Origin of the sequence: Micromonospora sp. S4605, from assembly GCF_003176715.1 — a bacterium.
In the GTDB taxonomy this organism is placed as follows: Bacteria; Actinomycetota; Actinomycetes; order Mycobacteriales; family Micromonosporaceae; genus Micromonospora; species Micromonospora echinaurantiaca.
In genome coordinates this window covers 1-40,374 of record NZ_QGSW01000131.1, presented here as the reverse complement: position 1 = coordinate 40,374, position 40,374 = coordinate 1, and the positions used below count along the sequence as shown (strand labels likewise).

The following is a 40,374-nucleotide window of genomic DNA, read 5'->3' as shown; positions in this document are numbered from 1 at the left end:
ACCGCCGGCAGGTCGGCCGGATCCCCGGCGCACCGCGCGTCGACCGCCAGCCCGGCCGCCCGGGTGTCCGCGACCAGCCGGTCCAGGTCGGCGAGCGTACGCTGCGGCGGCGGCCCGGCTCACCGACCGGGAGGCCGAGGTGCTCCGGCTGATGGCGACCGGCCGGTCCAATCCGGAGATCGCCGCGCACCTGGTGGTCGGGGTGGAGACGGTGAAGACCCACGTCGGCAACGTGCTGACCAAGCTCGGGGTGCGCGACCGCACCCAGGCGGTGATCGCCGCGTACGAGTCGGGGTTCGTCACGCCCGCCGGCTGACCGGCTCCCCCCGCCGGGGGAGCGGGTTCACCGCCGTACGGGAGGGTTCGCGGGGGCCGCCGGCCGAGGCTGGAATCATGACGACGATCACCGATTCCCGCCACCGAACCGCCTCCCGCTGGCCGGACCGCCTCGCCCCGCTGGCCGCCGGCTGGCTCGGCCTCTGGGGCCTGCTCGCCCTGGTCGCCACCGTCACCGGGGCCGGCTACCCGTTCGGCCCGGACGACCCGGACACCGGCACCAGCCTGCTCCGGCTGGTCCCGGCCGACGTCGGGCCGCCGCTGTTCGCCGCGCTGCTGCTCGGCGGGGCGGTCGCCGCGCTGGCCATGACCGGGCCCACCGCCCGGGCGTCCCGGCCGCTGCGCACGCTGCTCGCCGGCTACGCCTGGGCCGTCGCCGCGCTGCTGGCCGTGGTGGTGCCCGACGCCCAGGTGCTGATCATGCTCGGGTACGCGCCGATGCTGATCCTCGGGGCGCCGTTCGGCTGGCCGCCGGTGGACTACGCGGACATCTTCACCTGGTCGCTGGCCGTCCGGTTCGCCGCCGTCGTCGGCGGGTTGCTGCTGGCCGGCGCGGTGCTCGCCTGGCAGCGGCGGACCGCCGGCGCCTGCGTGGGCTGCGGCCGGGGCGGCGCCGGCCGGGACTGGACCACTCCGACCGCCGCCGCCCGTTGGGGCCGGTGGGCCGCCGGGATCGCCGCCGCGATCCCCTTCGCCTACGCGCTGACCCGGTTCGCCTGGGCGGCCGGCATCCCGCTCGGCATCTCCCGCCAGTTCCTCACCGAGATGCAGGGCAACGGCATGGTCTGGGCCGGGTTCGGGCTGGGCGCGTTCGCCACCGTCGGCGCGGTGCTCACCCTCGGACTGGTCCAGCGCTGGGGCGAGCGGTTCCCCGGCTGGGTGCCCGTGCTGGGCGGTCGCCCGGTGCCGGTGAAGCTGGCCGTGGTGCCGGCCACCCTGGTCGCGGTCGCGGTCACCGCCGCCACCCTGGGCCTGGTCGCCAACCCGGACTTCTGGGCGCTGACCGGCGACGAATTCAGCCTGGCCAGCGCGCCGATGCTGCTCTGGCCGGCGTGGGGGCCGGCGCTCGGCGCGGCCGCCTACGCGTACCACCTGCGCCGCCGGTCCGGCTGCCCGCGCTGCGGGCAGGGCTGAGGGAGGAGCGGGGGTACCCGGCAACGAGCGGGCACCCCCGCCCGGCCCGAGCTAGCGTGGGCGGGTGACTGCGCCCAACCCGGTAATCCCGGCCCCACCGGCCGACCTGCCCGGCACGCTCGGCGCGCTGCGCGCGGCCGGCCACCGCTACCGCACCGTCAAGCAGGAACTCCGCGACAACCTCCTGGCCCGGATGCGGGCCGGCGCCGACCGCTTCCCGGGCATCGTCGGCTACGACGACACCGTGCTGCCCGAGGTCGAGCGGGCCCTGCTCGCCGGGCACGACATGGTGCTGCTCGGCGAGCGTGGCCAGGGCAAGACCCGGCTGATCCGCTCGCTGGTGGGCCTGCTCGACGAGTGGACCCCGGTGATCGCCGGCTCGGCGCTCAACGAGCACCCGCTGCACCCGATCACCCCGGCCTCCTGGGCGCTGGTCGCCGAGGCCGGCGACGACCTGCCGGTCGGCTGGCTGCACCGCTCGATGCGCTACGGCGAGAAGCTGGCCACCCCGGACACCAGCGTCGGCGACCTGATCGGCGACGTGGACCCGGTCCGGCTGGCGCAGGGGCGCAGCCTCGGCGACCCGGAGACCATCCACTTCGGCCTGGTGCCGCGCACCAACCGGGGCATCTTCGCGGTCAACGAACTGCCCGACCTGGCCGAGCGGATCCAGGTGGCGCTGCTCAACGTGCTAGAGGAGCGGGACATCCAGGTCCGTGGCTACCAGCTCCGGCTGCCGCTGGACCTGTTCCTGGTGGCCAGCGCCAACCCGGAGGACTACACCAACCGGGGCCGGATCATCACCCCGCTCAAGGACCGGTTCGGCGCCGAGGTCCGTACCCACTACCCGGTCGACCTGGAGCTGGAGCTGGCCCTGATCCGGCAGGAGGCCGACCTGGTCGCCGAGGTGCCGGAGCACGTGCTGGAGGTGCTCGCCCGGTTCGCCCGGGCGGTGCGCGAGTCGCCGTCGGTGGACCCGCGCTCCGGGGTTTCCGCCCGGTTCGCCATCGCCGCCGCCGAGACGGTCGCCGCGGCCGCGCTGCGCCGCGCCGGCCTGCTGGCCGCCGCCGACACCCCCGATCAGGTACGCCCCGAAGCGCCGGTGGCCCGGGTCGGCGACGCGGTGTCGGTGACCTCGACGCTGCGCGGCAAGGTCGAGTTCGAGAGCGGCGAGGAGGGGCGGGAGGTGGAGATCCTCGGCCACCTGCTGCGGACCGCCACCGCCGAGACGTTCCGGGCCCGGCTGGGCGGGCTGGACCTGTCCGGGTTCACCGGGCTGGTCGCCGAGGGCACCGTGATCGAGACCGGTGAGCTGGTCAGCTCGGCCGAGTTGCTGCGTCAGGTGGGCACCGTGCCGGGGCTGGCCAAGGCGCTGGACCGGCTCGGCATGGGCGACGCGCCCACCCCGGAGGAGGCCGCCGCCGGCGTCGAGTTCGTGCTGGAGGGATTGCACCTGACCCGGCGGCTCGGCAAGGACGTCACCGACTCCGGCCGCACCCGCTACGGCGGCCGGGGCTGACCGTGGCCGGCAACCGGTTCCGGTACGGGCAGTGGCGCGGCGGCCCGGACCCGCTGGCGCCCCCGTACGACGTGCGCGCGGCGGTCGACGCGGTCGGCGCGGAGGTGCTGGCCGGCGGCAGCCTGCGGGAGGCGCTGCGCGACCTGCTGCGCCGGGGCCCGCAGGGCCGGGGCGGCCTGGATGACCTGGCCGCGCGGGCCCGGCGGCTGCGCCGCGAGGCGCTGCGCCGGGGCGACCTGGACGGGGCGGTGACCCGGTCCCGGGCGCTGCTCGACCAGGCGCTCGCCGCCGAGCGGGACGAGCTGCGCGGCCGGGACGACGACGGCGCCCGGTTCGCCGAGGCGGTGCTGGACAACCTGCCCCGCTCCACCGCCCGGGCGGTGGAGGAGCTGGCCGGCTACGACTGGGCCAGCGACGAGGCCCGCCGGTCGTACCAGCAGATCCTCGACGGGCTCCGCGACGACGTGCTGGGCCAGCGGTTCGCCGGGCTGCGCGACGCGGTGCGGGCGTCCGCCGACCCGGCCGCCCAGCAGCGGCTGGCCGAGATGATGCGCGACCTCAACGACCTGCTGGCCCGGCACGCCCGCGCGGAGGACACCACCGACGCGTTCGCCGAGTTCATGCGCCGGCACGGCGAGTTCTTCCCGGAGCAACCGAAGGACGTCGACGAGCTGGTCGACGTGCTGGCCCGGCGGGCGGCGGCCGGTGAGCGGCTGATGCGGTCGCTGTCGGACCGGCAGCGCGAGGAGCTGGCCGGGCTGATGCGGCAGTCGCTCGGCGACCGGCTGGCCGGGGAACTGTCCGCGCTGGACGCCAACCTGCGCGCGCTCCGCCCCGACCTGGCCTGGGGGCGCGGCGAGCGAGTCCGCGGCGATCGACCGCTGGGCTACGGCGAGGCGGCCGGCGCGCTCGGCGAGATCGCCGAGCTGGACGAGCTGCTGGACGCCCTGGACCAGGACTACCCGGGGGCGACCCTGGACGACGTCGACGTCGACGCGGTGGCCCGGACGCTGGGCCGGGACGCGGCCGACGACGTACGCCGGTTGCGGGAGCTGGAGCAGGAGCTGCGCCGGCAGGGCTGGGTGAGCCGGGACGCGGACGGGCTGACCCTGAGCCCGAAGGCGCTGCGCCGGCTCGGCGGCACCGCGCTGCGGCGGGTCTTCGCCGACCTGACCGCCGGGCCGCGGGGCCAGCACGACCTGCGCTCGGCGGGCGCCGCCGGCGAGGTCAGCGGCGGCTCCCGGCCCTGGGAGTACGGCGACGAGCAGCCGCTGGACGTGGTGCGGACGCTGACCCGGGCGGTCCGCCGGGCCCGACCGGGCGTGCCGGTGCAGCTGGCCGTCGAGGACTTCGAGGTGGTGGAGACCGAGCGGCGGGCCTCGGCGGCGGTGGCGCTCTGCGTCGACCTGTCCTACTCGATGATCTCGCAGGGGCGCTGGGGGCCGATGAAGCAGACCGCGCTGGCCCTGGCGCACCTGATGGCGACCCGGTTCCCGCAGGACGCGCTCCAGATCATCGGGTTCGGCCGGCAGGCGCTGCCGCTGAGCCAGCACGAGCTGGCCGCCGTCGAGCCGGACATGGAACAGGGCACCAACCTCCAGCACGCGCTGCGGCTGGCCGGCCGGCACCTGCGCCGGCACCCGGACGCCGAGCCGGTGGTGCTGGTGGTCACCGACGGGGAGCCGACCGCGCACCTGGACCCGGACGACGGGGAGGCGCTGTTCCACTGGCCGCCGCTGCCGGAGACCATCGAGGCGACGATCCGCGAGGTGGACCGGCTCACCCGTTACGGTGCCACGCTCAACCTGTTCATGCTCGGCGAGGACGAGGGACTGCGCCGCTTCGTCGACGCGGTGGCCCGTCGCAGCCGTGGCCGGATGTTCACCCCCGACCTGGACGACCTGGGCGAGTACGTCGTCTCCGACTACCTGCGCGCCCGCCACGGTCGCCGCTGACCCGGGTCGCCCTGGACCGGCCGTTGGGCTGCGTGCCCGGCGGCGGCGACGTCGTGCGCGGGGGCCGGCAGTTGGACGCTGTCGAGCTGCCCCGTCTGTGGGACCGGAGCCGCCGCGGTGGTCAGGGCCGCGACGTCGGGGCGACGCCGTGCAGGAGGGTGTCCAGGATGCGGGTGGCGAGCGCGTCCGGGTCGCCCGCCGGTGCCGGGGTGCCGTGCATGGTCTCGTTGATCAGGGCGAGGTAGACCTGACGCGTCCAGGTGAGGTCGGCGTCCGGGCGGATCAGGCCCTCCTGCTGCGCCCGCCGCAGCACCAGGTCGCAGCCGGCGAAGACCTCCTGCTGGCTCCGGACGGTCGCGGGGTCGTCGGTGGGCTGGTCCAGCGCGAACCGCCAGCGGGACTTGATCTCCAGGATGGTGGCGGTCGCCTGGTGCAGGGCGACCAGCGGGGGCGCGGTGGCTGGCCGGGCCGCGGCGACGGCGGCGCCGATCTGCTCCCAGGCGGCCCGGGTCATGCTGGTGATCAGGGCCTCCCGGCTGGCGAACCGCCGGTGCACGGTGGTGCGGGCGACCCCGGCCGCCTCGGCGATCTGCTCGATGGTGGCGGCCGGGTTTGCGGCCAGCACCCGCTCCGCCGCCTCGGTGATGGTGCGGATGCTCCGCTCGGCGTCGGCCCGCAGCCGTCGCTGACCCTCGACCACGTCGTCTCCCTCCTACCCGCCAAACAATACGCCAGGTATCCGTTCTCCCGATAACTGCGACACGCTGTTGCAGATACTGCCTCTAACCGCTACGGTGAGACGCATGACTGATGTTGCTCTCATCACCGGCGCGTCCTCCGGGATCGGTGCCGAGTTCGCCCGGCAGCTCGCCGCCCGCGGGCACGACCTGGCCCTGGTCGCCCGGTCGGTCGACCGGATGGAGGCACTGGCCGCGACGCTGCGGCAGGCGCACGGCGTACGGGTCGAGGTGATCGGGCAGGACCTCGCCGCGCCCGACGCCACCGAGCGGGTGACGGCTGAACTTCGGGCCCGCGACCTGGCGGTGGACCTGCTGGTCAACAACGCCGGCTTCGGCACCTGCGGCCGGTTCGAGGAGATCCCCGGCGCCCGCGACCACAACCAGCTCATGGTCAACGTGGTGGCGCTGACGGACCTGACCCACGCGCTGGTGCCACCCATGCTGGCCCGGGGCCGGGGCGCGGTGCTCAACGTCGCCTCGACCGCCGCCTTCCAGCCCGCGGCGTACTTCGCCGTCTACAGCGCGGCCAAGGCGTTCGTGCTCAACTTCAGCCTCGCCCTGTGGAGCGAGTACCGCGACCGCGGCATCCGGGTGCTGGCGCTGTGCCCCGGCCCGGTCGAGACCGAGTTCTTCGCCACCATCGGCACCCGCAAGGCCGCCATCGGCGGGCGGGTGGAGACGCCGCAGCGGGTGGTGGCCAGGGCGCTGCGGGCGTTGGAGCGCAACCAGGGGTACGTCGTGCCGGGTCGGAGCAACTTCGCCTTCGCGCACCTGCAGCCGCGCCGCCCGCGCAAACTCCTCGCCCTGATCAGCCGCACGGTCACCCGGGGGGTGCTGGCGGCCTGACCGACGCACCGAGTCCGGCCCGCCGCCGCCCCGATCGGATTAGCCTGGGCGGATGGAGGTCGACAGGCTCCGGCGGGCGTACGCGGACCTGCTCGCGGAGGTCGACGCGGGCGGGTTCGGGCCGCCGCCGCAGGGGCAGCTCAGCGCCGAGCAGATCGTCGCCCACCTGGCCGCCAACGACGAGCTGATGGTCGAGGCGACCGAGGCGGTGCTGGCCGGCGCGCCGTTCGCCTACTACGACCTGGAGACGATCCACCGCCCGCAGGTCGACGCGCTGGTCGCCGAGTGCGGCGGGCTGGACGCCCTGGCCACCCTGCTGCGCGCCACCAGCCAGAAGCTCTGCGCGCTCATCGAGCGGCTCGGCCCGGCCGCCCAGACCCCCGTCGACACCCATCTGCGCGAGGGCTACGACCTCAACGTGGACGAGCCGCTGCCCTGGGGTCGCACCCTCGACCTGCACACCCGGGTGCACCTGCCCAAGCACCTAGCACAACTGCGCATGCTCCGCGCCGGCTGACGCGAGGCGGTGCCCCGGGCGGGGGTGGTGGCGGCGACGCTGAGTCGTCCGGCCGCCGGGGTGGGGTGACGGCCGGCTCTTCAGGCCGGTAGGGCGGCGGTCAGGCCGGCTCGGGTTGGCGGCGGAAGGCGCGACGGTACGCCGACGGCGCCACCCCGATCCGCAGGTGCAACTGCTGGCGCAGGGCCGCGGCGGTGCCGAAGCCGCAGCGGCGGGCCACCTGGTCGACGGTGAGGTCGGTGGTCTCCAGCAGCAGCCGGGCGTGGTCGGTGCGCTGCTGGAGCAGCCACTGGGCCGGGCTGAGGCCGGTCTCCGAGCGGAAGCGACGGGTGAAGGTGCGCACGCTCATCCGGGCCTGCTCGGCCAGGTCGCGCAGGGTCACCGGCTCGTGCAGCCGCTGCCGGGCCCACTCCCGGGCGGCGGCGGTGCTGGCGTCGGCGCCCCGGGGCACCGGCCGCTCGATGTACTGGGCCTGGCCGCCGTCCCGCCACGGGGGCACCACGCAGCGCCGGGCCGCCCGGTTGGCCACCTCGCTGCCGTGGTCGGTGCGGATCACGTGCAGGCACAGGTCGAGCCCGGCGGCCACCCCGGCCGAGGTGAGCAGCCGGTCGTCGTGGATGAAGAGCACGTCCGGGTCGAGGTCCACCGCCGGGTGCAGCCGGCGGAACCGCTCGGCGTACCCCCAGTGGGTGGTGGCCCGCCGGCCGTCCAGTAGGCCGGCGGCGGCCAGCACGAAGGCGCCCGTGCAGATCGACATGACCCGGGCGCCCCGCCGGTACGCCGCGCGCAGCGCCTCGGCCACCTCCGCGTCGAGGGTGCCGTCGGTCAACGGTGTCCCGCCGTGGATCCCCGGGACGACCACCGTGTCGGCGGTGGCGAGCAGTTCCAGCCCGTGGTCGGGCAGCACCTGGTAGCCGCCGCTGCTGCGGATCGGCCGGGCACCCGGGCTGCAGACCTCGACGGTGTAGAGCGGCGTCAGGTCGGCGTCGCGGGCGGTGCCGAAGACCTGGGCGGGGGTGCCGAGGTCGAGGCCGACGACGTGGTCGAGGGCGAGCACCGCGATCCGGTGCCGGCGAAGGGTCATGGCCCGATTATTGCGCATGATGGCTTTCCGGCCACTCGTCGTGCCGGGCGCGGATCCCGAGACTCGACATGTGACCCGATCCCGTCGCCTGCATCCGGCCTGGACCGTCGCCGCTGTCGCCTTTGTCGCGCTTGTCGGCGCGGCCGGCTTCCGCGCCGCCCCGTCGGTGCTGCTGCACCCGCTGCACGCCGAGTTCCGCTGGCCGCTGGCCACCATCTCCGCCGCGGTCTCGGTCAACCTGCTGCTCTATGGCCTCACCGCGCCGTTCGCCGCCGCCCTGATGGACCGGTTCGGTATCCGGCGGGTGGTCGCCAGCGCGCTGCTGCTGGTCGCGGCGGGCAGCGGGCTGACCGTCTTCATGACCGCGAGCTGGCAGCTCATCCTCTGCTGGGGCGTGCTGGTCGGGTTGGGTACCGGGTCGATGGCGCTGGCCTTCGTGGCGACCGTCACCGGACGCTGGTTCGTCCACCGCCGAGGGCTGGTCACCGGGGTGCTCACCGCCGGCGGCGCGACCGGCCAACTCGTCTTCCTCCCGCTGGTCGCCGTGCTCGTCGACAGGTACGGGTGGCGGTCGGCGGCGCTCGTCGTCGCCGGGGCGGCGCTGGCGGTCGTACCGCTGGTGGTGTGGCTGCTGCGCGAGCACCCGGCGGACCTGGGGCTGCCGGCCTACGGCGCGACCGAGGTCACGCCCCCGCCGCCGGTGGCCGGCGGGGCCGCCGCGCGGGCCCTCGGCGCGCTGGCCCAGGCCGCCCGGACCCGGCCGTTCTGGCTGCTGGCCGGCGGCTTCGCGATCTGCGGCGCGACCACGAACGGGCTGGTCGGCACCCACTTCGTGCCGGCCGCGCACGACCACGGCATGCCGCAGACCACGGCGGCCGGGCTGCTGGCGCTGGTCGGGCTCTTCGACATCGTCGGCACCATCGCCTCCGGCTGGCTGACCGACCGGGTGGACAGCCGGCTGCTGCTCGGCGCCTACTACGCGCTGCGCGGCGCGTCGCTGCTGGTGCTGCCCGGGCTCTTCGCGGCCACCGCCGAACCGAGCATGCTGGTGTTCATCGTCTTCTACGGGCTCGACTGGGTGGCCACGGTGCCGCCGACGGTGGCGCTGTGCCGGGAGTACTTCGGGGCCTCCGCGGCGGTCGTCTTCGGCTGGGTGTTCGCCGCGCACCAGGTGGGTGCCGCGCTCGCCGCGACCGGCGCCGGGCTGGTCCGCGACCAGCTCGGTGACTACGCGCCGGCCTGGTACGCCGCCGGGGCGCTGTCGATCGGCGCGGCCGGGCTGTCGCTGCTGCTGCGGCGCCGCCGGGGCGTCCCCGTCGAGCCGCCGGCCGTGCCCGCCGCGGTGCCCGTCCGACGGGCGTGGAGCTACCGGGGCTGACCGGTCAGGCCACTGTCCACTGCTGCTCGACCGCGCCGGTGCAGGCGGCCTGTTCGACGTCGTCGCCGACCTCGGTGCCGCCGTCGTCCACCTGCCCGCACCGGCCGCTGTGCACGGCGACCAGCAGCACCGGGCCGGTGCCGGTCGGGGTCAGCCGCCACTGCTGGTTGGCCTGGCCGTGGCAGGGGAACTGGAGCAGCTTCGTGCCGTCGTCGGTGCTGGCGCCCTCGACGTCGAGGCACTGCCCGGTGGCGGCGTTGGTCAGCGTCACCACGTCCGGGCCGGCCGGGTTGACCACCCACTGCTGCTCCGGCCCGCCCGTGCAGACGGCGAGCTGGGCCGGTGCCCGCTCGCCGGTGCCGTCCAGGCCGAGGCAGAGCCCGGAGGCCGCAGCCCGGAACACCCGCGGGCCGGCCGCCGGCGCCGCCGGGGTGGTGGGGGCGGCCGTCGGCGCGGCCGGGCTGCTGGCCGCCGGCTCGCTCGCCGCCGGGGTGCTCTCCGGCGCCGTCGACGGCGTGCCGGCCGACGCCGGCACCACCGGCTCGCTGTCGCCGCCGCCGAGCACGCCGGTGGCGAAGAAGACCCCGAGCAGGACGCCGGCCAGCCCGACGCCGGCCGCCGTCCGCATCAGCGGGTCCTGGGGCAACCGCGGGCGCGACGCGCGCCGGCCGCCGTAGACCGTGCCGGCCGGGTCGTTGCGCTCTTCGGTCATACCGGCATCCTGACCCACCCCGGCCGCCGGCGGCCAGCCGGCCCCCGCCCGGGTGACCCCGGGCGTTCAGTCGACGACCCGGACGTCCTTCCAGAAGGCCACCCGGTCGCGGACCATCTCCGCCTCGGGCTTCGGGTCCGGGTAGTACCAGACCGCGTCGGCGCTGGTCCGGCCGTCGTGTTCCAGGGTGTAGTAGGACGCGGTGCCCTTCCACGGGCAGAAGGTGTGGGTCGGCGAATCGCGGACCAGGTCGTCGCGCAGCGCGGCCCGGGGAAAGTAGTGGTTGCCCTCCACCAGCACGGTGTCGTCGCTCTCGGCCACGACCAGGTCGTTCCAGACGGCTTTCGGCATGGCTCCCACGCTATGCCGGCCGGCCGGCGGCGGCCAGTGCGCGAGAACCCGGCGGCCGGTGGCCGCGAATGCCGGCGGCCGTGCCCGCGATCGGCGGCCGGTGGCCGGCCCGCGGCGACCGGCGGACCGGCTTCAGCGGGGCGGTTCGGGGTCGGTGACGTCGGCGACCGTGGCCGCCAGCAGGTCGAGGGCCCGGTCCGCGTCCACCGCCACGGCCACCCCGTGCTCGCCCGCGCCGAGGGTGATCTGCCGGCCGCGCAGCCGCTCGTCCGCGACCACCGGCCAGGCGGTGCTGGCGCCGAACGGGGTGATGGTGCCCCGCTCGTAGCCGGTCACCGCCTTCGCCGTCGCCGCGTCGGGCAGCGAGAGCCGGTTGACCCCGAGCAGCGCGCGCAGCTTCGGCCAGGAGATCACCCGGTCGCCGGGGGTGAGCACGAAGAGGTGGTCGTCCGGGCCGCGCCGGACGACGATGGTCTTCACCACGTCAGGTACGGCCACCCCGCGCGCCTGCGCCGCCTCGGCCAGGCTGCGTACCGGCCCGTGCCGGATCACGCGGTAGGGCAGGCCGGTGGCGTCCAGGGCGGCGTACGCGGGAGAGGGCACGCCGGCCACGTTAACCCGCCCGGTCCTTCCGTGATGCGAAAAGGCCACCGTGGACATCCCACGCAGACGACGCCTCGGAGCGTAAAGTGATCTCATGTGCGCGGTCCGTGTGGATCATCATCCGGTCGACCACGAGAGTGCGGTGGCCCAGCTGCGGCGCTCCTACGATGCGGTGCCCGCCGGTGAGCCGGTCCGGCTCGCCAAGCGCACCTCCAACTTGTTCCGACCGCGATCCGCGCCCCGCGTCCCGGGCCTGGACGTCAGCGGCCTGACCGGGGTGCTGGCCGTCGATCCGGCCGCCCGCACCGCCGACGTGCAGGGCATGTGCACGTACGAGGACCTGGTCGACGCGACCCTGCCGCACGGGCTGATGCCGCTGGTGGTGCCGCAACTGCGCACCATCACCCTCGGCGGCGCGGTGACCGGGCTGGGCATCGAGTCCACCTCGTTCCGCAACGGCCTGCCGCACGAGTCCGTGCTCGAACTGGACGTGCTCACCGGCGCCGGCGAGATCGTCACCGCCCGGCCCGAGGGCGAGCACGCGGGCCTGTTCGCCGCATTCCCCAACTCGCTGGGCAGCCTCGGCTACGCCACCCGGCTGCGCATCGAACTGCAGCCGGTCCGCCGGCAGGTGGCGCTGCGCAACGTGCGGTTCACCCGGCTGGAGGAGCTGGTCGACGCGATCAGCGAGGTGAGCGCCACCCGTTCCTTCGGCGGCGTCGAGGTGGACGCGATGGACGGGGTGATGTTCAGCCCGGGCGAGGCGTACCTGGTGCTGGGCACGTTCACCGACGACGTGGCCGAGGCCAGCGACTACACCGGCCAGGACATCTACTACCGGTCGCTGCGCCGGCGCACCCGGGACGCGCTGACCGCGTACGACTATCTGTGGCGCTGGGACACCGACTGGTTCTGGTGCTCCGCGGCCTTCGGGGTGCAGCACCCGGTGGTCCGCCGGATCTGGCCGGCGCGGTGGCGGCGCAGCGACGTCTACCACCGGCTGGTCCGGCTGGAACACCGGCACGGGGTGGCCGCGCGGATCGACCGGCTGCGCGGCCTGCCGGCGCGGGAGCGGGTGGTGCAGGACGTGGAGATCCCGCTGGACCGGACGGCGGAGTTCCTGCGCTGGTTCGCCCGCGCGGTCGGGATGAGCCCGGTCTGGCTCTGCCCGCTGCGGCTGCGCGAGCCCACCGGCCCCGGATCGGCCCGGGCCTGGCCGTTGTATCCGCTACGGCCGGGGCAGGACTACGTCAACATCGGATTCTGGGGGAGCGTGCCGATCGCGGAGGGCGCCGCCGACGGCGACGTCAACCGGTCGATCGAGCGCGAGGTGTCGGAGCTGGGCGGGCACAAGTCGCTCTACTCCGACGCGTACTACGACCGGGCGTCCTTCGACCGGCTCTACGGGGGCGAGACCTGGCGCGCGGTGAAGGACCGTTACGACCCGGATCACCGGCTGACCGGACTGTACGAGAAGGCGGTTGCACGACAATGAGCCTGACCGATCGAGACCAGGGAGCGGCGAGCACTCCCGCCACCCCGCCGGCGGGGGGCCGGCTGAGGGGCCTGACCGTGGCCGACGTGATCCGCGCGGTCACCACCGGCCCGCCGCCGGTGCGGATCACCGCGTACGACGGCAGCGCGTTCGGCCCGACCGACGCCGGGATCACCCTGGCCATCAACTCCGAGCGGGGGCTGTCCTACCTGCTCACCGCCCCGGGCGACCTGGGCATGGCGCGCGCCTACGTCAGCGGCGACCTGGCGCTGGAGGGGGTGCACCCGGGCGACCCGTACGAGGCGCTGCGGGTGCTCAAGGACGAGCTGCGCCTGCGGGTGCCGCCGCTGGCCGAGGGGCTGAGCCTGGTCCGCCGGCTGGGCTGGGAGCGGCTGCTGCCGCCACCCCCGCCGCCGCAGGAGGCCCAGCCCCGGTGGAAGCGGGTGGTGAACGGGCTGCGGCACTCCCGTACCCGGGACAGCAACGCGATCTCCCACCACTACGACGTGTCGAACGCCTTCTACGAGAAGGTGCTCGGCCCGTCGATGACGTACACCTGCGCGCTGTTCCGCAGCCCGGACGACACCCTGGAGCAGGCCCAGGCGGCCAAGTACGACCTGGTCGCCGGCAAGCTGGCGCTCAAGCCGGGGATGCGGCTGCTCGACGTGGGGTGCGGCTGGGGCGGCATGGTCCGGCACGCGGCCCGCGAGTACGGCGTGAAGGCGCTCGGCGTGACGCTGTCCCGGGCGCAGGCGCAGTGGGCCCAGGCGGCGATCGAGCGGGAGGGGCTGACCGAGCTGGCCGAGGTGCGCCACCTCGACTACCGGGACGTGCCACCGCAGCAGTTCGACGCCGTCTCCTCGATCGGGTTGACCGAGCACATCGGGGTGCGCAACTACCCGGCCTACTTCAGCTTCCTGCGGGACCGGCTGCGCCCGGACGGGCGCCTGCTCAACCACTGCATCACCCGCGCGGACAACCACGCTCCGCACCGCTCGGGCGCGTTCATCGACCGGTACGTCTTCCCGGACGGGGAGCTGGCCGGCCCGGGCCGGCTGATCAGCGAGCTGCACGACGTGGGGCTGGAGGTGCACCACGAGGAGAACCTGCGGCAGCACTACGCGCTGACGCTGGCCGGCTGGTGCCGCAACCTGGTGGCGCAGTGGGACTTCTGCGTCGGCGAGGTGGGGCCGGGCACGGCCCGGGTCTGGGGGCTCTACATGGCCGGCTCCCGCCTGGCGTTCGAGCGCAACGGCATCCAGCTGCACCAGGTGCTGGCCACCCGCAACGGGCCGGAGGGCGCCAACAGCTACCCGCTGCGCCCGGACTGGCTGCCCTGAGTACCACCCGCTGACGAGGAGGCCGCGCGATCGCGCGGCCTCCTCGTTTCGGGTTCCGAGTCAACCTCTGGCCGGCGCCCGTCGTCCTTGCTGGGGACGGAAGGAGAGCCGGTGGGGCGGAAGAGACGCTTTGACGGGTTGGACGTCCTCGTCGCCGAACGTGGCAGCGCACTGCTCGCGACGGCCGTGCTGTTGACCGGTAGCCGGGTCGCCGGTGAGGACCTGGTGCAGGCGGCGCTGGAGCGGCTGATGCGCAACTGGGGTCGGGTGCACGGCGACAAGGAGGGCTACCTGCGGCGCACGCTGTACCACCTCGCGGTCGACCGGTGGCGGCTGCGCAGGCGGCGGCCGGAGGTGCTGGCCGAGATCGAGCCGCCCAGCCAGGGGGACGGCACCGACGCGCTGCACGTCCGGCAGGCCCTCACCCAGGCGCTGGCCCTGTTGCCGCCGCGGCAGCGGGCCGTGCTGGTCCTCCGCTACTGGGAGCAGTGCAGCGAAGCGGAGACCGCCGAGGTGCTGGGCTGCTCGGTCGGCACGGTCAAGTCCTCCGCCTCACGGGGACTGGCCCGGCTGCGCGAGCTCACGGCCGGCTGGGCGCTCGAGGAGGCACGGGTATGAAGGAGAGCGGGAGATGAACACGAATCTTGAGGAGCGGCTGGCCGCCGGGATGCGGGAGCGGGTCGCCGGGCTGGAACTGACCGGCGACGTGCTGGCGGCGGCCACCCGACGCCACCGGCGCCGGACGGCGCTGGTCCGCGGCGCGTACGCCGCCGGCGTCGTCGGGGTGGTCGGGGCGCTGGTCGCGGTCGCGGCCGTCGGCACCGGTGTTCCCGAGCGACCGGGAGTCGCGCCCGGGAACGTGGCCGAGCGGCCGCCGGGAGCGGGTGCCGAGTCGCCCCAGCTGCGGCTCGCCGCCGCCGCCGAGGCCAGCGAGAACATCAGTTACCGGGTGAAGGTCACGACCACCTCGAAGGACAGGGCGCCGGCGGACGGCGAGCTGCCCGAGCCGGTGAGCGAGAGCTGGGTCACCACGGGAGCCTTCGATCCGACGACGGCCACCGGCTACCTGGAATCGCCGTACACCGGTCTGCGTCCGGCGATCGCGGCGGGCTTCGAGCACGAGCGGCTGATCGACGGCGTCCGGTACATCGGCGCCCCGAACGGCAGCGTGGGCAGCAACGGCGAGATCGTCTGGAGCCGGGAACCGGGCAGGCATGACCGCCTCAACTTCGACCTGGCGCTGGACGGCGGTCTGGGTGCCTCGGCGGATCCGCGGGACCTGTTCCGCGCGTTGCGGCAATCCGGGGCCAAGGTCACGGAGACCGCCGGTGGCGGCTACCACTTCGAGGTCACGGTCACCGATCGCCGCAACGCGATCGTCGCCGACAGCTTCGTCGGTGACGTGACCCTCGGCGCGGACAACCGGATCGCGACGGTGGCCTACGACCGTACGGCGCGGGCGAACCTCAGGGGTGCCAACTTCACGTACCACCTCCACGTGGTCATCGAGCTGTCCGACTACGGCCTGCCCGTGCGGGTCGAGAAGCCGGCGGGCGCCCTGGTGCGATCCAAGTAGCAGCCTCGCCGCCACGAAAGGCCGCGCGAATCGCGCGGCCTTTCGTTGAATCCATTGACAAACAAGTTTTGTACGTACAAACTGATTTTGCCATGAGAGAAGTCCTGTACCTGGAGCAGATCGAGCAGGCCGAGGCCCTGCTCAAGCCGCAGCGCGTCGAAGTGCTGCGGCAGTTGGCCGAGCCCCGCACCTGCACCGAGGTGGCCGCCCGGCTGGAGCAGACGCCGCAGCGCGTCTACTACCACGTCAAGCAGCTGGTGGCGGCCGGCCTGGTCGAGCGGGTCAACGAGCGCAAGGTCCGCGGCATCACCGAGGGCATCTACCAGGCGGCTGCCCGGTCGTACTGGCTCTCGCCCCGCCTGGTCGGCCGGATCGGGCTGCGCCGGGCGCGGGACGAGCTGAGCCTGGGCTACCTGCTCGACCTGATGGAGGAGGTCCAGGCCGACATCGCCGGGCTGGACCGCGCCGCGCCCGAGCTGCCCTCGGTCGGGGTGTCCGGCGAGATCCGCGTGCCGGCGGCGCAACGACAGCAGTTCCTGCACGACCTGCAGACCGCCCTGCAGGACCTTTTCACCCGCTACGGGGGCGCCGAGGGGGACGCCTTCAAGCTCGCCGTGGCCTGCTACCCGAAGGGGAAAGACCGTGAGTGAACCGATGAAGCTGCACGCCCGCCTGGCCGCGCCGATCGACGCCGTCCGCCGCGCCCTGACCGACCCGGCCGAGCTGCGCGTCTGGCTGGCCGAGCACGCCGAGGTCGACCTCCCGGCCCGGTACGAGTTCTGGGGCCGGTTCACCCCCGAGGGGGACGCCCCGCATCAGCGGCTGCTGCACGTCGACGACGACACGCTCCGCTTCGCCTGGCTGCTCGACGGGGTGGAGACGACCACCGAGTTCGCGCTGCGCGCCGAGGGCGCGGAAGCGACCGTCCTGACGCTGACGCAGAGCCACTTCGACGTCAACGAGATGATGAGCGGCAGCAGCATCCGGGGCGTGCTGCAGACGTTCTGGAGTCTCGCCATCGCCAATCTGGCCGCTCACCTGGAGGGCGCGCCGCTGGTGCCCAAGGTCGACTTCACCTCCGCGGAGCTGCGCGGCGAGCTGCTCATCGACGCCCCGATGGCCAGGGTGTACGAGTCGCTGACCGACTCCGAGCAGGCCAGCGCCTGGTTCGGTTACCCGATCGGCATCGAGCCCTGGGTCGGCGGCCGCTACGCGATGGGCGGCTTCGACGCCGGCTACGCGGCCAAGGTCATCGACCTGGAGCCCGGCCGGAAGATGTCCGTGGACTGGGGTCCGACCGGCGTGGTCACCTGGGAGCTGGCCGAGTCGGCCGGGAAGACCAGGCTGACCTTCGTGCAGAGTGGCTTCGACGAGACGAACCCGCCGTACGCGGCCTGGGCCGGGTCGGTGTCGGGGCTGGCCGAGCTGCGCCGCTTCCACGAGGTGGCGGACTGGCAGCCGATCTGGCTGCCGGCGGAGATCCCCAGCCTGGAGCCCCAGCCGGCGGACGCCGCCGGCTGAGCCGGCCCGCCGCCAGGCTTCGCCGCCCTGGCTCGCCATTCGTACCAAGATGCCCGACCGCCGGACCGGCGGTCGGGCATCTTGGTGTTGCGGGCGCCCAACCACCCCCTGGTCGCCGCAGACTTCCCGCGCTGCGGCATAGCGCTCGAAGACCGCTGACGGTCGGATCAGTGAAGATGACTCCTGTTTCCCCCGAACATGGGACAATTTCACCATAGGGTGCCAATCGATCCCGAGTGCCGGAGGCCCCGACGCCACGTCTCTCCGGCGCGCGGTGCCTTCGCGTACCCGCGCCCCGTGGCGGACGCGCATCTCTGCGCCGTCGGTCGCGGGCTGGGATCCCCGTCTAGGAGGAAACAGCAATGATCATGCGACGTACTCGACTGTGGACAGTGGCGGTGGCGGCCAGCGCGACCGTCGCCGCCACCGCCCTGGGTACCGCGGCCATGGGCGACGGCCGGGACGACTCCGGCGACAAGCGCGAGTCGCACGACCAGCGGGACTCCCGCGACTCGTGGGACTGGAGTGACTCGCGCGGCAAGGAGGTGGTCCGGGCGAAGCTCAGCGGCTACGAGGAGGACCCGAAGCCCATCTCCACGCCCGGCTTCGGCCGGTTCGTGGCGCACATCGACGAACGCAACAAGGAGATCAAGTACCAGCTGACGTACGACGAGCTGAACGACGTCGAGCAGGCACACATCCACTTCGGGGGCCGGCACCAGAGCGGCGGGATCGCCGCCTTCCTGTGCTCGAACCTGAAGGACGGCAAGAGTGGGGTGCCGAAGCACGTCCCGGACTGCCCCAAGTCCCCGGCCAAGGTCGAGGGGACCATCAAGCGCGACGACGTCGTCGGCCCCGCCGACCAGGGCATCGAGCCCGGCGAGTTCGACGAGCTGGTCGACGCGATCGAGGCCGGTGTCACGTACGTCAACGTGCACACCAAGAAGTACCCGAACGGTGAGATCCGGGGCCAGATCAAGAGCGACGAGGACCGGAAGGACGAGGACCGGAAGAAGGACCACGAGTCCTGGGGCTGGGACGAGCGCGACGAGGACCGGGACTGGGACAGCAAGGACTCGGACTGGAGCCGGGACGAGCGTGACGAGGACCGGGACCACGGCAAGGGCGACGAGTCGGGCCGGGACGAGCGCGACAAGGACCGGGACCACGGCAAGGGCGACGAGTCGGGCCGGGACAAGGGCGACGAGTCCGGTCGGGACAAGGGTGACAAGGAGCGCGACCACGACAAGGGTGGCGACCACTGGGACGGGTGGATGAGCTCCGAGGGGTGACCTGCCCCTGACCCTGTCGAGGAACGACAGGCTGAACGCCCGACCCGCACGACGGGACGGGCGTTCAGGCCGTGCGGGAACGGTGCGGCGTGAGCGTCTGATCCCTGGCAGGCCACCGACGGCCCGATTCGCCTGCCGAGCGACAGACGATCAAGGGTTGACGAGGCGGTGGGTGGGTAGTGGCGGGGGATGTTCTTCATCTTCGGGCTGCGTACCAAGGTCACCCGATCGGGCGTCGTGCAGCAGGTCTGCCGCAACTGTGGGAACCATGCCGCGCAGGTGATCACCCGCCGGTCGACGAAGTTCACCCTGTTCTTCATCCCGCTCATCCCGATCCGCACCCGCTACCTGCAGCAGTGCACGTACTGCGGCGCCCAGTACGAGGTCGCCAAGGCCGACGCCCGACGACTCCCGGTCGGCTGAGCGTCGGCGGTGGTCCACTTCCTCTGCTGGCTGATCGGCCGGCGACCCGACACCCCGGCGTCCGGGCACCCCGTCTCCCGGCCGCCCTGCACCCCCGACCGGCGCCGGCGTCCCCGCCGCGACCGCCGCCCGCTGGCCGGCACCGCGCTGCCCCGGTCCCCCTGGAACCGTTCGGCCCGTCGCTGACCGGCCCGGTGTGATCTTCGACCCGGAGCGGATCCCGCCCCCGACCTCGGCAACTAGGCTGGGACGGCCGTCCGAACGGGGGAACCGTGCGCAACCATCCGGCCGTCGTGCTGGTCGCCGTCCTGTTGTCCACCCTTTCGTTGCCGGTGTCGCTGACCGGCGCCTCGGTCGCCCTGCCGGACATCGGCCGTGAACTCGACGCCGGGCTGGCCGGCGTGCAGTGGGTGGTCAACGGCTACAACGCCACCTTCGCCAGCTTCATGCTCGCCAGCGGCGCGCTCGCCGACCTGCTGGGCCGGCGGCGGGTCTTTGCCACCGGCGTCGCGATCTTCGCCGGCGCGGGGCTGCTCGCCGCGGTCGCCGACGACATCGTGCTGCTCGACGCCGTCCGCGCGCTCGCCGGTGTCGGCGCGGCGGCCGCCGCCACCAGCGCCTCGGCGATCCTCGCCGGCACCTTCCACGGCCGCGCCCGGGCCCGCGCGTTCAGCGTCTTCGGTACGGCGATCGGCGCCGGCCTGGCGTTCGGCCCGTCCATCGCTGGGCTGCTCGTCGACGCGTTCGGCTGGCGGTCGGTCTTCGCCGCGCCCGCGCTGGCGGGTCTGGTGGTGCTGGCCCTGGTGCCGTTGCTGCCCGAGTCCCGCCGGCCCGAGGGCGGCCGGATCGACTGGCCGGGCACCGTGTCGTTCACCGCCGCGCTGCTGCTGCTCATCTTCGGCTTCGTGCAGGGCCCGGAACACGGCTGGGACGACCCGGTCATCGTTGCCGCGTTCGCCGCCGCGCTGGCGCTGCTGGTGGTGTTCGTCCGGGTCGAGCGGGCTCGCGCCGAGCCGATGTTCGACCTGGCGCTGCTGGCCAGCCCCCGGTTCCTGGGCATCTGCCTGGCGGCGGCCACCATCGTCGCCGTGCTGGTGCCGCTGCTGGTCTACCTGCCGTCCTACCTGACCACGGTGGTCGGGCTCAGCCCGGCCGGGGCCGGCGCGACGCTGATCCTGCTGACCGCGCCGACGCTGGTCCTGCCGCTGCTCACCGGGGCGCTGACCCGGCTGGTGCCGGCCCCGGCGGTGATCGTCGCGTCGGTCGCGGTGGTGGCCGTCGGCGCGGCCTGGGCCACCGTGCTCGGCCCGGACAGCGGTCCGCGCGTGCTGGCCGGGCCGCTGCTCACCATCGGCGTCGGGGTGGGGCTCTCCATCGGGTTGCTCGACGCGCTGGCCATCGGCAGCGTGGCGGCGGACCGGGCGGCGACCGGCGCCGGGATGATCAACACCGCCCGGCTGGCGAGCGAGACGGTCGCCATCGCGGTGGTCGGGGCGGTGGTCGCCAGCACCACCGCCGGCCGGCTCGCCGACCCGGGGTTCACCGGCGGGCTGCGCGCCGTGCTCTGGTCGATGGCCGGGGTGGCGCTGGTGGCCGCAGGGTTCGTCGCCGCCCTGGTGCGGCGCGGCGTACCGGCGCCGGTGCCGGTCAGCGCGGGCCGCCGCTGAACCCGTCGCGGCGCGCGTGGCGGGCAGCCGGTCCGGGCCTATCCTGGGCGGATCATGACGAGCAGCGAGCAGCGACTGGCCGCCATCCGCGGCCCGGTGCCGCCCCGGCGGCACAACGCCCGCACCATCGCCGCGCTGACCGGCAACCCGGGCTGCACCCGGCGGGCGGTCCTCGACGGCGCCGGGGTGGACAAGCCGAAGCTGGCCGAGCGGAGCGGCTTTCCGGCCCGGTTCGGGCAGTCCCGGTTCGCCATCACCCGGGGCAACGCGTTCGAGGCGCAGGTCAAGGCGGACGGCGGCGCGGAGCTGCTGCGACTGGTGGCGGAGCGGCTCGGCGTGCCGCCCGGCGAGCGGGCCGACTGGACCGACCTCGGCACGGACGACCTGCCGGACCGGCACCGGCGCTCGCGGGAGGTGCTCACCGCCGCCGTACCGGCCGGGCCGGACGAGCCGGCGGCGCTCTTCGACCACCCGCTGCTCGGCCTGGACGTCGCCGGCCGGCGGGTGCACCTGGAGCCGGACCTGGTCGCGGCCCGGCTCGCCGGCCGGTTCCACGTCGTGGAGATCAAGTCGTTTCCGGTGATCGACGGGCAGGCCGACCCGGGCAAGGTGGCCGCCGCGGCGATCCAGTCGGCCGTCTACGTGCTGGCGCTGCGCGAGCTGCTCGCCGCCGAGGGGCACGACCCGGAGCTGGTGTCGCACGACGTGGTGCTGGTCTGCCCGCGCGACTTCGCCAACCAGCCGGTGGCGAGCCTGCTCGACGTGCGCAAGCAGCTGCTGGTGCTGCGCCGCCAGCTGGACCGGATGGCCCGGATCGACACGCTGCTGACGGCCGTGCCGGAGGAGTTCACCGCCGACCTGACCGCCGACCCGGCGACGCTGACCGCCGCGCTGTCCACGGTGGAGGCCCGCTACGCGCCGGACTGCCTGGCCGCCTGCGAGCTGGCGTACTTCTGCCGGCACGAGGCCCGGGCGCAGACCGCGGCGCTGGGCCGACCGGTGCGCGAGGCGCTCGGCGGCGTGCCGACGGTGCCCGAGGCGCTGGCGCTCGCCACCGGCGAGCGGACCCCGGAGCCGGAGCAGGCGGAGGCCGCCAGGCTGCTGCGCGCCGCCGCCCGGTTGCGCGCCGAGGCCCTCGGGCTGCCCGCATGAGTACGCTGCGCGCGCTGGCGAAGGCGCAGGCGCTCGCCGCCGGGGTGGCGCAGCCGGTGGCCACCGTACGGCACCTGCACCTGTCGCCCCGGCCGCTGGTGCTGGTGCCGCTGGCGATGGCCGGCGAGGCGAACGCCCCGCTGGCGATGCTGGTCGGCGCGGCGCCGGACGAGGCGCGGCTGCTGATCGTGCCCCAGCCCCGCAACCGCGACCAGCGCTTCGCGTTCGCCGCCGAGCTGGCGGCGGTGCTGCTGCCGTACCTAGACGGGCACCGGGGAGCCACCGAGGCGGTCGCGGTGGATCGGGGCCGGGATGTCCGCCACCGGTACGTCGACGCGCCGCAGCTGCTGGTGCCGAATCCGGCGGGGATCACCTTCCTGCGGCTGCTCGGCCGGTCCACCCGGTTCCGCCGGACGGACGGCGATCATCCGGTGCACCCGTCGGTGCCGCTGCTGGGCCGCTGGCTGACGTTCTTCGCCGAGCGGGCCGAGCATCCGGGCTCCTCGGCGCTGGTGGCGATGACCGACGCGCTGACCCTGCACTGGGCGACCGGGCAGAGCGCGGTGGAGGACCTGCACCTGCCGGCGCTGCTCGGCTGGATCGACCCGCCGCCCGGGCTCACCGGCGCCGAGGCGGCGGCCCGGGCCGAGGACCCGGCGCGCTGCCCGCCGGCCGGGCCGGCCACCGATCCCGAGTTCGACAACCGGCTGCTCGCCCCGGCGATCGCCGGCTACGCCGCCGCCGAGGCGGACCCGGTGGCCCGCGCGGCGGCGTACGCGGAGCTGGAACGGCTGCTGCGCGACCAGCTCGCGCCCACCTGGGAGCTGATGTGGCGCGGCGTGGGGTTGCTGCGCGCGCTGCCGCCGGGCGCCCGGGTCGAGGGCCGGTGGGCCGGCGACCGGGACGCGTTCACCGGCTACACGGAGCACCTCGACGCGGGCGGCGGGCCGCAGCCACGGCGTGACGGGGCGGTGGCGGCGGCGGCCCGGTTGCACCGCCTGGAACGGGCGCTGACCTCCTACGCGGTGCAGCGCGCCTACGACGACCCGCTGGTGATGGCCGAGCACCGGCTGGCCGGTGAGGCGTTCGTCGGCGAGGTGACGCTGGCCGACCCGAAGCGGGTGGACGACAGCGGCAAGCGGCCGGTGCTGCGGCCCCGGATCCAGCTGGTCACCACCGAGCCGGTGCTGGTGCCGGTCGGGGCGGTGCTGTACTCGCCGGCCCGGCCGGCGCAGAAGGCCCGGGTGGTGTTCGTGACCCCGGCCGCGGACGGCAAGACCGAGGTGGTGCTGGAACTCTCCGGCGGGATGGGGCGCGGGTTGACCGCGCCGCCGGGTAGTGTGCCGGAGGTGGGGGAGCGGCTCTGCTACACGACGCTCTCCGACGCGTACCTGCCGGCGGGCGCCTTCCCGGCCGCCGAGGAGACACCGTGGACGCACGGCGGCCCGCCCGCCGGCCCGGCCACCGCCACGGCCGACGGCGACCCGGTGGAGGAGTGGGCCTGATCCGCCGTGGTCGGTGCCGGCTGAGCGGTCTGACAGGGCGGGTCCGAGGCCGCCGGGCCGGCCGCCCGGCCTCCGGCGCCGGGGTCAGCCGACCAGTTCGGCGGGCGAGGCCAGGCGGGACAGCGCGGCCCGGTGCGCCACGTCGAGCGCCTGCGCGGCCGGCGTCTCGACGTCCGGGTGGACGCCCGTGCCCTCCCAGTTCGTGCCACTGATCGGGTGCACCGGCCGGGCCACCGGCACGGTCACCTCCAGGTGGGCGTGCGCGCGGAAGCCGATCCGGGGGTGCGCGCCGCCGCCGGTGCGCTCGCCGACCACGACGGCCCGCCCCAGCTGCTGGAGGTTGTAGGCCAGCTCCTCACCCCCGGAAAACGTCCGGCCGCTGGTGAGGACGTAGGTCGGCTTGTCCGCCGGGTACCCGGGGACGGGCAGCCAGGCGGCGCTCCAGGACTGCCGGACCGGCTCGCCGGCGCGGTCGTACATGGTGTGCAGCAGGGTCGGCTCGGCGAGCAGCCAGCCGCACACCAGCGCCACCATGTCGGGGCTGCCGCCGACGTTCTCGCGCAGGTCGAGCAGCAGGGCGTCGGTGCCGGAGAGCAGCCGCAGCGCCGCGCTCATCTGGTCGCCGGCGAGCTGCGGCGGGAACAGGTACGGCCGGATCTCCAGCACGCCGACGTTGCCGTCCAGGCGGAGCACCCGGCCGACACCGCCCATGGTGCTGGCGGCCAGTCGGACCATCCGGTCGTCGTCCGGGTGGTCGTCGCGGTCGGCCAGCGGCTCGTCGTGGTACTTGAGCCGCAGGTGCAGGTCCCCGTTGAGCGACTGGAGGTCGGTGGTGACCAGCTCGCCGAGCGTCCTGGGGTCCGCGGCGGCGGCGTACCGGCCGGCGGCCAGGTGATCGGTGAGCAGGGTGGCGAGCCGCGCGGCGACCTCGGGGAAGACGTAGTGCTCGTCGACGAGGGCCGCGGTCCGCTCGACGATCTCGCTGATCTCGGCCTGGCGCATGGCGGTCTCCTGCCTGTCGGATGGCACCGGTCCGGTGCCGGAACCGGTGCAGAGCAGTAGAGCAGGCGGATTGACAAAGCGTCAAGAGAAATAGACACTTTCTCGCATGGCCGATCCGCTGCCCGACCGCCCGCTCGACGAGTTGCTCGAGGTCACCACCGCCGCGCAGTTCAAGGCGCTCGGGCATCCGCTCCGCCAGCGCCTGCTCTTCGCGCTCGGCCAGCGACCGGCCACCATCAGCCAGCTCGCCACCACGCTCGGCGCGGCCAAGGGCAACGTGGCCCACCACCTGAAGGTGCTCCGCGAGGCCGGCATGGTGCGGGTCGTGCACACGCGGCCGGTCCGCGGCGGCACCGAGCAGTACTACCAGCGGTCCGCCCGGCGGCTCAGCGTCGCGCCCGGCCACCACGCCGCCACCGCCGCGATGCTCGGCGCGATCGCCGACGAGATCGCCGCCGCGCCCGGCGAGCCGCTGCTGCAACTGCGGCACCTGCGGCTTACCGACGCCCAGGCCGAGCGGCTGCGTGCCGCACTGCTCGCCCTGGTCGAGGACGCCGAGGACGCGGGCGACGACGAGCCGCGCCACGGCGTGCTCGTCAGCCTCTACCGGCAGAGCGCCCCGCCACCGTCCTGACCGGACCACCAGACCGGTGCCGGATCATCGGCCGGGTGCCGGATCACCGGCCGGGTGCCGGGCGGGCGACCGGCCGGGTGCCGGACCACGGGACACCGGCCCGGCGGCTGCCGGTGGCACGGTGTCGAGGAAGCGGCCCGGCGGCGTCCGGGTACGGACCGGTCGGCCCTGGCGAGGGGTCGGGCCGCTGGCTACGCTTTCGAGGTTTGCCGGGGACCGGTCCGCGCCCGAGGTGCCCGCACGAGACGGAGTCGGAGCCACCGTGCCGCCGCACGACCTGGAGCAGGCCGCCGCACGGCGGCGTGTCGGCGCGCCGGCGAGCGCCCGCACGGGACGGGGCGGGCTGGTCGTCGCCGGGGCCGTCGTCCTCGCCGAGGCGGTCTGGCTGGTCGCCGGGTTGCCGGCCGCGGCCCTGGTCAGCGACGTCGGCGCGCTGCTGGTCGCCGGCTGGGCGGCGCTGGCCTGTCTCGGGACGGCCCGCCGGCACCCGGCGACGCTGCGCCGGTTCTGGCTGCTGCTGGCCGCCACCATGGCGCTGGCGGCGCTCGGCCGGGCGGTGTGGACGGTCGACCGGCTGCTCGGCGGCGACCTGCCGCACACGCCGCTGGTCGGCGCGATCTTCATCGCGGGCATCCTCACCGGCACCGGCGCGCTGCTCTGCTCGCTCGCCGCCCCGCGCACCGCCGTCGGGCGGGCCCGGACCGTGCTGGACGGGGTGATCGTCGGGCTCGCCCTGGTGCCGATCGGCTGGGTGGTGGTGGTCCGCGATGTCGCCGCCGCCGACCTGGCCGATCCGGTGCGTACGCTCGGGCTGCTCTTCCCGATGCTCGACCTGATGCAGCTGACCATCCTGGTCGCGGTGGCCCGGCCGGCGTGGCGGCCGATGACCGTGATCGGCGCCAGCCTCACCCTGCGGGCGGTGGCGGACACCGGCTACGTCTCCCTCGCCGTGCGCGGCGACTACTTCTCCGGCCATCCGATCGACGTCTGCTGGCCGTTGAGCTACCTGCTGGTCGGCCTGGCCACCCGGTACCCGCCGCCGCCGGAGTGCGACCACGCGGACGAGGCCGAGTCGCCGCTGCCACCGTGGTGGCGGGTGGCGCTGCCGTACCTGCCGGTGGGTGGGGCCATCGTGGCCGTGGTGCTGGCCCGCCAGCCGACCGGGCAGACCCCGCACCTGGTCTTCTTCGGCATGATGGCGCTGCTCGCCGCGCTGGCGCTGCGCCAGGGGCTGGCCGCCAACGAAAACCTGCGGCTGGTGGTCCGGCTGCGCCGGCTGGCGTACGCCGACCAGCTCACCGGCCTGCCGAACCGGCTGATGTTCACCCGGAAGCTGCGGGCCGCCCTGCGCGACCGCCGGCCGGTGGCCGTGCTGCTGCTCGACCTCGACGGGTTCAAACAGGTCAACGACCGGTTCGGGCACGCCACCGGGGACAGCCTGCTGACCGGGGTCGCCGACCGGATGCGGACGGCGGTCGACGGCGAGGGCACCATCGCCCGGCTCGGCGGCGACGAGTTCGCCGTGCTGGTCGACGGCGACGGGCCGGTGTCGCCGGAGCGGCTCGCGGAGCGGCTGCTGGCCGCGCTGGAGCCGGCCGACGACGACGGCGACCTGGGACTGCACCCGTCGGCCAGCATCGGCATCGCCGAGTACGGCCCGCAGCACGCCTCGCACACCGACCTGCTGCGCGACGCCGACATCGCCATGTACGCGGCCAAGGCCGCCGGCAAGTCCGCGTACCGGACCTGCACGCCCGCCCTGCGGGAGTCGGCGGTGACCCGGGCGGAGCTGATCGCCGACCTGCGCCGCGCGGTCGACGAGGGCCAACTGCACCTGGAGTTCCAGCCGATCGTCGACCTGGCCACCGGGGCGGTACGCAGCGCCGAGGCGCTGGTGCGCTGGCGGCATCCCCGGCTCGGGCTGCTCAGCCCGGCCCGGTTCCTGCCGCTGGCCGAGGAGACCGGTCTGATCGTGCCGATCGACCGGTGGGTGATCCACGAGGCGTGCCGGGCGGCGGCGACCTGGCGGGACCGGCGGACCGAGGCGACCGTGGCGGTGAACATCGCCGCCGCGCACCTGCGCCGGCCGGACCTGATCGCCACGGTGACCGCGGCCACCGCCAGCGCTGGCCTGGCGCCCCGGGCGCTCACCCTGGAGCTGACCGAGTCGGCGCTGATCGACGGCAGCGAGGCCGTGCTGGACCGGCTGCGCCAGCTGCGCGAGCTGGGCATCCGGATCTCCATCGACGACTTCGGCACCGGCTACTCGGCGCTGAGCTACCTGCACCGGATCCCGGCCACCGAACTGAAGATCGACCGGTCCTTCGTGGCCCGGCTCGACACCGACGCCCGGGCGTACGCGACGGTGGAGATGGTGACCCGGCTCGCCGGGGCGTTCGAGCTGTCGGTGGTCGCCGAGGGGGTGGAGACCGAGCGGCAGCACGCCGCGGTGGCGGCGATCGGCTGCGTGCACGGGCAGGGCTACCGCTACGGCCGCCCCGCCGGGCTGGCCCAGCTGCGCACCGCGCTCGCCCGATCCTGAGCGCCCGGCCGGGCACCGCGCCGGGGTGCGCTCGGGCAAGCCGCGGCGGCCGGGGTGACCGGCGTCGCAGAATCAGCCTTGACCCTCACGTAACGGCAGGCTGGAGCCTGGTTTCCGGAAGGGAGGGAAACCATGGCGTACACGGTGGGACAGGTGGCCAGGCTGGCCGGGGTGACCGTGCGGACGCTGCACCACTACGACGAGATCGGCCTGCTCTCGCCCAGTGGTCGCAGCGGCACCGGTTACCGCCGCTACGACGACGCGGACCTGGAGCGGTTGCAGCACATCCGCTACTACCGGGAGCTGGGGTTCCCGCTGGAGGAGATCGCCGCGATCCTCGGCGATCCGGCGAGTGACCCGACGGTGCACCTGCGCCGCCAGCACGAGCTGCTGACGGTACGGATCAAGCGGTTGCAGGAGATGGTCACGGCGATCGAGTTCGCGATGGAGGCGAGCAAGATGAACATCCAACTGACCCCCGAGGAGCGGTTCGAGGTCTTCGGCGACTTCGACCCGGACGCGCACGCCGAGGAGGCGGAGCAGCGGTGGGGTGGCAGCGAGGCGTACCGGGAGTCGAACCGGCGGGTGTCCCGCTACACGAAGGAGGACTGGCTGCGGATCAAGGCGGAGAACGAGGACTGGGGCCGCCGGATCGTGGCGCTGATGTCCTCCGGCGCGCCGGCCGACAGCCCGGAGGCGATGGAGCTGGCCGAGGAGCACCGGCAGCTCATCAGCCGGTCGTTCTACGAGTGCTCGTACGAGATCCACACCGGGTTGGCCGACATGTACCTGGCCGACGAGCGGTTCACCGCGCACTACGAGGCGATCGCGCCGGGACTGACGGCGTACCTGAGCGAGGCGATCCACGCCAACGCGATCAGCCGGGCGTGAGCGCGGCGGTGCGGTCCGGCTACGCTGGCCGGGCCGCACTGTCGTGAGCGTCGATCGGTGTCCACCGGCGGGCTTGCACACTCCCCGAGGAGCGCCCCCGTGAACCGTCGCAAGCTGGTCGCCATCGGCGCCGTCCTCGCCGCCACCGCGGTCGTCGGCGGTTGGGCCGCCTTCGGCCGCTCCGAGTCGCCGTCCGCCGACCGGCCGGCGGCGGGCGCCGATCCGGCCGCCGTGCTGGTCGACGCCGCCGCCGCGATCGACCGGGAGTCCTACCGGTTGACCGTCGGCTCCGGCACCGAGGGGGACGGCACCGTGCTGGTCTGGGACCCGCGCGCCCGGCGGGGCCTGGAGACCACCTCGCTGAAGGTGCCCACCGGCGAGGTGAAGGTCGAGCGGCTGGTCACCGGGACGGACGCCTACGTGCGGGTGAGCGCCCCGGACCGGCGGGTGCCGGAGTGGGACGGCCGCACCTGGTGGCACGTGCCGGTCGACGGCGGCCGGGGCCTGGACAACACCCGGCTGGCCAGCACGCTGCGCGCCCCGAGCGGGGTGCGGCAGACCGGCGACCGCGAGTACGCCGGCACCCTCGACCTGCGCGACAGCGCCGACGTGCTCGGCGAGGGGGTCGGTGCCGTGCTCGGTGACCGGGCCGGGGCGGTGCCGTTCACCGCCACCCTCGACGAGCGGGGCCGGCTGGTCCGCTACCGGATCGAGCTGGCCGCCGAGCCGGGGCGCGCGGCGTCGCTCGACCTGACGTACGCCGACTTCGGCCTGCCGGTGTCGGTGCAGAAGCCGGCCGCGGAGTTGGTGCGGGACGACCCGCCGGCCAACATCCCGGGCGCCTGACCCGCTCCTCGTACGCGTCGGCGGCGGCGTCACCCGTTCGGGTGCGGCGGCCGCGTGGAAACGTCACATCGGGGGAGTATCACAAGGTCGTCGCCCACCGACCCGGGAGGTCCACTGTGCTCATCGTCGCCGGCAGCCTGTACGTCGACCCGGCCGAGCGGGGCGCCTACCTGGCGTCCTGCGTCGAGACGATCCGGCAGGCGCGCTCCGCGCCGGGCTGCGTCGACTTCGCGATCAGCGGCGACCCGGTCGAGCCGGGGCGGATCAACGTCTACGAGCGCTGGGAGTCCGACGAGCGGCTGCTCGCCTTCCGCGGCTCCGGCCCACCCGAGGCGCAGGTGGCGGCGATCCGCGGCGCCGAGGTGCACAAGTACCGGATCTCGGCCGTCGAGGCACCCTGACCGGGCCCACCGGGGCGGTGCCCGGTGGGCCCGGCCGGAGCCGGCGCGTCAGTGCCAGGACGGCGGGTAGCCGTAGCGGGGCAGCAGCCGCCCGGCGAGCAGGGCCGCGCCGAGCACGACCAGCACCGCCGGCAGCACGGTGTGCAGCGGATACCCGGGACCGGGATCGGTCAGGCCGATGAAGGCGGCGCAGACCGCGGCCGGCGCGTGCGGTGCCCGCAGCAGCAGCATGGTGACGACCGACGCCCCCGCCGCCGCACTGGCGGCCCAGACCGACGGGCCCACGACCGCGGTGACCGCCACCGCGACGAGGGCGCACGGCGGATAGCTGAGCAGCACCGCCGCCGGTCGGGCCAGCGGCGCGCCGGGCGCCAGGGCGAGCACCGCCGCCGAGGCGACGAAGGGCAGCGCGAAGACGTCCCGCCCGGTCACCGCCTCGACGGCGCCCAGCAGGGCCGTCGCGCCGAGCAGCATGGCGCCCGCGGTCAGCGCGGTGGCCCAGGCCGCCCGCCGGCCGGTCGCCGGCGGGCGCAGGGTGGTGGCGGACATCCGGCTACCGGGCCCGGCGCAGGAAGCCGCGGATCAGGTCGGCGATCTCGTCGCCGTGCGTCTCCAGCGCGAAGTGGCCGGTGTCGAGCAGGTGGATCTCGGCGTCGGGCAGGTCCCGGGCGTACGCCTCGGCCCCGGCGGCGCCGAAGATCTCGTCGTTGCGGCCCCAGGCGACCAGCGTGGGCGGCCGGTGCTGGCGGAAGTAGCGCTGGAAGTCGGGGTAGGTGTCCAGGTTGAACTGGTAGTCCCAGAAGAGCTGGAGCTGGACCTCCTTGTTGCCCGGCCGGTCCAGGCCGGCCTGGTCGAGCGTCCAGGTCTCCGGGGCGATCCGGTCCAGCCGGTCCGCCGGCACGCCGTGGGTGTACTGCCATTCGGTGGCCTGCGCGGTCAGCAGTTCGCGGACCGCCGGTTCGTGGGTCGCCCGGTCCTTGGCGTGCGCGAAGAGCACCTCCCAGAAGGGCGTGAACCCGTCGGTGTAGGCGTTCCCGCTCTGCACGACCAGCCCGGTGACCCGGTCCGGGTTGCGGCTGGCGATGCGCAGGCCGATGGGCGCGCCGTAGTCGTGCAGGTAGAGGGCGAAGCGTTCGATGCCCAGGGTGTCCAGCAGGGCCAGGGTGATCTCGGTGAGCCGTTCGAAGCTGTACTCGAACCGGTCCACCGGCGGCGTCGAGGACCGCCCGAATCCGATGTGGTCCGGTGCGATGAGGTGGTACTCGTCGGCCAGCGCGGGGATCAGGTTCCGGAACATGTGCGAGCTGGTGGGGAAGCCGTGCAGCAGCACCAGCGTGGGCCGCGACGGGTCGCCGGCCTCCCGGTAGAAGACCTGCTGGCCGGCGAGGGCGACGGTGCGGTGGCGGGTGACGAAGGGGGACACGGGGACTCCTCGACATCGAGAGAACGGGCGTTCTCCGGTTGCCTGCTACGGTAGGAGAACGACGGTTCTCCGCGCAAGGGGCTTTGACATGGACCACACGACGGCCGAGGCGCGGCTGCTCGACGCGGCCGACACGCTCTTCTACGAGCGCGGCATCCAGGCGGTCGGCATGGACGCCATCCGGCAGGCCTCCGGCGTCTCGCTCAAGCGCACCTACCAGCTCTTCCCGTCCAAGGAGCACCTCGTCGAGGCGGTGCTGCGCCGGCGGGACCTGGCGATCCGCGAGCAGCTCTCGGCGTACACCTCGGCCCGGTCGACGCCGGCCGAGGGCGTCCTGGCGGTCTTCGACTACCTGTACGACTGGTTCGGCCAGCCCGACTTCCGCGGCTGCGCGTTCATCAACTCGTTCGCCGAACTCGGCCCCGCGTCGGCGAACGTGGCCGACATCGTCCGCACCCACAAGCAGGCGGTCGCCGACCACCTCGCCGCCCTCGTCGCCGCGGCCGGCCGGCCACCGGCGCTCGCCGCCCAGCTGCTGGTGCTGGCCAACGGCGCGATGGTCACCGCGGCCATCGCCGGCAGTCCGGAACCGGCCCGCGACGCCCGCGCGGCCGCCCAACGGCTGCTCGACGCCGACGCGTCGGCCTGACGCCGGTCGCCACACCCGTCCGGCCGCTCACAGCGGTGGCGGGGTGGGAACGGGCTCGGGCGGCAGGCCCGGCGCCAGCCGGCGCAGCGAGGTGAACGTCGGGACCAGCGCGTCGTACAGCTCGGAGAAGAGCGGCAGCAGCGTCGCGTACGTGGCGGCCGCCGCCGCGTCGGGCTGCACGGTCTCCTCGATCCGGACCAGGTCGGCGGCCACGTCGACCGAGGCGATCCGACCCAGCGCCTGCATGCCGAGCAGCGCCGCGCCGAGGCTGGACCCCTCGTGCCCGGCCGGGAACCGCACCGGCATGCCGAGCACGTCGGCGAGGATCTGCCGCCACAGGTCGCTGCGGGCGAAGCCGCCGCTGGCCCGGACCTCGTGCACCTCGTTGCCGGCGGCCCGCACCGACGCCAGCACCAGCGCCAACTGCTGGCAGACCCCCTCGATCGCGGCCCGTACCAGGTGCGACCGGCGGTGGCCGTGGGTCAGCCCCACGTACGCGCCGCGCGGCAGCGCGCTCCAGTGCGGGGCCCGCTCGCTGAGCAGGTACGGCAGCATGATCAACCCGCCGGAGCCGACCGGGGCCCGGGCGGCCAACGCCAGCAGCTCCTCCTCGGCGTCCTCGCCCAGCTCCGGGGCGAGCGCGTCACCGGCCCAGTCGAGCACCACCCCGCCGTTGTTGATCGCCCCGCCGACCACCCAGCGCCGCTCGGTCAGCGCGTAGCAGTACACCCCGCCGAGCGGGTCCACGCCGGGGTGCTCCACCACCACCCGCATCGCGCCGCTGGTGCCGATCGAGCAGGCCATCACCCCGGGGGCCACCGCGCCGAGGCCCAGGTTGGCCAGGGGCCCGTCGCCGGCACCGACCACCACCGGCGTACGCCGGGGCAGCCTGGTCGCCGCGGCCGCCTCGGCGGTCAGGCCGGGCAGCACGGCGGTGGTGGAGACCAGCCGGGGCAGCTGCGCTTCGGTGATGCCGGCGATGCCGAGCGCCTCGGGGTCCCAGGCCAGCCGGTGGATGTCCATCAGCCCGGTGCCGGAGCCGACCGAGTGGTCGGTGACCAGCTCGTCGCAGAGCCGCAGCAGGATCCAGTCCTTGATCCCCACCCAGTACGCGGCCCGTCCGAACAGCTGCGGCTCCTGCTCGGCCAGCCAGAGCAGCTTGGGCAGCGGCGCCATCGGGTGCACCGGGGTGCCGGTGCGCCGGTGCAGGGCCAGCCCGGACGGTACGGCGCGCAGCCGCTCGGCCTGCCGGCTGGCCCGGGCGTCCGCCCAGATGATCGATGGGGTGATCGGCTCGCCGTCGGCGTCCAACCCGATCAGGCTGTGCATCGCGGTGCTGAACGCCAGCCCGGCCACCGGCCGCCCCAGGTCGGCCACCACCGCCCCGATCGCCTCCAGCACCGCCGCGTGGATCCGCAGCGGGTCCTGTTCGGCCCAGCCGGGCTGCGGCTCGTCCAACGGATACGGCACCCCGTACTGGGTGAGCTGGTGGCCCTGGGTGTCGTAGGCGACGACCTTGGCGCTGGCGGTGCCGATGTCGACGGCGATCATCGCGTCGCGACGGCCGCCCGTCTCGGTCACCGGCGCTCACCCCTTCCGCCCGCGCCGGCCTCACCGGCTGTGCCTGACGTTACCGAGCGCCGGACCACCCCGTACGGCGAAAGCGGACGGCGACCGCGGGCCGAGCGACGCCGCTGGCCGGCGGAATTGCCGGCGACGGCCCGGCGGGCCGGCGGCTAGGGTGCCGGCATGCGGCTCAGGGTTCTCGGCGGGTGCGGGGCGTGGCCGGAGGCGGGCCAGGCGTGCAGCGGTTACCTGGTGGAACAGGACGGATTCCGGCTGCTCGTCGACGTCGGCTACGCGACCGTGCCGCGGCTGCTGGAGTGGCTCGACGCGGACCAGGTCGACGCCGTATTCGTCAGCCACGGCCACCCCGACCACTGTGCCGACCTGAATCCGCTGCTGCGGGCGCGGGCGCTGCGCGACGACCCGCCGGCCCCGCTGCCGGTGTACGCGCCGCCGGGCGCGCTCGACGCGGTGCTGGCGCTGGACCGGCCCGGGATGCTGGCCGACGCCTACACGCTGCACGAGATCACCCTCGGCGGCCGCCTCGACATCGGCCCGTTCCTTGCCCAGACCTTCCCGCTGCCGCACTGGGTGCCGAACGCCGGCGTACGGCTGACCGCGGGCGGCCGGGTCCTCGCCTACACCGGTGACACCGGCCCGAGCCCCGAGCTGCCGAACCTGGCCCGGGAGGCGGACCTGCTGGTGGCCGAGGCGACCTACGTCGACGAGGTGCCGGAGGACTCGCGGCGCTACCTGTCCAGCGCCCGGCAGATGGGCCGGCTGGCCGCGGCCGCCGGCGTCGGCCACCTGCTGCTGACCCACCTCTGGCCGGGCACCGACCCGGCGGCCGCCCACGCCGCCGCCGGTGACGGGTACGACGGCGAGACCGACGTCGCCACCGCCGGCCTGGTCCTGGACCTTCCCTGATCCCTGGTATCCGCCTGAGCAGTGACTCGGCGGTGGGCCGCCGGTTGGGGGTGTACGCGAGGGCCCGGCCGGGGTGAGAATGCCGAGCAACGTGAATGTTTCTGGACGATGACGTCCGGCGGGGGAGGATGGCGTGACCGGTCCAGCTCTTCGCCTCGGCGCGGCGGTGGCCGCCCTGGGCATGGTCGTGTCCGGGCTGGCTGTCGGCAGCGCGCCGGCCGCCGGCAAGCAGCGCGACGGGCGGGGCTACGCCGCCGAGATCCGCCGGGCGTCCTACGGGGTCCCGCACATCACCGCGCACAGCTTCGGCAGCCTCGGCTTCGGCGTCGGCTACGTGCAGGCCGAGGACAACCTCTGCGTCATCGCCGAGAAGGTGGTCACGGTCAGCGGCGAGCGGTCCCGCTGGTTCGGCGCGAGCGGCCCGACCGACGCCAACGTGCGCAGCGACCTGTTCTTCCGCAAGGCGATCGAGGACCGAGCGGTCGAGCGGCTGCTGACCGGCCGGCGCGACGGCGTGCATTCGCCCTCCGACGACGTCCGGGACCAGATCCGCGGCTTCGTCGCCGGCTACAACCACTACCTGCGCCAGGTCGGGGGCGCGGCGAACCTCACCGACCCGGCCTGCCGGGCCAAGCCGTGGGTACGCCCGCTGACCGAACTGGACCTGTGGCGTACCACCTGGGCCAGCATGGTCCGGGCCGGCTCGCGCGCGCTGCTCGACGGCATCGTCGCCGCCGCCCCGCCGACCGCCACCGGCCCGGCCGCCGCCCAGGACGCGCCGGGCGCCGCCGCCGTGCTCGCCGCCGTCGACGGGGCGCCGGCCGGGGTCGGCAGCAACGCGTACGGGCTCGGCGCCGGCGCCACCACCCACCGCGGCGGGATGGTGCTGGCCAACCCGCACTTTCCGTGGGACGGCGCGGAGCGGTTCTACCGGATGCACCTCAAGGTGCCCGGCCGCTACGACGTGGAGGGCGCCGCGCTGATCGGCGACCCGATCGTGGAGATCGGGCACAACCGCACCCTCGCCTGGAGCCACACCGTCTCCACCGCCCGCCGGTTCGTCTGGCACCGGCTCGCCCTGGTGCCCGGCGACCCGACCTCCTACTACGTCGACGGTCGGCCGCGGAAGATGACCACCCGCACGGTCACCGTGCAGGTGCCGAACCCGGCCGGTGGCACCATTCCGGTCAGCCGCACCTTCCACGACACCCACTACGGGCCGGTGGTCGTGGTGCCCGGCAGCTTCGACTGGACGGCCGAGGCCGCGTACGCCGTCACCGACGTGAACGCCACCAACAACCGGGCCTTCGACGGCTGGTTGCAGATGGGCCGGGCGAAGACGGTCCGCGAGCTGAAGCGCGTGCTGGACCGCTACCAGTTCCTGCCCTGGGTGAACGTGATCGCCGCCGACGCGCGCGGCGAGGCGCTCTACGCCGACCACTCGGTGGTGCCCCGGGTCACCGACGACCTCGCCGCCGCCTGCATCCCGGCGCCGTTCCAGCCGCTCTACGCCAGCAGCGGCCAGGCCGTCCTGGACGGCTCCCGGTCGGCGTGCGCGCTCGGCGCCGACCCGGACGCGGTGGTGCCCGGCATCCTCGGCCCGGCGAACCTGCCGGTCCGGTTCCGCACCGACTACGTGACCAACTCCAACGACAGCCACTGGCTGGCCAACCCGGAGGCCCCGCTGGAGGGCTACCCGCGGATCATCGGCAACGAGGGCACCCAGCGCAGCCTGCGTACCCGGCTCGGGCTGGACCAGGTGCAGCGGCGCCTGGCCGGCACCGACGACCTGCCGGGCACCCGGTTCACCACCGGCCGGCTCTGGCAGACCGTGTTCGGCAACCGCGCGTACGGCGGTGAACTGGTCCGCGACGACCTGGTGGCGCTCTGCACCGCCCAGCCGACCGCGACCGCCTCCGACGGCACCACCGTCGACCTGCGGGACGCCTGTGCCGCGCTGCGGGGCTGGGACCTGCGGGCCGACACCGACAGCCGGGGCGCCCACCTGTTCACCGAGTTCGCCCTGGCCGGCGGCATCCGGTTCGCCGACGCCTTCGACGCCGCCGACCCGGTGCACACCCCGGCCCGGCTGGCCAGCACCGACCCGCGGGTGCTGCGGGCCCTTGCCGACGCCGTCCGCCGGCTCGCCGGCATCCCGCTGGACGCCCGCCTCGGTGACGTGCAGACCGAACCGCGCGGCGACCAGCGCATCCCGATCCACGGTGGACCGGCCGAGGCGGGCATCTTCAACATGATCATCAACCCGTTGCGCCCCGGCGTCGGCTACCCGAAGGTGGTGCACGGCTCGTCCTTCGTGATGGCCGTCGAGTTGGGCCCGAACGGCCCGTCCGGCCGGCAGATCCTCACCTACTCGCAGTCGACCAACCCGAATTCGCCCTGGTACGCCGACCAGACCCGGCTCTACTCGGGCAAGGGCTGGGACACCGTCAAGTACACCGAGGCACAGCTGCGGGCCGACCCGAACCTGCGCACCTATCGGATCTCGGAGGGTCGCCACCGCTGACACGCCCGGAGGTGCCCAAGCCACACAACAGAATCGACTTCTCGTCCAATTTGGTCCGCCGATCGGGTGAATCGCCCGATGTGGCGTGTCCGGGCCGGACGCCGCCGGAGTTAACACGTGTGACACCCCGGATGGTTGTCTGCGCGGCGAAGGAGTCGGCGTGGCGAAGACTGATTCGACGGGTTCCACCTGGCGGTACCGGTGGGCGCACCGGCAGAACGAGCGGCGGCTGCGGTCGTACCGCGGCGCCGAGGCCGCCTGGCGACGACGCGACGACGAACTGCGGCGGCTGCGTACCCTCGCCGAGGGGTTCCAGGGATCGGCCGCGGCCGGCACCGGGCTGCCGCTGGAGCTCGGCCCCGGCGAGGTGGTCCTCTGGGCGCTGCCCGCCGCGCAACTGGTCGAGGTCCGGCACACCAGCGTGCTCCCGGCCCCCGACCTGACGGTCGCCGTCGACGCCGCGCCGTTGCGGCCCCGCCGCCCGGACGGGGTCCGGATCGCCGACGCCGGCATGGCGGTGATCACCAACCGGCGGCTGGTCCTGCTCGGCGGACGCGGCCGGCGCGACTGGGCGTACGGCCGGATGACCGGCCTGGCCCACGACCCGGCGGCCCCGGTGACGCTGATGCAGGTGCTGGACCGCCGGCGCACCTCCGGGCTGATGCTGCCCGTCGACGCCGCCGCGGACTTCCGGTTCAAGCTGACCCTGGCCTTCGCCGACGCCATCGAGCAGCGCGACGCCATCATCGCCCAGCTCGACGAGCTGATCGCCGAGCACGCGCAGCTCAAGCCGATCCGACCGGGCATCGCCACGCCGGGGCAGGCCCGGCTCAGCGCGATGCTGCCCGGCGGCCGGCGCACCGTGGCGGTCGCGGCGGCCATCGCCGTGCTGGTGCCCGCCGCGCTCATCGAGTCGGACCCGTCGGACCCGACCCGCCGCGAGGTGGCGGCCGCGGCCACCCCCGCGCCGACCGCCGTGCCGCGGCTCGGCCCGTCGGTGCCGCCGATCGCCGCGGCCACACCCACGCCGACGGCGAAGCCGAAGCCGAAACGCAGCAGCACGCCACCCACGCCGGCGCCGTCGAAGACGACCTCCGGGGAGCGGCTCTGCGGCGCGCCGGCCAACCCGATGGGGTACGACTTCTGCGGCGGCTACCGGATCCGCAAGCCGGACGCCGAGATCTGCGACTGGTTCGACTGCACACCGCAGTTCTGGGCCGGGCGGGGCTACCTGGTGCAGTGCCGGGACGGCGCGGTCAGCCTGACCGGCGGGCAGCGCGACGCCTGCGCGGAGCACCGGGGGGTGCGCCGTACCGTCTGGACCTGAGGGCCCGGGTCGTCTCCGCTGGTCGGCGGCGCCGGCCGGTCCGCCGGCCACGTGTCCTCCTCGGCGTGATGACGCAGAGGTATCAATATGACTCTCCGGTATCACCCTCGACCGGGTGACGCTCGGTGAGCCGGTGCAGGGGCAGCAGGCCGACGAGGATCAGCGCGGCGCCCAGCGGCAGCAGGTCGAGGTTCACCGCGATCGGCAGGAAGCCGAGCAGCACCAGCGCCGGGCTCCAGGCCGGCAGCAGCCGGGGCCGGGTGGTCGCCGCCTGCACCAGCAGGGTGAGGATGCCGACCTGGAACAGCAGTGGCCCGAGCGCCATCGCGGGATCCGGCAGCGGCGCGGCGTCGGAGAGCCGGGGAAACAGATCGCCGAGGATCACCCAGAGGAACCCGGCGGCGCCGGCCAACCCCAGCGTGGTCGCGACCCCGGTGAGCACCCGCTGCCGTGGCGCGGTGGCGCGCAGCAGCCGCCACAGCTCGACCAGGAGTACGGCGAAGAGCACGAACGCCACCAGGAAGAAGGTGTGTCCGAGGTTCCACGCCCAACCCGGCCCCCGGTGGCCGTCCAGCCCGTCGACCAGCCGCAGCAGGCCGTAGAGGAGCAGGAGCGCCGGCGCGCCGAGGGCGGCGGTCGGGACGAGCTTCGCGGAGGTTCGGGGGCGGAGGGTCGTCATGCCCCCAGCCTCGCCGCGCCGCCGCCCGGCGGCATCGGGGTCTTCCCGTACCGGCCCCGGACCCGCGTTCCGCAGGGGATGGCCCCGCCCAGGTAATTCGCTCCGAATCCGCCCTGATGTCCGGAATGATGGGCGGATGGAGATCCGCTCCGACGATGGCGCCCGGGTGAGGATCCGCCCGGTCGGCTACCAGCCGGGCGTCGAGCCGCCGGTCCACCCCGACGAGGGCTGGGACGACTGGCTGCTCGTGGAGACGGACGCCCGCACTGCGGACGGGCAGGCGTGGTCGCACCTGGAGCCCTGCCTGACCGTGGCCGAGGCGGCGGCGCTGACCGGCTGGCTGCGCTGGCGTGCGGAGTCCGCGCTGACTCCGGGGGCGCCGCCGGCGGTGGTGCGGTTCACCGAGCCGAACCTGACCTTCCGCAGCCGGGTCATCCGGCGCCGGCGGGTGGAACTGGTGGTCGAGTTCTCCTACGAGTCGCTGCCCCCGTGGATGCCGCGACGCCCGCTCGGCGCGGTGTATCCGCTGCCGCTGACGGTCTCGGCCGACGCACTGGCCGCGGCCGCCGAGCAGTGGGCGGGCGAGGTCGAGGCGTACCCCCGGCGCGTCGTGTCGTAGCCCCCCGGCGCCCCGCTCGACGGCCGCCGGGCCAATTCTCTCCTTTCCGGAACAACGCGGATATATCGATCGTCATGCGTGTCCTGTCGACGGGACGAGCGGTTGTACCACACGTGACGGCGACATCACCGGCCACCAGCAGAGACCCGGCGCCGGCGGAATCCCGCTGGCGCACCACCTGGTCGGAGCGCGAGAACGACCGGCGGCGGCGCGCGTACGACGCCGAGACCGCGGCCTGGCTCCGGCGGCACGACCAACTGGTCCGGCTCCAGATCGAGGCCGCCAGCTTCCTTGGCTGCACCCAGCCGCGTACCGGCCTGCCGGTGGACCTCGCCGACGACGAGGTCGTCTACCGGGTGCTGCCCACCGCCGAACTGGTCGAGGCCGAGGCCCGGCACGTCACCGGCCTGCCCGCACCCGGCCTGGCCGGTGCCGCGACCGGCCCCGACCGCACCGACCGGGCCCTGCCCCGAGGCGTGCGGACGGTCGACACCGGCATGGCGGTGGTGACCAACCACCGGGTCGCGTTCGGCGGGCGGGAGCAGCGGCGCGAGTGGGCGTACCCGGACCTGGTGGGACCCGCGCACCACCCGCACGCCCCGCTCACCCTGCTGCACCGCACCGACGGCGGGCGGCTCGCCGGGCTGCTGGTGCCGGACACCGCGGCGGCGAATTTCCGCTTCTACCTCACCCTCGCCTTCGCCACCGCCACCGGGTGCCGGGCGGCCGTCGCCGCGCAGGTCGACGACCTGCTCGACGCGCACCGGCAGGCGCGGCCGGTGCCGCCGCCGCTGGTCGTGCCGGCCCACGCCCCGCTGGTCGCGCGGCGCCCCGACCGCCGGGTGGCCACCGTCACCGCCCTGGCCACGCTGGCGTTCGGCACGCTGACCGCCGGTGCCGTCGACGCCGGGCCGACCGGGCCGACCGGGCCGACCTACCGGGCGCAGGTCGGCAACTCCGCCGCCGTGGACGCCGCGCCGCGACCGCTCGAACTCACCGCCCCGCCCATCCCCGGCGAGCCGGCGGGCGGCGGGACGGCCGCGTCGGTGACCGGCGAGCCGGCACCCCGGGTCACCGGAGGCGCCGGGCGGCACCGGTCGACCCGGCCCACGCCGCCGGCGAGCCGGCGAATCCCCGTACCGCCGGCGATCGCGGCGCCCACCCCGGCGCCGCCGACGATCGCGCCACCGCCCACCAC

At 74.7% G+C, this 40,374-nt stretch carries 39 protein-coding genes; 29 read left to right on the top strand and 10 right to left on the bottom strand.

The genetic code is table 11. From position 1 onward, the window contains the following. The 4 genes from DLJ47_RS37860 to DLJ47_RS08790 all read left to right on the top strand — a co-directional run. Positions 1-316: response regulator transcription factor (locus DLJ47_RS37860; protein ID WP_446723544.1), on the top strand; the 316-nt coding region annotated here is incomplete at its 5' end. A 77-nt stretch (positions 317-393) separates the two neighbouring features. Next, positions 394-1,470, top strand: a complete 1,077-nt coding sequence (locus DLJ47_RS08800; protein WP_109899565.1) for a hypothetical protein — start codon at positions 394-396, stop codon at positions 1,468-1,470. A gap of 64 nt (positions 1,471-1,534) precedes the next feature. Further along, positions 1,535-2,989 (top strand): magnesium chelatase, encoded by a 1,455-nt coding sequence (locus tag DLJ47_RS08795; RefSeq protein WP_109899564.1) that lies wholly within the window; start codon positions 1,535-1,537, stop codon positions 2,987-2,989. A 2-nt stretch (positions 2,990-2,991) separates the two neighbouring features. Next, a complete protein-coding gene (locus DLJ47_RS08790) occupies positions 2,992-4,944 on the top strand; it encodes a VWA domain-containing protein (protein ID WP_109899563.1) in 1,953 nt (650 codons plus the stop codon). A gap of 121 nt (positions 4,945-5,065) precedes the next feature. Here the strand turns inward: DLJ47_RS08790 and DLJ47_RS08785 are convergent, their stop codons facing one another. After that, on the bottom strand, positions 5,066-5,644 hold the full coding sequence (locus DLJ47_RS08785; protein WP_109899562.1) for a TetR/AcrR family transcriptional regulator: 579 nt from the start codon (positions 5,642-5,644) through the stop codon (positions 5,066-5,068). Positions 5,645-5,747: 103 nt separating this feature from the next. On the opposite strand from DLJ47_RS08785, the gene DLJ47_RS08780 reads away from it, so the two are divergent. Next, on the top strand, positions 5,748-6,530 hold the full coding sequence (locus DLJ47_RS08780) for an SDR family NAD(P)-dependent oxidoreductase (protein ID WP_109899561.1): 783 nt from the start codon (positions 5,748-5,750) through the stop codon (positions 6,528-6,530). A gap of 52 nt (positions 6,531-6,582) precedes the next feature. Beyond that, positions 6,583-7,047 (top strand): hypothetical protein, encoded by a 465-nt coding sequence (locus DLJ47_RS08775; RefSeq protein ID WP_109899560.1) that lies wholly within the window; start codon positions 6,583-6,585, stop codon positions 7,045-7,047. Positions 7,048-7,147: 100 nt separating this feature from the next. Here the strand turns inward: DLJ47_RS08775 and DLJ47_RS08770 are convergent, their stop codons facing one another. Next, complete coding sequence (locus DLJ47_RS08770) at positions 7,148-8,149, bottom strand: GlxA family transcriptional regulator (protein ID WP_109899559.1); 1,002 nt, start codon at positions 8,147-8,149, stop codon at positions 7,148-7,150. A gap of 52 nt (positions 8,150-8,201) precedes the next feature. Between DLJ47_RS08770 and DLJ47_RS08765 the strand changes: the two genes are divergently transcribed. Beyond that, positions 8,202-9,509 (top strand): MFS transporter, encoded by a 1,308-nt coding sequence (locus tag DLJ47_RS08765; protein WP_109899558.1) that lies wholly within the window; start codon positions 8,202-8,204, stop codon positions 9,507-9,509. A gap of 4 nt (positions 9,510-9,513) precedes the next feature. On the opposite strand, the gene DLJ47_RS08760 is transcribed toward DLJ47_RS08765, so the two are convergent. From DLJ47_RS08760 to DLJ47_RS08750, 3 genes are all read right to left on the bottom strand, one after another. Next, complete coding sequence (locus DLJ47_RS08760; protein ID WP_109899557.1) at positions 9,514-10,221, bottom strand: RICIN domain-containing protein; 708 nt, start codon at positions 10,219-10,221, stop codon at positions 9,514-9,516. A gap of 66 nt (positions 10,222-10,287) precedes the next feature. Next, the gene (locus DLJ47_RS08755; RefSeq protein ID WP_109899556.1) at positions 10,288-10,572 is read right to left on the bottom strand and encodes a DUF427 domain-containing protein; all 285 of its coding nucleotides are present in this window, start codon (positions 10,570-10,572) and stop codon (positions 10,288-10,290) included. A 132-nt stretch (positions 10,573-10,704) separates the two neighbouring features. Then, entirely contained in the window at positions 10,705-11,232 is a 528-nt protein-coding gene (locus tag DLJ47_RS08750; protein ID WP_109899555.1) for an aminoacyl-tRNA deacylase, read from the bottom strand. A 37-nt stretch (positions 11,233-11,269) separates the two neighbouring features. On the opposite strand from DLJ47_RS08750, the gene DLJ47_RS08745 reads away from it, so the two are divergent. The 11 genes from DLJ47_RS08745 (at position 11,270) to DLJ47_RS08695 (ending at position 23,146) form a co-directional block, all read left to right on the top strand. Next, entirely contained in the window at positions 11,270-12,670 is a 1,401-nt protein-coding gene (locus tag DLJ47_RS08745; RefSeq protein WP_109899554.1) for an FAD-binding oxidoreductase, read from the top strand. After that, positions 12,667-14,010 carry a class I SAM-dependent methyltransferase gene (locus tag DLJ47_RS08740; RefSeq protein WP_109899553.1) on the top strand — a complete coding sequence of 448 codons (1,344 nt, stop codon included), beginning with the start codon at positions 12,667-12,669 and terminating at the stop codon, positions 14,008-14,010. The genes DLJ47_RS08745 and DLJ47_RS08740 overlap by 4 nt, the downstream gene beginning before the upstream one ends. A gap of 111 nt (positions 14,011-14,121) precedes the next feature. Continuing rightward, positions 14,122-14,628, top strand: a complete 507-nt coding sequence (locus DLJ47_RS08735) for a SigE family RNA polymerase sigma factor (protein ID WP_233257732.1) — start codon at positions 14,122-14,124, stop codon at positions 14,626-14,628. Between the two features lie 13 nt (positions 14,629-14,641). Beyond that, positions 14,642-15,586, top strand: coding sequence for a hypothetical protein (locus DLJ47_RS08730; protein ID WP_109899551.1), 945 nt, complete (start codon positions 14,642-14,644; stop codon positions 15,584-15,586). 92 nt (positions 15,587-15,678) lie between these two features. After that, positions 15,679-16,236 carry a winged helix-turn-helix domain-containing protein gene (locus DLJ47_RS08725; protein ID WP_109899550.1) on the top strand — a complete coding sequence of 186 codons (558 nt, stop codon included), beginning with the start codon at positions 15,679-15,681 and terminating at the stop codon, positions 16,234-16,236. Further along, the gene (locus tag DLJ47_RS08720; RefSeq protein ID WP_109899549.1) at positions 16,229-17,107 is read left to right on the top strand and encodes an SRPBCC family protein; all 879 of its coding nucleotides are present in this window, start codon (positions 16,229-16,231) and stop codon (positions 17,105-17,107) included. Before DLJ47_RS08725 ends, DLJ47_RS08720 begins: the two co-directional genes overlap by 8 nt. A 362-nt stretch (positions 17,108-17,469) precedes the next feature. After that, positions 17,470-18,399 (top strand): CHRD domain-containing protein, encoded by a 930-nt coding sequence (locus DLJ47_RS08715; RefSeq protein ID WP_109899548.1) that lies wholly within the window; start codon positions 17,470-17,472, stop codon positions 18,397-18,399. Between the two features lie 189 nt (positions 18,400-18,588). Continuing rightward, positions 18,589-18,822, top strand: a complete 234-nt coding sequence (locus tag DLJ47_RS08710; RefSeq protein WP_109899547.1) for a zinc-ribbon domain-containing protein — start codon at positions 18,589-18,591, stop codon at positions 18,820-18,822. Positions 18,823-19,094: 272 nt separating this feature from the next. Next, positions 19,095-20,489: an MFS transporter gene (locus DLJ47_RS08705; RefSeq protein ID WP_109899546.1), complete on the top strand. Its 1,395-nt coding sequence runs from the start codon at positions 19,095-19,097 to the stop codon at positions 20,487-20,489. Between the two features lie 54 nt (positions 20,490-20,543). Further along, positions 20,544-21,641 (top strand): hypothetical protein, encoded by a 1,098-nt coding sequence (locus DLJ47_RS08700; protein ID WP_109899545.1) that lies wholly within the window; start codon positions 20,544-20,546, stop codon positions 21,639-21,641. After that, entirely contained in the window at positions 21,638-23,146 is a 1,509-nt protein-coding gene (locus tag DLJ47_RS08695) for a hypothetical protein (protein ID WP_109899544.1), read from the top strand. Before DLJ47_RS08700 ends, DLJ47_RS08695 begins: the two co-directional genes overlap by 4 nt. An 84-nt stretch (positions 23,147-23,230) precedes the next feature. On the opposite strand, the gene DLJ47_RS08690 is transcribed toward DLJ47_RS08695, so the two are convergent. After that, entirely contained in the window at positions 23,231-24,148 is a 918-nt protein-coding gene (locus DLJ47_RS08690) for a S41 family peptidase (protein WP_109899543.1), read from the bottom strand. A 106-nt stretch (positions 24,149-24,254) separates the two neighbouring features. Here DLJ47_RS08690 and DLJ47_RS08685 point away from each other — a divergent pair, with 106 nt between their 5' ends. The 5 genes from DLJ47_RS08685 (at position 24,255) to DLJ47_RS08665 (ending at position 29,462) form a co-directional block, all read left to right on the top strand. Next, the gene (locus DLJ47_RS08685; protein WP_109899542.1) at positions 24,255-24,782 is read left to right on the top strand and encodes an ArsR/SmtB family transcription factor; all 528 of its coding nucleotides are present in this window, start codon (positions 24,255-24,257) and stop codon (positions 24,780-24,782) included. A 262-nt stretch (positions 24,783-25,044) separates the two neighbouring features. Further along, complete coding sequence (locus DLJ47_RS08680; protein WP_233257731.1) at positions 25,045-27,324, top strand: putative bifunctional diguanylate cyclase/phosphodiesterase; 2,280 nt, start codon at positions 25,045-25,047, stop codon at positions 27,322-27,324. Between the two features lie 132 nt (positions 27,325-27,456). Then, positions 27,457-28,215, top strand: a complete 759-nt coding sequence (locus DLJ47_RS08675) for a MerR family transcriptional regulator (RefSeq protein WP_109899541.1) — start codon at positions 27,457-27,459, stop codon at positions 28,213-28,215. 99 nt (positions 28,216-28,314) lie between these two features. Next, a complete protein-coding gene (locus tag DLJ47_RS08670; RefSeq protein WP_109899540.1) occupies positions 28,315-29,061 on the top strand; it encodes a hypothetical protein in 747 nt (248 codons plus the stop codon). Between the two features lie 116 nt (positions 29,062-29,177). Next, a complete protein-coding gene (locus DLJ47_RS08665; RefSeq protein ID WP_109899539.1) occupies positions 29,178-29,462 on the top strand; it encodes a putative quinol monooxygenase in 285 nt (94 codons plus the stop codon). 48 nt (positions 29,463-29,510) lie between these two features. On the opposite strand, the gene DLJ47_RS08660 is transcribed toward DLJ47_RS08665, so the two are convergent. Continuing rightward, positions 29,511-30,011, bottom strand: coding sequence for an HPP family protein (locus DLJ47_RS08660; RefSeq protein WP_109899538.1), 501 nt, complete (start codon positions 30,009-30,011; stop codon positions 29,511-29,513). Between the two features lie 4 nt (positions 30,012-30,015). Next, entirely contained in the window at positions 30,016-30,885 is an 870-nt protein-coding gene (locus DLJ47_RS08655) for an alpha/beta fold hydrolase (RefSeq protein ID WP_109899537.1), read from the bottom strand. An 88-nt stretch (positions 30,886-30,973) separates the two neighbouring features. Between DLJ47_RS08655 and DLJ47_RS08650 the strand changes: the two genes are divergently transcribed. Next, complete coding sequence (locus DLJ47_RS08650) at positions 30,974-31,534, top strand: TetR/AcrR family transcriptional regulator (RefSeq protein WP_109899536.1); 561 nt, start codon at positions 30,974-30,976, stop codon at positions 31,532-31,534. Positions 31,535-31,561: 27 nt separating this feature from the next. On the opposite strand, the gene DLJ47_RS08645 is transcribed toward DLJ47_RS08650, so the two are convergent. Then, a complete protein-coding gene (locus DLJ47_RS08645) occupies positions 31,562-33,115 on the bottom strand; it encodes a gluconokinase (protein WP_233257730.1) in 1,554 nt (517 codons plus the stop codon). Between the two features lie 168 nt (positions 33,116-33,283). Here DLJ47_RS08645 and DLJ47_RS08640 point away from each other — a divergent pair, with 168 nt between their 5' ends. The 3 genes from DLJ47_RS08640 (at position 33,284) to DLJ47_RS08630 (ending at position 37,878) form a co-directional block, all read left to right on the top strand. Further along, complete coding sequence (locus DLJ47_RS08640; protein WP_109899535.1) at positions 33,284-34,027, top strand: MBL fold metallo-hydrolase; 744 nt, start codon at positions 33,284-33,286, stop codon at positions 34,025-34,027. Positions 34,028-34,208: 181 nt separating this feature from the next. Beyond that, positions 34,209-36,551, top strand: a complete 2,343-nt coding sequence (locus DLJ47_RS08635) for an acylase (RefSeq protein WP_109899566.1) — start codon at positions 34,209-34,211, stop codon at positions 36,549-36,551. A 160-nt stretch (positions 36,552-36,711) separates the two neighbouring features. Further along, positions 36,712-37,878 (top strand): hypothetical protein, encoded by a 1,167-nt coding sequence (locus tag DLJ47_RS08630; protein WP_109899534.1) that lies wholly within the window; start codon positions 36,712-36,714, stop codon positions 37,876-37,878. A gap of 82 nt (positions 37,879-37,960) precedes the next feature. Here the strand turns inward: DLJ47_RS08630 and DLJ47_RS08625 are convergent, their stop codons facing one another. Beyond that, the gene (locus tag DLJ47_RS08625) at positions 37,961-38,557 is read right to left on the bottom strand and encodes a hypothetical protein (RefSeq protein ID WP_109899533.1); all 597 of its coding nucleotides are present in this window, start codon (positions 38,555-38,557) and stop codon (positions 37,961-37,963) included. A 136-nt stretch (positions 38,558-38,693) separates the two neighbouring features. Between DLJ47_RS08625 and DLJ47_RS35675 the strand changes: the two genes are divergently transcribed. Then, positions 38,694-39,176, top strand: a complete 483-nt coding sequence (locus DLJ47_RS35675) for a WapI family immunity protein (RefSeq protein ID WP_109899532.1) — start codon at positions 38,694-38,696, stop codon at positions 39,174-39,176. A gap of 113 nt (positions 39,177-39,289) precedes the next feature. Then, a partial coding sequence (locus DLJ47_RS08615) for a hypothetical protein (protein WP_109899531.1) occupies positions 39,290-40,374 on the top strand: 1,085 nt, incomplete at its 3' end.

What these genes read in the sequence shown, in the direction of transcription:
- DLJ47_RS08800 (WP_109899565.1), top strand. Translation starts at nt 394, where the DNA reads ATGACGACGATCACCGATTCCCGCCACCGAACCGCCTCCCGCTGGCCG.
- DLJ47_RS08780 (WP_109899561.1), top strand. Translation starts at nt 5,748, where the DNA reads ATGACTGATGTTGCTCTCATCACCGGCGCGTCCTCCGGGATCGGTGCC.
- DLJ47_RS08775 (WP_109899560.1), top strand. Translation starts at nt 6,583, where the DNA reads ATGGAGGTCGACAGGCTCCGGCGGGCGTACGCGGACCTGCTCGCGGAG.
- DLJ47_RS08770 (WP_109899559.1), bottom strand. Translation starts at nt 8,149, where the DNA reads ATGCGCAATAATCGGGCCATGACCCTTCGCCGGCACCGGATCGCGGTG.
- DLJ47_RS08760 (WP_109899557.1), bottom strand. Translation starts at nt 10,221, where the DNA reads ATGACCGAAGAGCGCAACGACCCGGCCGGCACGGTCTACGGCGGCCGG.
- DLJ47_RS08755 (WP_109899556.1), bottom strand. Translation starts at nt 10,572, where the DNA reads ATGCCGAAAGCCGTCTGGAACGACCTGGTCGTGGCCGAGAGCGACGAC.
- DLJ47_RS08750 (WP_109899555.1), bottom strand. Translation starts at nt 11,232, where the DNA reads ATGTCCACGGTGGCCTTTTCGCATCACGGAAGGACCGGGCGGGTTAAC.
- DLJ47_RS08745 (WP_109899554.1), top strand. Translation starts at nt 11,270, where the DNA reads ATGTGCGCGGTCCGTGTGGATCATCATCCGGTCGACCACGAGAGTGCG.
- DLJ47_RS08740 (WP_109899553.1), top strand. Translation starts at nt 12,667, where the DNA reads ATGAGCCTGACCGATCGAGACCAGGGAGCGGCGAGCACTCCCGCCACC.
- DLJ47_RS08730 (WP_109899551.1), top strand. Translation starts at nt 14,642, where the DNA reads ATGAACACGAATCTTGAGGAGCGGCTGGCCGCCGGGATGCGGGAGCGG.
- DLJ47_RS08725 (WP_109899550.1), top strand. Translation starts at nt 15,679, where the DNA reads ATGAGAGAAGTCCTGTACCTGGAGCAGATCGAGCAGGCCGAGGCCCTG.
- DLJ47_RS08715 (WP_109899548.1), top strand. Translation starts at nt 17,470, where the DNA reads ATGATCATGCGACGTACTCGACTGTGGACAGTGGCGGTGGCGGCCAGC.
- DLJ47_RS08710 (WP_109899547.1), top strand. Translation starts at nt 18,589, where the DNA reads ATGTTCTTCATCTTCGGGCTGCGTACCAAGGTCACCCGATCGGGCGTC.
- DLJ47_RS08700 (WP_109899545.1), top strand. Translation starts at nt 20,544, where the DNA reads ATGACGAGCAGCGAGCAGCGACTGGCCGCCATCCGCGGCCCGGTGCCG.
- DLJ47_RS08695 (WP_109899544.1), top strand. Translation starts at nt 21,638, where the DNA reads ATGAGTACGCTGCGCGCGCTGGCGAAGGCGCAGGCGCTCGCCGCCGGG.
- DLJ47_RS08690 (WP_109899543.1), bottom strand. Translation starts at nt 24,148, where the DNA reads ATGCGCCAGGCCGAGATCAGCGAGATCGTCGAGCGGACCGCGGCCCTC.
- DLJ47_RS08685 (WP_109899542.1), top strand. Translation starts at nt 24,255, where the DNA reads ATGGCCGATCCGCTGCCCGACCGCCCGCTCGACGAGTTGCTCGAGGTC.
- DLJ47_RS08675 (WP_109899541.1), top strand. Translation starts at nt 27,457, where the DNA reads ATGGCGTACACGGTGGGACAGGTGGCCAGGCTGGCCGGGGTGACCGTG.
- DLJ47_RS08660 (WP_109899538.1), bottom strand. Translation starts at nt 30,011, where the DNA reads ATGTCCGCCACCACCCTGCGCCCGCCGGCGACCGGCCGGCGGGCGGCC.
- DLJ47_RS08650 (WP_109899536.1), top strand. Translation starts at nt 30,974, where the DNA reads ATGGACCACACGACGGCCGAGGCGCGGCTGCTCGACGCGGCCGACACG.
- DLJ47_RS08640 (WP_109899535.1), top strand. Translation starts at nt 33,284, where the DNA reads ATGCGGCTCAGGGTTCTCGGCGGGTGCGGGGCGTGGCCGGAGGCGGGC.
- DLJ47_RS08635 (WP_109899566.1), top strand. Translation starts at nt 34,209, where the DNA reads ATGGTCGTGTCCGGGCTGGCTGTCGGCAGCGCGCCGGCCGCCGGCAAG.
- DLJ47_RS08625 (WP_109899533.1), bottom strand. Translation starts at nt 38,557, where the DNA reads ATGACGACCCTCCGCCCCCGAACCTCCGCGAAGCTCGTCCCGACCGCC.
- DLJ47_RS35675 (WP_109899532.1), top strand. Translation starts at nt 38,694, where the DNA reads ATGGAGATCCGCTCCGACGATGGCGCCCGGGTGAGGATCCGCCCGGTC.